Source organism: Providencia sp. R33 (genome assembly GCF_019343475.1).
Taxonomy (GTDB): Bacteria; Pseudomonadota; Gammaproteobacteria; order Enterobacterales; family Enterobacteriaceae; genus Providencia.
Genome location: NZ_CP072453.1, coordinates 1207338 through 1264834, shown reverse-complemented (window position 1 = coordinate 1264834; position 57497 = coordinate 1207338). Strand labels below are relative to the sequence as shown.

The 57497-nt window shown below is 42.1% G+C and carries 64 protein-coding genes and 1 pseudogene (2 of these 65 cut by a window edge); 23 read left to right on the top strand and 42 right to left on the bottom strand.

The window, feature by feature from the left end:
* The 3 genes from J6836_RS05865 to J6836_RS05855 form a co-directional block, all read right to left on the bottom strand.
* Positions 1-136, bottom strand: the start of a protein-coding gene (locus tag J6836_RS05865) for a phage holin family protein (protein ID WP_219247633.1). 143 nt of this gene lie to the left of the window's left edge; 136 of the gene's 279 nt are visible here — the first part of the coding sequence; it begins with the start codon at positions 134-136; its stop codon lies off the left edge, out of view.
* The gene (locus J6836_RS05860) at positions 123-503 is read right to left on the bottom strand and encodes a putative holin (RefSeq protein ID WP_036957679.1); all 381 of its coding nucleotides are present in this window, start codon (positions 501-503) and stop codon (positions 123-125) included. Before J6836_RS05860 ends, J6836_RS05865 begins: the two co-directional genes overlap by 14 nt.
* A gap of 70 nt (positions 504-573) precedes the next feature.
* Positions 574-3084: a hypothetical protein gene (locus tag J6836_RS05855; RefSeq protein ID WP_219247631.1), complete on the bottom strand. Its 2511-nt coding sequence runs from the start codon at positions 3082-3084 to the stop codon at positions 574-576.
* A 147-nt stretch (positions 3085-3231) separates the two neighbouring features.
* Between J6836_RS05855 and J6836_RS05850 the strand changes: the two genes are divergently transcribed.
* Positions 3232-3483, top strand: a complete 252-nt coding sequence (locus J6836_RS05850; RefSeq protein WP_181487952.1) for a hypothetical protein — start codon at positions 3232-3234, stop codon at positions 3481-3483.
* A 346-nt stretch (positions 3484-3829) separates the two neighbouring features.
* Here the strand turns inward: J6836_RS05850 and J6836_RS05845 are convergent, their stop codons facing one another.
* The 28 genes and pseudogenes from J6836_RS05845 to J6836_RS05705 form a co-directional block, all read right to left on the bottom strand.
* The gene (locus J6836_RS05845) at positions 3830-7198 is read right to left on the bottom strand and encodes a hypothetical protein (protein ID WP_219247629.1); all 3369 of its coding nucleotides are present in this window, start codon (positions 7196-7198) and stop codon (positions 3830-3832) included.
* A gap of 2 nt (positions 7199-7200) precedes the next feature.
* Positions 7201-9945, bottom strand: coding sequence for a hypothetical protein (locus tag J6836_RS05840; protein WP_219247627.1), 2745 nt, complete (start codon positions 9943-9945; stop codon positions 7201-7203).
* Positions 9946-9955: 10 nt separating this feature from the next.
* On the bottom strand, positions 9956-10531 hold the full coding sequence (locus J6836_RS05835; RefSeq protein WP_219247625.1) for a hypothetical protein: 576 nt from the start codon (positions 10529-10531) through the stop codon (positions 9956-9958).
* On the bottom strand, positions 10531-11025 hold the full coding sequence (locus tag J6836_RS05830; protein ID WP_195697188.1) for a hypothetical protein: 495 nt from the start codon (positions 11023-11025) through the stop codon (positions 10531-10533). Before J6836_RS05830 ends, J6836_RS05835 begins: the two co-directional genes overlap by 1 nt.
* Positions 11009-13465, bottom strand: a complete 2457-nt coding sequence (locus J6836_RS05825; protein ID WP_219247622.1) for a hypothetical protein — start codon at positions 13463-13465, stop codon at positions 11009-11011. The genes J6836_RS05830 and J6836_RS05825 overlap by 17 nt, the downstream gene beginning before the upstream one ends.
* A complete protein-coding gene (locus tag J6836_RS05820; protein ID WP_219247620.1) occupies positions 13465-14070 on the bottom strand; it encodes a hypothetical protein in 606 nt (201 codons plus the stop codon). The genes J6836_RS05825 and J6836_RS05820 overlap by 1 nt, the downstream gene beginning before the upstream one ends.
* The gene (gene gp10, locus J6836_RS05815; RefSeq protein ID WP_219247618.1) at positions 14070-14381 is read right to left on the bottom strand and encodes a capsid staple protein; all 312 of its coding nucleotides are present in this window, start codon (positions 14379-14381) and stop codon (positions 14070-14072) included. The genes J6836_RS05820 and gp10 overlap by 1 nt, the downstream gene beginning before the upstream one ends.
* A 51-nt stretch (positions 14382-14432) precedes the next feature.
* Positions 14433-14774, bottom strand: a complete 342-nt coding sequence (locus tag J6836_RS05810) for a hypothetical protein (RefSeq protein ID WP_219247616.1) — start codon at positions 14772-14774, stop codon at positions 14433-14435.
* 8 nt (positions 14775-14782) lie between these two features.
* Entirely contained in the window at positions 14783-15214 is a 432-nt protein-coding gene (locus tag J6836_RS05805; RefSeq protein WP_036953433.1) for a Bbp16 family capsid cement protein, read from the bottom strand.
* 64 nt (positions 15215-15278) lie between these two features.
* Positions 15279-16268 carry a major capsid protein gene (locus J6836_RS05800; protein ID WP_219247615.1) on the bottom strand — a complete coding sequence of 330 codons (990 nt, stop codon included), beginning with the start codon at positions 16266-16268 and terminating at the stop codon, positions 15279-15281.
* Positions 16269-16284: 16 nt separating this feature from the next.
* Positions 16285-16956, bottom strand: coding sequence for a peptidase (locus J6836_RS05795; RefSeq protein ID WP_219247613.1), 672 nt, complete (start codon positions 16954-16956; stop codon positions 16285-16287).
* On the bottom strand, positions 16953-17276 hold the full coding sequence (locus J6836_RS05790; RefSeq protein ID WP_219247611.1) for a Bbp19 family protein: 324 nt from the start codon (positions 17274-17276) through the stop codon (positions 16953-16955). Before J6836_RS05790 ends, J6836_RS05795 begins: the two co-directional genes overlap by 4 nt.
* On the bottom strand, positions 17273-18925 hold the full coding sequence (locus J6836_RS05785; protein ID WP_219247609.1) for a portal protein: 1653 nt from the start codon (positions 18923-18925) through the stop codon (positions 17273-17275). The genes J6836_RS05790 and J6836_RS05785 overlap by 4 nt, the downstream gene beginning before the upstream one ends.
* 15 nt (positions 18926-18940) lie before the next feature.
* The gene (locus J6836_RS05780) at positions 18941-19156 is read right to left on the bottom strand and encodes a hypothetical protein (protein WP_004253720.1); all 216 of its coding nucleotides are present in this window, start codon (positions 19154-19156) and stop codon (positions 18941-18943) included.
* 186 nt (positions 19157-19342) lie between these two features.
* Positions 19343-20824 (bottom strand): terminase, encoded by a 1482-nt coding sequence (locus J6836_RS05775; protein WP_219247607.1) that lies wholly within the window; start codon positions 20822-20824, stop codon positions 19343-19345.
* Positions 20821-21381: a terminase small subunit gene (locus J6836_RS05770; RefSeq protein ID WP_255586334.1), complete on the bottom strand. Its 561-nt coding sequence runs from the start codon at positions 21379-21381 to the stop codon at positions 20821-20823. The genes J6836_RS05775 and J6836_RS05770 overlap by 4 nt, the downstream gene beginning before the upstream one ends.
* A 162-nt stretch (positions 21382-21543) precedes the next feature.
* Positions 21544-21903, bottom strand: coding sequence for a hypothetical protein (locus J6836_RS05765; RefSeq protein ID WP_219247604.1), 360 nt, complete (start codon positions 21901-21903; stop codon positions 21544-21546).
* A gap of 85 nt (positions 21904-21988) precedes the next feature.
* A complete protein-coding gene (locus J6836_RS05760) occupies positions 21989-22324 on the bottom strand; it encodes a hypothetical protein (protein ID WP_219247601.1) in 336 nt (111 codons plus the stop codon).
* A 33-nt stretch (positions 22325-22357) separates the two neighbouring features.
* Positions 22358-22666 carry a hypothetical protein gene (locus J6836_RS05755; protein WP_219247599.1) on the bottom strand — a complete coding sequence of 103 codons (309 nt, stop codon included), beginning with the start codon at positions 22664-22666 and terminating at the stop codon, positions 22358-22360.
* A 2-nt stretch (positions 22667-22668) separates the two neighbouring features.
* Positions 22669-22902, bottom strand: a complete 234-nt coding sequence (locus J6836_RS05750) for a hypothetical protein (RefSeq protein WP_219247596.1) — start codon at positions 22900-22902, stop codon at positions 22669-22671.
* A 10-nt stretch (positions 22903-22912) separates the two neighbouring features.
* Positions 22913-23170 (bottom strand): hypothetical protein, encoded by a 258-nt coding sequence (locus J6836_RS05745; protein ID WP_219247594.1) that lies wholly within the window; start codon positions 23168-23170, stop codon positions 22913-22915.
* An 80-nt stretch (positions 23171-23250) separates the two neighbouring features.
* Positions 23251-23612 (bottom strand): annotated as a pseudogene (locus J6836_RS05740) (RusA family crossover junction endodeoxyribonuclease).
* Positions 23609-24037: a hypothetical protein gene (locus tag J6836_RS23100; protein ID WP_255586333.1), complete on the bottom strand. Its 429-nt coding sequence runs from the start codon at positions 24035-24037 to the stop codon at positions 23609-23611. Before J6836_RS23100 ends, J6836_RS05740 begins: the two are co-directional and overlap by 4 nt.
* 222 nt (positions 24038-24259) lie before the next feature.
* Positions 24260-24733: a replication protein P gene (locus J6836_RS05730; RefSeq protein ID WP_219247590.1), complete on the bottom strand. Its 474-nt coding sequence runs from the start codon at positions 24731-24733 to the stop codon at positions 24260-24262.
* The gene (locus J6836_RS23095; protein ID WP_255586332.1) at positions 24702-26024 is read right to left on the bottom strand and encodes a DnaT-like ssDNA-binding domain-containing protein; all 1323 of its coding nucleotides are present in this window, start codon (positions 26022-26024) and stop codon (positions 24702-24704) included. The genes J6836_RS05730 and J6836_RS23095 overlap by 32 nt, the downstream gene beginning before the upstream one ends.
* 9 nt (positions 26025-26033) lie before the next feature.
* On the bottom strand, positions 26034-26219 hold the full coding sequence (locus J6836_RS23090) for a hypothetical protein (protein WP_219247588.1): 186 nt from the start codon (positions 26217-26219) through the stop codon (positions 26034-26036).
* Positions 26216-26419, bottom strand: a complete 204-nt coding sequence (locus J6836_RS05710; RefSeq protein ID WP_006658847.1) for a hypothetical protein — start codon at positions 26417-26419, stop codon at positions 26216-26218. The genes J6836_RS23090 and J6836_RS05710 overlap by 4 nt, the downstream gene beginning before the upstream one ends.
* A gap of 125 nt (positions 26420-26544) precedes the next feature.
* Positions 26545-26766, bottom strand: coding sequence for a hypothetical protein (locus J6836_RS05705; RefSeq protein ID WP_226537964.1), 222 nt, complete (start codon positions 26764-26766; stop codon positions 26545-26547).
* Positions 26767-26908: 142 nt separating this feature from the next.
* On the opposite strand from J6836_RS05705, the gene J6836_RS05700 reads away from it, so the two are divergent.
* The 16 genes from J6836_RS05700 to J6836_RS23080 all read left to right on the top strand — a co-directional run bounded on the left by J6836_RS05700 (position 26909) and on the right by J6836_RS23080 (position 35937).
* Positions 26909-27508 carry a helix-turn-helix domain-containing protein gene (locus tag J6836_RS05700; protein WP_181488008.1) on the top strand — a complete coding sequence of 200 codons (600 nt, stop codon included), beginning with the start codon at positions 26909-26911 and terminating at the stop codon, positions 27506-27508.
* A 329-nt stretch (positions 27509-27837) separates the two neighbouring features.
* Positions 27838-28002: a hypothetical protein gene (locus J6836_RS23085; protein WP_172767124.1), complete on the top strand. Its 165-nt coding sequence runs from the start codon at positions 27838-27840 to the stop codon at positions 28000-28002.
* Positions 27974-29701 (top strand): PD-(D/E)XK nuclease-like domain-containing protein, encoded by a 1728-nt coding sequence (locus tag J6836_RS05690; RefSeq protein WP_219247586.1) that lies wholly within the window; start codon positions 27974-27976, stop codon positions 29699-29701. Before J6836_RS23085 ends, J6836_RS05690 begins: the two co-directional genes overlap by 29 nt.
* Before the next feature lie 55 nt (positions 29702-29756).
* A complete protein-coding gene (locus tag J6836_RS05685; RefSeq protein ID WP_219247584.1) occupies positions 29757-30857 on the top strand; it encodes a RecT family recombinase in 1101 nt (366 codons plus the stop codon).
* Between the two features lie 39 nt (positions 30858-30896).
* Positions 30897-31199: a hypothetical protein gene (locus J6836_RS05680; protein ID WP_140179383.1), complete on the top strand. Its 303-nt coding sequence runs from the start codon at positions 30897-30899 to the stop codon at positions 31197-31199.
* The gene (locus J6836_RS05675; protein WP_219247582.1) at positions 31196-31990 is read left to right on the top strand and encodes a DNA adenine methylase; all 795 of its coding nucleotides are present in this window, start codon (positions 31196-31198) and stop codon (positions 31988-31990) included. The genes J6836_RS05680 and J6836_RS05675 overlap by 4 nt, the downstream gene beginning before the upstream one ends.
* 41 nt (positions 31991-32031) lie before the next feature.
* On the top strand, positions 32032-32835 hold the full coding sequence (locus tag J6836_RS05670) for a hypothetical protein (protein ID WP_219247581.1): 804 nt from the start codon (positions 32032-32034) through the stop codon (positions 32833-32835).
* Between the two features lie 16 nt (positions 32836-32851).
* Entirely contained in the window at positions 32852-33310 is a 459-nt protein-coding gene (locus tag J6836_RS05665; RefSeq protein ID WP_219247578.1) for a hypothetical protein, read from the top strand.
* Position 33311: 1 nt separating this feature from the next.
* Positions 33312-33671, top strand: a complete 360-nt coding sequence (locus J6836_RS05660) for a hypothetical protein (RefSeq protein WP_219247576.1) — start codon at positions 33312-33314, stop codon at positions 33669-33671.
* 15 nt (positions 33672-33686) lie between these two features.
* A complete protein-coding gene (locus J6836_RS05655; protein WP_219247575.1) occupies positions 33687-34220 on the top strand; it encodes a hypothetical protein in 534 nt (177 codons plus the stop codon).
* Positions 34220-34489, top strand: a complete 270-nt coding sequence (locus tag J6836_RS05650; protein ID WP_219247573.1) for a hypothetical protein — start codon at positions 34220-34222, stop codon at positions 34487-34489. The genes J6836_RS05655 and J6836_RS05650 overlap by 1 nt, the downstream gene beginning before the upstream one ends.
* Positions 34479-34691, top strand: a complete 213-nt coding sequence (locus J6836_RS05645) for a hypothetical protein (protein WP_219247571.1) — start codon at positions 34479-34481, stop codon at positions 34689-34691. Before J6836_RS05650 ends, J6836_RS05645 begins: the two co-directional genes overlap by 11 nt.
* A gap of 27 nt (positions 34692-34718) precedes the next feature.
* Positions 34719-34880: a hypothetical protein gene (locus J6836_RS05640; protein ID WP_219247569.1), complete on the top strand. Its 162-nt coding sequence runs from the start codon at positions 34719-34721 to the stop codon at positions 34878-34880.
* Positions 34870-35109: a hypothetical protein gene (locus J6836_RS05635; protein WP_219247567.1), complete on the top strand. Its 240-nt coding sequence runs from the start codon at positions 34870-34872 to the stop codon at positions 35107-35109. Before J6836_RS05640 ends, J6836_RS05635 begins: the two co-directional genes overlap by 11 nt.
* Positions 35106-35759 carry an MT-A70 family methyltransferase gene (locus tag J6836_RS05630; RefSeq protein ID WP_219247565.1) on the top strand — a complete coding sequence of 218 codons (654 nt, stop codon included), beginning with the start codon at positions 35106-35108 and terminating at the stop codon, positions 35757-35759. Before J6836_RS05635 ends, J6836_RS05630 begins: the two co-directional genes overlap by 4 nt.
* Positions 35752-35937, top strand: a complete 186-nt coding sequence (locus J6836_RS23080) for a hypothetical protein (RefSeq protein WP_117162283.1) — start codon at positions 35752-35754, stop codon at positions 35935-35937. Before J6836_RS05630 ends, J6836_RS23080 begins: the two co-directional genes overlap by 8 nt.
* Positions 35938-35942: 5 nt before the next feature.
* Here the strand turns inward: J6836_RS23080 and J6836_RS05620 are convergent, their stop codons facing one another.
* The 3 genes from J6836_RS05620 to guaB all read right to left on the bottom strand — a co-directional run bounded on the left by J6836_RS05620 (position 35943) and on the right by guaB (position 40495).
* The gene (locus tag J6836_RS05620) at positions 35943-37148 is read right to left on the bottom strand and encodes a tyrosine-type recombinase/integrase (protein ID WP_219247563.1); all 1206 of its coding nucleotides are present in this window, start codon (positions 37146-37148) and stop codon (positions 35943-35945) included.
* A 218-nt stretch (positions 37149-37366) separates the two neighbouring features.
* Complete coding sequence (gene guaA, locus J6836_RS05615; protein ID WP_219247561.1) at positions 37367-38944, bottom strand: glutamine-hydrolyzing GMP synthase; 1578 nt, start codon at positions 38942-38944, stop codon at positions 37367-37369.
* An 84-nt stretch (positions 38945-39028) separates the two neighbouring features.
* Positions 39029-40495: an IMP dehydrogenase gene (gene guaB, locus J6836_RS05610; protein ID WP_219247559.1), complete on the bottom strand. Its 1467-nt coding sequence runs from the start codon at positions 40493-40495 to the stop codon at positions 39029-39031.
* Between the two features lie 171 nt (positions 40496-40666).
* Here guaB and xseA point away from each other — a divergent pair, with 171 nt between their 5' ends.
* On the top strand, positions 40667-42043 hold the full coding sequence (gene xseA, locus J6836_RS05605) for an exodeoxyribonuclease VII large subunit (RefSeq protein WP_219247557.1): 1377 nt from the start codon (positions 40667-40669) through the stop codon (positions 42041-42043).
* 55 nt (positions 42044-42098) lie between these two features.
* Here the strand turns inward: xseA and J6836_RS05600 are convergent, their stop codons facing one another.
* From J6836_RS05600 to maeB, 5 genes are all read right to left on the bottom strand, one after another.
* A complete protein-coding gene (locus tag J6836_RS05600) occupies positions 42099-44360 on the bottom strand; it encodes a TonB-dependent receptor (protein ID WP_219247555.1) in 2262 nt (753 codons plus the stop codon).
* 153 nt (positions 44361-44513) lie between these two features.
* Positions 44514-46688: a S9 family peptidase gene (locus J6836_RS05595; RefSeq protein WP_219247553.1), complete on the bottom strand. Its 2175-nt coding sequence runs from the start codon at positions 46686-46688 to the stop codon at positions 44514-44516.
* Between the two features lie 12 nt (positions 46689-46700).
* Positions 46701-47495: a TonB family protein gene (locus J6836_RS05590; protein WP_219247551.1), complete on the bottom strand. Its 795-nt coding sequence runs from the start codon at positions 47493-47495 to the stop codon at positions 46701-46703.
* Positions 47496-47625: 130 nt separating this feature from the next.
* Entirely contained in the window at positions 47626-48498 is an 873-nt protein-coding gene (locus J6836_RS05585; RefSeq protein WP_219247549.1) for a ChaN family lipoprotein, read from the bottom strand.
* 132 nt (positions 48499-48630) lie between these two features.
* Positions 48631-50910, bottom strand: a complete 2280-nt coding sequence (gene maeB / locus J6836_RS05580; protein ID WP_219247547.1) for an NADP-dependent oxaloacetate-decarboxylating malate dehydrogenase — start codon at positions 50908-50910, stop codon at positions 48631-48633.
* A gap of 598 nt (positions 50911-51508) precedes the next feature.
* Between maeB and J6836_RS05575 the strand changes: the two genes are divergently transcribed.
* The 4 genes from J6836_RS05575 to J6836_RS05560 all read left to right on the top strand — a co-directional run bounded on the left by J6836_RS05575 (position 51509) and on the right by J6836_RS05560 (position 54485).
* Complete coding sequence (locus J6836_RS05575) at positions 51509-52129, top strand: LuxR C-terminal-related transcriptional regulator (RefSeq protein WP_219247544.1); 621 nt, start codon at positions 51509-51511, stop codon at positions 52127-52129.
* 178 nt (positions 52130-52307) lie between these two features.
* Complete coding sequence (locus tag J6836_RS05570; protein ID WP_255586331.1) at positions 52308-52679, top strand: ArsC family reductase; 372 nt, start codon at positions 52308-52310, stop codon at positions 52677-52679.
* 13 nt (positions 52680-52692) lie between these two features.
* Complete coding sequence (gene dapE / locus J6836_RS05565) at positions 52693-53820, top strand: succinyl-diaminopimelate desuccinylase (protein WP_219247542.1); 1128 nt, start codon at positions 52693-52695, stop codon at positions 53818-53820.
* Entirely contained in the window at positions 53817-54485 is a 669-nt protein-coding gene (locus tag J6836_RS05560) for a M15 family metallopeptidase (protein WP_219247540.1), read from the top strand. The genes dapE and J6836_RS05560 overlap by 4 nt, the downstream gene beginning before the upstream one ends.
* 54 nt (positions 54486-54539) lie before the next feature.
* Here J6836_RS05560 and J6836_RS05555 read toward each other — a convergent pair whose 3' ends face one another.
* Positions 54540-54932: a DUF454 family protein gene (locus tag J6836_RS05555; protein ID WP_219247538.1), complete on the bottom strand. Its 393-nt coding sequence runs from the start codon at positions 54930-54932 to the stop codon at positions 54540-54542.
* A gap of 235 nt (positions 54933-55167) precedes the next feature.
* Here J6836_RS05555 and J6836_RS05550 point away from each other — a divergent pair, with 235 nt between their 5' ends.
* The gene (locus J6836_RS05550) at positions 55168-55356 is read left to right on the top strand and encodes a YpfN family protein (protein ID WP_047757402.1); all 189 of its coding nucleotides are present in this window, start codon (positions 55168-55170) and stop codon (positions 55354-55356) included.
* Here the strand turns inward: J6836_RS05550 and J6836_RS05545 are convergent.
* Positions 55340-57361 (bottom strand): tRNA(Met) cytidine acetyltransferase TmcA, encoded by a 2022-nt coding sequence (locus tag J6836_RS05545; RefSeq protein WP_219247536.1) that lies wholly within the window; start codon positions 57359-57361, stop codon positions 55340-55342. The two genes, J6836_RS05550 and J6836_RS05545, sit on opposite strands and share 17 nt — an antisense overlap.
* A 7-nt stretch (positions 57362-57368) precedes the next feature.
* Positions 57369-57497, bottom strand: the final stretch of a protein-coding gene (locus J6836_RS05540; RefSeq protein ID WP_219247534.1) for a DUF441 domain-containing protein. 324 nt of this gene lie beyond the right edge of the window; 129 of the gene's 453 nt are visible here — the last part of the coding sequence; its start codon lies beyond the right edge, outside the window; its stop codon occupies positions 57369-57371.

The window sequence follows — 57497 nt, the reverse complement described above, 5'->3', positions numbered from 1 at the left end:
ACCCTAGAAATGCATAAGCCAGCCAACCACCAAGCTTGCTATACCCTTTGCCATTTCTCACAAAATAAAGGCCGCGTAAGAACATAACTAAACAAACAAAGGCATTGGTGATAAGCATGAATTTATCGTACGTCATGGCCGTTACCTCCTTTCGGAATATCAGCTTTCTTGTACAGTTTGATACTTAGTTTCACAGAGAGAAGCGAGGCGACGAATGCTCCAAGTGCGTCAAGGCTATCAATGTTATAGGCATCTGGTTTAACGCCTATTAACCCGGTCATTGAAACGAAGATAGTAGCAAAAGGGCTAAAGAATAATAGGCCAGCACCAAGGCTGAGAATTGCGAATACTGAACGAATAGCGAAAGAGAATTCTGTTGCTGCTGTAGTGAAGTAAATAGCGCCAAGAATAGCCCCCATAACGACTTCAGGGGGCAATCCTGAAAAGTAACCTAGAAAGGATGCAAGGCTTAGGCCTGTAACCGTTGTGGCATTTTCATTCATGTGTAGCACCATGGTTGAGAAATAACCATAATACTACAGCATAAAAAGATAAACAGAAAACCAATTAAGATTATATTTGCTGATACACCCCCTCTGCTGCAAGAATAAATCTAGCTGTGCGATATGGTTTTAATACAAGCGCACCGCCCGTGTTTGTTCTTATCTTGCTGACGTGGTGGGATATCGTTATATCTTGCCCTCCCGAGTTTTCGATAATGAACTCTGGATGCAGAGTATGCGGTAACTCATGGCTAAACTCTGAAACAGTGATTGCCGCTGTGCTATTAACTCGAACATACGTACCAGAGACAGACATCACCCCAGCGCTAAAAGTGTAATCACCAACACCCACGGCGTTGTTTTTTGATGATGTGAGGCTTAGAACACCTTTTTGTCTAATGCTAGGTCTAAAGCGAAGGGGAACCTGTACAAACCTATCCTTATTAGGAACTCCAAATATTTCATTATCTGAAATATCACAGTATGATGAATCTGAGTCATCGATAGGTTCATAACGTATCCCAGCGCAATTTAAATTTCCTGTTAAATATATTTTGTTACGCTTAACATCAACATTCGATGTTCTATAGTTAACATCCCCAGCATCATTAAGGATAATACCAACTACAGCGCCATCAAATATCGGCTTATCTTTCTTGATGATATTATCCGTAAATGAGCTATCTCGCATAGCCCCTGTATTAGTCCCTAGCATAGCCCCAACTTTCGCAAACCCATAAAACAAGTTGTGATTAATCGTAAGACCTTCCGCGTATTCTTTAGCTTGCGTTCCGCTTGCAATATAACCCTGCGCACTACCGTTATACTGTACAAGAACGCATTTACATTCGTTGTAATCCCTATCTGCTGGCGTATCTATAGTGACTGTATTTCCACTAATGCTGACAATTGATGCAAAGTGAAAATACATACCGCTTTTGTGTAAGAATGCGAGTTTAGCGCCCACGCTTAATCGTGATGTGCTTGAAACGTTAAACGTCACCGATGCATTACCTATACTTATAACTTCTTCAAATGCATCAACATCAAGATAAATTCCAGAATAATAGAATTGATTATCATGCACAGAGCCGTTCGTTGACCCTCTAACATTTGATAACCCTGCTTGTCCGGAGAATAACACTGTGTTACTGAACACATTAAATCTATCTGGACCACGTTCCTCAAAACCATTTACAGGATAACCGTAACAAGCTATACCTAGGAATGCTGGGCTAAACAAGTAATTGCCGTAGGCAAGCACGTTTCTGTTACCTCTTGAGATTGAGAGCCCATTGTCGTGTCCATAATAAGATTTATTATCCGTACAGATTATTTTTTCACAATTGACAAAGCCGGGGTCTTTTGTTTTCCAGAGAATATTATTATCAAAAATAACCTCATTCGTATTATTGAGAGTCGCGAACGGTAGCTCATAAAAATTTCGCAGCTCATTATCGTGAAATTTGATTTTTGCATTTGACGTGAAGTTGCTCACAAACGCCCATTTGGCGCCCATTGTGGCAGCTTCATTGGGATAATACGGATAGGTTAACCCTGTTCTATCGAATTGACCGTCAAAAACAATGCCTGAAATATCTAAGGACTTAAGGCCAATATGCTGACCGAATAGCAATATTCCTCTGTCTCCAGTTATGACCGGCTTTCCATATCCTCTGACTACAATGTCAGCGTTCTCAGGAAATTCGACTGTTTTAGTAAAGTGATAATCACGGTCAATGACAAGGAGGCCTTTTCTGACCCTTAATTGCTCTATTGCGTTAATGAAAGCGGTAGAGTGGTCGGGAGATGCATGTAAAAATTGACGTGGGTTTATAAAGTATAGGGCGTCACTTAATGATCCCGTTCCAACGCCTATTAGTGATCCGTCTCCATTATTTAGCTGGTTTAATACATCTACCGCACTACCACTAGCTGGGGCAACAACAATGGGCTGACCATCTTTATCAAACGTAAGTACATTACCTGCGCGATCACTGGCTTTTGGCAGCGCAGCAATATCCATATCATCAACGCGCAGTAAACGTTTTTCACGCTTTAATATCGTACTATTAACACTGCTTATTTCATCCTTCAGTGTACCTAAATCAACCGCATCACTATCACGCTTAGGTTTGCCAAGGTTAGCAATGCGGTAGCCTTTAGCGTCGAACCAGTTAGCCAAAATATTTGGGCGCTTTAGGTATAGCGATCCAAGGCTTCCCCAAATGCGCTGAATAATCATTGTCAGGTAATCAAATGCATCCTCGTGCGTTTCTGCAAAGAACTTACTTTGATTACGGAATGAGGTTTCTTGTGTGATAGGAATGTCACGGGCAATGCTAATTTTGTGCCCGTTGGCAAGCGGCTTAGTTAAGACTACCTTTCCACCAGCCGACTTATTAGCGCCTGTTACGGTGTAGTCAGTGCCTAATCGCAAGGTTACAACGTTATCCCCGTCAGCATCTGAAGTGATAACACTCAATTGGTTTGTTTTAAAAATCCTGAATTTATAATCAAAATCGGTTGTTACACCGTTTCCTGTATATTCATTACTGCTGATTTCAGTTGAAACAGTCATGGCTATTCTCCACTCGGTTACGTTGGTGTATGATAGCCATTAAAATTCATTAACGGAATATTGTTTACTTTTAAATGTAAAAAGATAAACATCCTTGGTGTTTTTTCGGTTACTGTAAAAGACTCACACATAAGATAGGTGATTAATATGAAAGATGTAATTAATTTCCCAGCACCAGAAAATTACGCAGAAAAAGTTAATACAGAAACTGGAATAAAGGAGTTGATGAGCAAGTCGAACGTAGAAGAACTACTAAGAACACTGGACAGTAAAGGATGTGACGTGAGCGCGGCACTCATTGAAATTACAGCAATGATGAATTACATAAATCTGAGCTTAAAAGTTAAAGAAAACATCAAAACGCATATTGAATATATCGCCAATGAGTTAAACAAATAATCGTTTAAGAGTAAATTAAAGCACCTATCGGAGGTGCTTTTTTGTTTCTATGGTTTCAGTTTTTCTATTTTTGCCTGTTCTTCTAGCTTCTTCCTGTGTAGCCAAAGTCCAATAAGCCCGCTTTTCTTTTCCCTTATTTTTAATTCATACGATTCAGACGCCGTATAAAATCTAGTTTGGTACAGATATATAATTGATAGAATAGGCGACAAAGAAATTAACAAGTATATAAAAAACCGCTCAGGATACATATCTACAGTTAGTGACATATAAATTATAGATAATAACATTAATGCATTCCCTATAATCGCCAACACCCTAATTACCACCATTTTAGACTCCTTGATTATTTTAGCTGCTCTTCTACTTGATTAAGCAACGGTGACAGGTAGAAAAGGTTCTGAAATGGTAACAGCTTTCTTACCGATCTGACTTCTCTATCATCAAACTCACCATTCATAACACCTGCAGTAATATTTTGAATGTCACCGCCAAGGTCAAATGTAGGGCCTAATAACGCCCCGATACCGTTACGACTTTGATAACGCGATGCTGGTGGCCCACCAAACATGGCACTCATCCCGTACGAGCCACCACTGAGGTTTTCCAATAGGTTATTTGGCTCACCTAGCCAACCCATCATGCCAGACCAGTCTAAACCCTCTTTCACAAGGTTAGCAGGTTCAGCATTAATTTCACGCCCCGCCATCATTGATTTTAATACATAGACCAATGAGCCCAATGAAATTTGTAACAATGCTCCATAATAGAATGAAGCATCACCAGACTGAATGCCAGAGACTAACGCCCTATTGTGAGTACCAAAAAAGAAAGTTTTAAACTGCATCACAATCTTACCTAATTCGCTACTCATCATTAATGGCGTGTCACCAATACCAGGGGTGATTACAGTCGTTCTAACGTCTTTCAATACCGCCGCTTGGAAAGTTTCACGTACTACACGATCATCCCAAAGGTGGCTATGACCAGTTAACATACCGTCTAAATCTTCACCGTGCTTTGAGTATTGCTGAGCGATACGCTCTAACATGTTTTTATCAACGCCGAGGTGGGCCAGCTTTTTAATTTCTTTACTGCTTAATGCATTACCAGCCGCCACCTCTTGCGCAGCTCTAAGTATTTTTGATTGTGTTACAACACCAGTCCACATCTTCAGTGTGTCTGTATATTGATTCATCAGTGTGAAATTACCAAACTTTTGTGAGGACCATTCTAAACCACGTTCAAGAAAAGTGCGTCGAGCGTAGGGATCATTAAGGTCAGCAATAACTTTAGAACGGCTAGACAATGCATATTCAAGGCCTATACCCATTTCACGCAAATCAGCTTTGGCAATCTTCATTGCGCTAATGTCGGTTAACATTTTACCCAATGGCTTTAATGCGCTACGCAAACCATGCTGCATGATCGGTCTGGCCATATCTGGTAATGATGAAATTGTCATACCACCAAGCAAACGTAAAAAGTTAACGTGACGAGCAATGCGACCAGCTCTGACAAAGAAACTTGATGGATCCTTAGGTGCGCCATACGTGCCTAATAACCTGTCACGCATAGCGCGAATATCTCGTAAATCAGCATCCCTTCTAGCTTCTAACTTGCCACGCTCTTTGGCTGTTTTAGCTTCGGAAATTAACGTATTGTAATCATTGGTAATGGCCTTGATTTGTGCGTCCATATCCACACGCCCGAACTGCGCGGTAAGCTCTATTTCTGGTGCAACCTGTCTGACATAGTTTTCCATTACATAATTAACATCTGACTCTAAAAAGTCTTTAATGCGTTCATCAGGGATATTAAGCGTACGTGACTTGGTGAAACCTGCACGCTTTGTTAAACCATCAGGGATAAGCTCACTGGGCACAATGCCAGATGGTGCGCCTATAATTTTATTAATGATATCATCTGCTGCAGCTTCAACCTCTTCACGTGCTAATGGTTCCATTCTACGCAATGCTGCATGGCGGCGATTATCATAGCGAGTCAGCGAGTTAGCTTTGCGTGTTAATTGGCGGTACTCGTTTCTGAACTGGCGCGGCTTGTCTAGAATGTCTAAAGAGCGCTGATAAGAAGCCAGTTTGTTTTCAGCTTCTTCAATGCGAACTAGTTTACGCTCTAATTGTTCCAGCTTTTTAGTTGGTTTTTTAGTTTTACGCTTTTCAATTTCGGCTGAAACAGTTTCTTTTTCTGCAACTAATTTGCGATTCTTTTCTATCTCATCCATTAAAAGCTGTTTTTTACCTGACCAGCGTTCAGCCTCTTTTATTTCAGCGTTTAACTTTTCTGCTTGTGGCGCGGACGTTCTAGCCTGCTCTATACCAGCATCTGCTTTGGCTAGACTAGATTCAGCTTTATATACTGTGCGCTGATTAATTTCCTGCAGCCAGTCAGCAATAATGGTGCGAAATTCAGCCCTATCATTCAATATTTTGTCGAACTTATAAATACGAGGGAAATAGCTTTCTGCAGTTGATACAGTTACACCTTCACGCAAAATGCCAAGCTCAACCATGCGATCCTTAGTTTTCTCAACAATAGGTCGCACAGCTCTTGCCGCTTCAGCAACTTCTGGTATTGCATGGCGATCACCATTACGCATAGCATCACCAACTTGCTCACTAAATTCATATAGGCTTAATCGACTACCGTCGCGCTCTTTGGCTTTTTTGCGATAGGTTTTATAAAAGTCTTTGGTTGATTCAACTTGCTTATAAACAAGCGTTTCGTAGCCTCTAACCTTAGTTTCTACCGCTGTAAACGATGCTATACCCTCTTCATTTTTTGCAAATGTAAAATTATTCTCTGCAAGTTGCTGGTTAATTTGTCGTGCTGTTTTTGATGGTGATTGAGCCACGCGACCAACAGGGCTAACATTCATTGTTCTATTAATAAATGATGGACCTTTCAATGTTTCCTGTTCTAATGTGGTATCAGGAACTTCCATTGCACCTATACTAGTATTATCAGGAGTATTTTGTTGTATCGTCTGCTGCTCACCTAACACATCGTTTTTCAGCTTACTGACTATCTGACCTCTGTTTTTTACCAACTGAGCCGCCGAGCCAAGCAAACCGCCTAACATAGCGTCAAACGTTACGTTCAACGCGCTTTCTTCAAGTGTTCTCGTTTCTTGTGTAGCAGATAAAGCTAATTCAGAAGCAACGCCACCAAGTGCATTAGATACGGCAAATTTGCTTGCTGTAGCCAATACATCGCCGCCACGAACAATGGTACCTGCAGGTATCATCATTGCAGCAACGTTGATAGGATCAATTACTCCCATTGCTATACTTGATATTAATCCAGCGCCGCCAGCGTCTTGCAGCATTTGTCTATCTTGCATTTGCCTATTAATACGCTGTTTTATTACTGATGTTTCCTCTGGTGATTTAGAGTGAATAAATGCATCGGCAAAATCTTCATAGCCAGATAACGTACGTTCATCATCAAATGGGTTGTAACCGTCTTGCTCTTCGAACTGATTAAAAGGCATGGTGGCTATTAAACTACCCACCGAGTTATCAATGCGAAACGCAGCATCACGCAGTTTGGAGACCTCGTTTTTATCACTAAAAGGGTTAGCTGCATCAAGAATGCCTACATCACTTGATTCACCATATTGAGGATCAGGCTGTTTAATTGAGCCTATATCAGCGCCCATTACATCACTTGGATTCATTTCATTAATAGGCATGATTATTCTCTCCCAAACATGGTGTTAAGTGTGTTACTGAAACCATAATCAATCGGTTCAGGTTTGGCGTTACCTTCTAATATCTCACGCTCTTTCTTAGCCTCTTGATATGTTTTCTGCCGCTTATCCATAACTTCGCGGTACATTGGTGATGATGATTGCTCAGGTTTAAAGCGTGACGGCATACCGTTATCACCAAGGAAAGGCGTAAATACAGGGATTTTATCGCTACCAGTTTGCTTCAGCATAATTGCATAACTGTAATCACGAGCAGTCACCGCATCAGGAACTAAAACAAATTCTGCATCATCAGGCATGCCGCCGAACACTTTAGATTTAAGCTGTTTTTGCTCTTCACGCCATTGGCCTATGATCCAGTTACCTGCGCCACTCTCATTGGTACCGTAAACAGCCTCAGGCGCATAACGCATAACTTCATCTTTACCGTTGATTGAAGTAACACCCCATGTTTTTTTAACCTGAGCATTCGTCATTTTTTTAGCTAAATCAGGATCCCCACCCGTACTAGCGAAGTTTGCATCATAAAGCGTTTGGTAATCTCGCATATATTCACGGTTGCTAACACTTGGCTTGGTAACATTTGGCGATGAGAAACCACCTAACGCAAAGAAACTATTTATATTACCTTGTGCTGCTTTCTCTCTTTCTTTGCTGTATTTCTTATCACGCATCTGTTCAGCAATAATCGCCTTAGTTCTATCGTTCTGTTCATATGTTAGGTTGTATGCAATGTCTATGGCCTTTTCGCTATCCATACCTGAGCGAGTTAAATCATAGATTTTTCCATAGTAAGCCATGGCATCAGTAGATAAGCCATTAATCGCAGACGGATTATTATCAAATATTTGACCATACATTTTAGCCATTGGAATGACTAACTCAGGGTTTTTAGATGTTGAACCAGTCACCAGTTTTGATTTAATTTGCGAAGGAATAATTCCAGTACGACTGGATATTTCAGCTACAGCATTTAAACTATTCTCATCACGAATATTGAATGATGATTCGATATTGTTAGTAAAATAATTGTCTGCTGCATCCTGATTGCTTTTATCGTTAGGATCTAACGGGAAGTTATTCTGTATAGATAACTGCAGGCGATTGGCTGAAAATACCTTTTCTTGGGCCTTGATATTGCTATCAACAAACTTACCGAATTTTTCCCAGCGCTGCATTTTACTTGCATAATTACTTTCAGATGGGTCCGGCATAATGCTATTTAATAATGAGCGCTGAGCCTGTGGCGTCATATCTTTAGCTGCTGATATCAATCCAGCATAGCGCTTCGCTTCTTGCATATCCGCTATCATTGCAGTGCCTTTGTCATAACCAAAAGCAGAAATAATAGTTTTTTCAGATGGCGCATTAGGTGCATCAAGACCGTTTTCCCATGCCGCATAGGAATCAGAAATAGTCGTACCAAGCTCAGTTTGTAATTGCTGCTGGCGTTGCTTGTCCATTTGCTCAGCTTGCTTCAAGTATTTTGCTTGGTCTGACTCATCGAGCGCATCGAAAGCCACTGAACCAGTTAAGCGTTTAGGTGCATTCGGTGAGCTAGGTAAACTTACCAATCCAAGCGCTGATTGAATCCCACTGGAAATATCATCATTAGATAGTTTGCTAACTTCACCTTGTCCATTCTCTTGAATCATTATCGCCATTGATAGACGCGTTAATGTATCTAAGTCAGTTAGGTCAAGAACAGTATCACGAGGAACATTGAGATAATCAGATACGAATTTAATATAACCTTCAGTGTCGTTATCATCCTCAGGTGGTGCCCATCGAGTAATGATCTGCTCAGGTGTTACATACCCCTGCCTCGCATACGATAATAGGTTTTTTCCTGTAGCTCTAATGCCATGTGCAGGTGTAGCGAATGTCACAAACGAACCATCATTACCCGTTTGTCCTACCCAAACATCCTTTGACATTCTAATGTTGCCCGGATTGTTATTACGAACTCCACGCGCAGATCCACTACTAGAAGATGAGGTAGATTTATCATAATAACGACTGATACCACCGTTATCTGAAGGCTCTCCATTCTGCTGCATAAACTGCATGTAGTCAGAGCCTATCTGATTTTCAATAGCTCTCTTTGCTGTGGCTGTTTTAAACTCCTGTTTCTTGGCTAATATCTGCTCATCACTCCAGCCGTGTGAAAACCCAAATTCTTCTATTTGTTGGAATACTTGTTTGTTTGCTGATAGGTAAGCATTGTTATCTCCATACAAACTAGCGGCTGACTCCGCATTAACAGATAACGTTGCTTGGAATTGGTCTTGTTCGTAAGCTTTAATTTGCCCCATTTCATGCTTATTAGCCTGCGAGCTAAACTGCAACCGCATTTCTTTTGCTTGCTGTGCGAACATACTTTTGATTGCATCATCCTGCAACGTTCCTGCTATTTCACCAGCGGCATTATCAAATGCCTGCTCAAACTCATAACCTTTACCAATAGCATTCTTACCCTGCATTGCAAGTAATCCATTGCGCGGATCGTTCATCAATTCATTGGCTTTCTGTCTAAGTTGCAGTGATGCATCTTGTGCCAGCGCTACATTAGCCCGTTGCTTCGCTTCTGCGAATACACCAGCATATTGCTCAGTAACTTGACCAAAACCCGATCCGAAATGCTCAGGGCTAGATTGGACACTAAAGCCATTATTTGGCAGAGGTGATGAACTAACCTGCTGTTCTTTGTACGTTGGTACTGTTGGCATATATCACCCCTTAAAATACAAAACGATTGGTACCGCTTTTCTTGGCAATATCAAACATGTTGTTGCTTGTACTGCCACCAGCTGCCGCGCCAGATGTACCAGAGAACGGATCCCACGCACCACCAGCCAATTGATACGCACCGTAGGCTTTAATTGGTGCTGTTAATAATGTTGTAGCAGCGCCAAAATTACCCTCACGGCGTGCCATTTTTCCCTGCAGTCTGTCATTAGCTGCTTGCATACGTAGGCCGTACGCTTCACGACTCGCATTATTAACCAGTGTTAAAGCGTCTAACTCACCCATTGCCGCAGTATCGCCGAACATATCAAGGGCACCAGACGAACTTAAATCAAGTCCACTCGCTGACATTGCCGCCGCTTGTGATCCTGCTAATTGCCGTGTGCGTGAACGCTGTTTCTCCGCTTCTGCATTGCCACGATTGATTGAATCATTCGCCGCCTGCTCATTCTGTCGTGCATTTTGGTTGGCTACATCAGCGTTAAACTTGCCTGATTGATATTGGCTATATGCCTGCATACCTGCCGAGGCTAGAATACCCCCTGCTAAAATGGCTGGACTACACATTATTTCGCCCTCGCATTCATCGTGAATTTATGAAACGGATAATTAAGCGCACCAATGGGCTGCGCATCTTCTAGTTTGAACCCTAGCCAATGCAGCCACGCCTTTGCAATGTAATTGCGCTCATCAACGTAATTAAGCAGTTCAGGATAGATTTGTAGCATTAGGCCAACGAATGGCTTACAGCGGCGTAGAAAGGCTTTCTGGTGCTTCTCTAAAATATCTGAGCCAACTAACCAAGGAATGCCAACGCCGCCGATGATGGACGCTGGCGACACACCGAAGATAGCCGCTACCTCACCATTGAATATAGCGGCCCATGATTTTGTAGATAGGTTAATGCCTGAGGCTAAAACCTCCTCAGGCGTTGATAGGTTCAATGCATAGAATTCATCAATATCAGCTTGCCTAACATGCGGTACCAATGCTTGCGCATGCTCTAATGTTGCTGGTACGATTTGAACAATACTCTTTGCCATATTAGAAGCCCCCCACATCTAAGCGCGGTATTGCAGCAAGGATTGATAAAGGTAACGGATCAGATTGCCTGACATACACACGGCCGTTTTTGCTCCACTCTGCATCAAGATTAATTTCTACCACGCCAGTAGCATCATTAACCGGATTATCGTAAAACTCGAATTCACGCTGAGCATATTCATATAACCGGTCTTTTTCGGTACCGGCCCATATACCACGACTTGAATTAACAATAAGGCTTGCCACCTTAACCAGTTTCTTTTTGTCGAGTAGCGTTTCTTGCCCGTTGATATGAATATCTAAGGTTTCCATGTCGCTAACGTACGGTAGGCCGATATGAACCACTACGGCAGGCTCTTCTAATGACACGGCACCACCAGAAACATTTTGCTGAGGCAATACATTTGCATCGGCTAGAATGCTGGTGATTTTACCTTCGATATGCTGTAGCCCTTCAAAACGGAAACGCGCAAAGCCCCATTCGCTTAATGGCTTATCCTGTAGTAATTCAGGCACATCACGATTAGGCGTTACCCGCACCGCATGAGTATTAATAAACTCGGTAATTTCACAACGTAACGTTTTGTTTTCATCGTCTTCAAAGTAAGGCAAGTGAATAGCGTTACCGATATCACTATCTTTATAAATGGCATTGCTGGCGGTTAAGGTAATATCCCCTTCATACGTCCAATTATCGACTGTGGTTAGGTGTACAGTGCTGGATTCATCTTTATTTCTGCCGTCATAACTTAGACCAGAATCAACAAAGAAAGCGTCCTCGGTCTTAGTAAATAGACGACTGCTTAAGCGCTCTATGTAACGCACAGTACCGCCACCAACTTTACGGCACACAATGAAGTAAACCGCATCCTCATTACCTTCACTGACGCTGCAGGTTGATTCAAATTGCCCGTCAGTCTCTTGTGGTGCCCAAGCAAATACTTGCTGCTCTCTGAGGTACGTCAATGAAAGCAATTTACCATCATCGCGAATACACCAAGCGATTGAGTAAGGAACGATAGAAAACGCCCAATCAATAATCTGGTGGCGTTGAAATAGGTGATTAGCCATGATGGTTAAATCGGTACCTTGGTACCCGTCAACATCGAATGAATACGCTAGGTCACGCACTGCGCTACCTTTTTCTTGGATGTACAAAGCAATATTGGCAACGGCAATTGGTGGAACATCACTACAGCCATTGGCACCTTGTGAAGAAAAAGAGAAGCTACTAGGCGTTAATACTTTGTTCTGATCCCCAGTAATTTGATACTCACCGCCAGACGTTAAGGCCACCAGCGAACCCACATCAATTAAGTGACGAATTTCATTAACTTGTCGTCCTGCATAGGTGTAAATGATACGGTCATCATCTTGAATTGGGTTATTCTTGCCAAAGTCTTTATAGTCCCCACTACGACTAGCCCAAATCGTTTGGGGATAAGCACGAGAGCCAGCAAAAAATAAGCGCTGCTGATAATACATAACAGTGCTTGGGTAGCCGTCTACATCATTCCAGACCGAACGCGCCCACTTATATGTAGCGTTTTCTTCACCTACAGCATTTGATGGTATGCACGAAACAACTTTACCCGTTGCCGTTAATCCATCGGTACTGACTGAATTTATTTTAACGATACCGAAACCACTGTGAAGGTACTCCCACTGGATCCCAGCATCACCGCCCCAACCATCCCAGCTCATACCCTCTGTGTGTGACGGCCTTAACGTGCCACTTTTACCTGCAGTATTAGCACGGTAGTAATTCGCACCAGCACGGCGTTGATCATTTATGTTAGTCGTCTTGTCTGTTTCCCATACTGGCACAGCATCAATCGCTTGCTGTTCAATATAAATTTGCTTACCGACTAATTCAGCACCAAAGATATTATGCGTTGCAGTCAGTGTTACATCACCTGTACTGGCGCTAACATATAACTTACGCTCTTTATCCGTATTGATATCTTCGAATGGCCCATTGCGGGTTTCAACAGGAACTAGTTTCCAATCATCATGATCATAGCGCTGTAGTTCCATCGGTGGATAATCAGCATGTACGATTGTCATTACGTCTGCTGACTGTGTAAATTTCAAATTAAATAAGTCAGCTTCTTTGTATGGTGTTGCCAGTTCGAATATTTCGCCTTTGTGCTCACCATCTGCATAAAGTACCTGACCACCATCTTTAATCACACGCATGTACTTATCACCCATTTCAAGGGCGTAAGTTTGCACTGTGCTGAACTGGAACGGGATCAGGCGGCATTTTTTGTTAGGGTATTTTGCCGCCGCAATAAACTTAGTTCCTGGTCTATTTTCAATACCGCCATATTGACGCACAAGAAAGTTTTCACACTTACGTAAAGCGGTAGAGTATTTTGCTAGGTCAATACGCCCATAAAGGCTAGGTGCAATTTCGCCACCGCTAAAACTCGGTTGAATGATGCTATAGGCCATTACGATAACCTCGCTTCGGTGAATGGATCCATGTAGTCGTTAGGCTCTGATGATTCATCAAGGGAATGAGCACCAGCGTTAGCAATCGCCATGGTGTAAATCTGTAGTGCTTCATTACCCATACCAGAATTTGAAGCCAATGGGCGTGCCAGTTCGCTAGCAAGCTTCCATGCCAGTGCATCAATGAATAGCGAATCAAACATATTCACATCAGTGACTGACGCAGTGTATTGCAACCACGCTTGTGGTTGGTCGCAGTAAATCAGCTTCCCAGTGCCGTCAGCATCCGAACCCACCAAGAAATTAATTGCATTATGTGGTTGAGGGTATTTCTGGCCAGATTGAATAATGGCTATTGCTTTTAAACAGTCGGTTGGGTAGCTGTAAGCAAACTTCCAGTCTGGTGGCGGGTTATTTGTATCAGCCAAAGCAACGCGCTTGCTGGCGAAGTTCCACGGAAAATCAGAGAGCGTAGTATCACGGCAATGATTGAAGTGTAGATTGCATTGCTCGGCTTCTTTGCTTTTTTCGCTAAGGCTGTTAATGAATCGGCTGTTACCAATGCGGCTAAGTGCCAAGTTGCAGATTTCTATTTCTGAGGCCATTACTCACCCCCATCAAACAAAACATCTGCCGCCGATTTGGCATCACCTGAACCCAAGGCCAGATCCGTTATCTGCAAATCAACTGATGTTGTTTTTTTGCCTTCACGCTCATCGGTACGTTTAGATTTAATTTTGGCTATACCAGACAATTCAATTGATTCACCAACATCAGGGATGGTTGCGCCTAGCTTTTCTAACGTTTCATTGTCCAAATAAAGAGTTAGCCCGTAAGGATATTCATCACGTGTTTCGCTCTCACCTTTGGAATTCTCAAAAGTTTCTGTGCTAATTTTTAAGTTGACCATTTTCATTGTCTGTATCTCCAAAAGAAAAAGGGGCTTTCGCCCCCTTTAACGCGAAAGTTAAATCGCTAATTCTTTACGTCTTTCATCTATCGCTGTGCGCATTTTATCTGCACCCATATTGTGATGAGGTGCTTTGCCAAATAGCTGTGTGTACTGTTCGCGCAAAGCTTCAAGGCTAGAATCGACCGTATCGCCTGAGCCACTAATAGCGGTATTGGTTACAACCTCACCAGTATCACCACCAGCCCCATCAACCAAAGCGCCAGTATCAGGTTTAGCATCATCACCACCAATCAACTTTAAGTTGCTGCCAGCAATACCGCTGTATTCAACCTCTTCACCAACTTCAAGCAGACGACCAGCGATAAATGATTTTTTCAAAACTTTATATCGTGACATGTCACACCTTAATTAGTTACGGCGTTGTAGATAGGATGAGCATCAGTGTTAAGTACGATACCCGCTGTAAATTTACCTGCAGTTAATGGACCATCTGTTACAACGTAACGCAGACGCAGATACTTAATAACACCATGCGGAACTGTACCGATAATGCGCTTACCTGCGTTCAGGTCTGCAATTGGCATAGCAAATGACTGGAAGATAGCAACAGGCGTTGTAAACGCTTTATCTGCTGATGTTTCCAGTACGATTTGTACTTTGGCTTCACCTGCCGCTGTGGCTTGCTCAGTAACCTGTGCAAACAGCTGCAACGGCTCACCAATACCGATATCACGGAAATCACCTTTAACTGGCGTTAGGTCAATGATACTGGTTGCAGTCGCTGATGCGGTCACTGCTTGGTCGAGAGAAAATAGAGTTTCTTTATCTAAAATCATGTTGCGAACTCCCAACAAAATTAAGTTAGCGGTACCCATTCAGGTACCGCACAATAGGCCAGCCTTACTTAGCGACCACCTGATCCTCAGTTGTGAGAATTGCATCGGTACGGCGCACAGGGATTTCATCAAAAGAAACAACCTTCTTCCCTGCAACTTCTTGCATAGAAATATTGACGTTCTTTGAGTTTTTAATCTGGCGGCGCATCCAGCTACGAACCTGCTGATTGCAATAGAAAACAGGTTTACCCATAGACAGATTAGGGATTTTCTCAATCGCTTGAATCAGTAAGTCAGGTAAGTCGATAGCACCTGTTGCTTCTGGATCTTTGGTTAACTTAGACAGGTCAACGTTAGCGATACGAACCACATAACGCCAATCGCGCATAGTTAAGCCATTTTTCCATTTGAAATGAGTACGGTAACCTTGGTACTTGCCACCATCAGCGTCATCTAGTGTTACTTCCCCTAAGTGCTGCTGTTCAAGACCAGCCTTAGAACCTTTAGGGTAAATACCATGAACTGTATTTTGCCCCCACACCACCAACCAGATAGAGGTTAAGTTGCTACCCGTGCCACCAGCATCAATAATATTTACGCCATTCTTAGCGCCTAAATCATTGAAGCGTGCGGCTAGTCCAGTGAAGCGCTGAGGATGCACAGTAGTGTCACCATAAAACAATGTTTCAGCCATTTGCTGGTTCATGGATTCAATGAAGGCCTGTGCTTCTGATAATAAAAACTCACCTGTATTACCGTTCATATCAGCAAGCTCTTTATCAACTTCTGAGTAAGTTTCCAGCATGCCTATAGAGTCTGTAACTTGTGCGGTAGTTGATTTACTTGGCGGCACACCGTAGTTCAACATACGCCATGTGGCCTCTGGTAAACCTGTGCGGACAGTTGTACGGTGGCCTGTAGGTAAGTTACCTTCTGAAAACACCATATCATCAAGAATTTCGTTAGACTGATTGAGCAGTTCAACGATCTTCGCTTGCTTGCTGTTTGGGTCTTGACGCTTAGCCCAGTCAGCCAATGTTAGAGCTTGAGGCATAATTTTCTCCTATACCTTATTTGCTATCACCAAAAAGAACATCCGCAGCACTGCGAGCGTTTTCACTGCTGCCACTAACAAAACCGTCCTCAGACATAGCCTTGCCAATCTTTGAAAAAACACGGACAAGCTCAGGATGATTACCTAAACCTGTTTCTACCAAATAACTTTTAAGCTCAGGTGAACCGAATTGATCCAACGCCTTTTGTGCATTACCAATCGATTCTGTAGAGCCAAGCCCTTCCTTATCTGCGTTGACTGTTTCAGCCCAACCAGTTACTTGCTTCTGCCATTCATCGGCTTGCTGCTTAACTAGTTGCGGCATAATCGTAGAGCCGTACACGTCAACAATCTTTTGCGCCTGCTCGTTGCTTAAACCAAGTTCACGCGCGATAGGCTCAAACGCTGCTACCGCTGCTGTATCAAGTTCTTGGTCTTTACCAGCCGTAAACTCATACTTTTCAGGTGCGGCGCTTACTGGCTTATTGTCATCACCTTCCTGCTTAGTACTGGACGTATCATTAGCCTTATCAGTTTCTGTACCAGTAGTCGTAGTCTGATCACCTGTTGTTGATGTTTCAGTTTTAACCGCTGTAGTTTCTGTGGTTGTCGCAGCTGCACTCTCGCCACCATCAACTGAAACCTCATTACAAAGGCGACGAAACACCAAGCGTTGAAATAAATTCATTGATTGTTCTCCTGTTCTTTGGCTTCTTCTGCCATGACCAAATAGAGATCAGGGCAAACACTCATTACATCGTTAAACAGCTCTAATCCCTTATTACGTCTACCTTCATTGAATGAAGTGATATAGGGATCAGGTGTAAATGAAACTTCGAAAACACCACTGGCAGATAGTGTTTTCCAAATAAAACGACGACCATATTCAGTACTCATAACCTGTTTTAAATCATCGTCTTCACGCTCTTTTCTAAGCTTGTCTTTAAGCTCTAAATCAGCCTGAATCTCTGCCTTTTCCTCTTCCGTATAATCATCAAACTTTGTCATTGACTACCACCAGCAAGCGCAGCTAAGGCACTGTTATCGTCCATTGGTGTGTTCCCAAGAGCCTGAGCGCCAGAAATAGCCTCTTGTGCCATTTGCATTTGTTGCATCTGCTGCTGTTGCTCTGCACGCTGCTGGCGAATAGCTGCTACTTGGTCATTGGATGAAACGATAGTTGGGGAAACACCGATTGACTCAGCGTAGTTATCAATCATTTCGTCAGTGTTCAGCTTATCGAGTGCTTCTGGTTTCATCTGTGCCAGACCACCAACAAAGCCCACGAAACGCTCAATACTGCTAACACCAACTGATTTCTGCGCCTGTGCCATGACAGAAATGTATTCAACCTTAAGCTGCATACCCTGCATTTCTTCTGGTGGCACGGGTAATAGGTTTTTACGCGCCATGATTGCGAACGTACGATTAATTAACTTGTCGAGTAGTTCAGAATCTAAACGCTGTAAGACAGGCCCTAACATGAGTAGCTTTTCTTCCTTCATCTCAATGACTGCTTCAACTGGCATTGAGCGAGTGTTGATGTTCTGTAGCATCATGAAAAGGTCAGAGAAATAAGCTTCTTTGATTTGATTACGAGTATCACCAATATCAGCAATCAAGCCGTTAATGTCGGCTTGCACTTGAAATATCGGTTTAATCATCTGGTCAGCGCCAGCCATTGGTAAGTAAGTTATTCCACCCGGCACAAGAGAAATGCGCTGATTCTTAATTGAGGCAGGTGCTTGCATAGGTGGATTGGTCACTTTATCAATCTGCTGTGCTTTGCGGCGCTGTAATAACTGCAATGCTTTAACGCTACCTAGTGCAATCATACCAGGGCATGATGAACCGTAGACGTCCTCGCCGTTCACTTCCCAGCGCGGAGCCATGATAGGGAATTCATCAAAACCTGATTCGCGTAGAACGCGTTCACTATCACCGCCCATTTCAAAGTAAACGGATTTAAATAGCTTGTTCTTAGCGTCCAGCTTTCCACTGATACGGTTTAAATTTGGGTATACTGAATGAATAACAGTAATCCACTGGCTATAGTTTCCAGAGTCCCATAGGCTTTTAACCTGCTCACTCACATTGTCTAGTCCGAACTCCATAACCAACTGGCGCACTGTCATACTGAATTCACGGAAACAGGTATCAACTGTCAGGTCAGGCCCATTGGCAATGTAATAGCTACCGATAGGAAAAGGTACGGTGCGAATAACACGCTCGTTATCTTCCAGCACAGCTAATGCGCTGGTGGCAAAAGTACCGATATCGGAATAAGTCTGAGGCAATGACTGATAGATGTTGGAACGATTGAACACTTCGTTCATGCGCTGCTCAACGACTTCAAGCCACATTTTCACAGGACTATAATTCATCATGTCAGGATCTGGCGTAGCCAAACGGAACCACTTACGGGCAGGGCTAGTTATCCCTGACATCATGCCACTTGATAAAGTACGCTCTGATTTAGCTGCTTCTTGGTCGATGATTTTCGTATTACGTCTATCACCGCGATTAACTTCTGATGTGTTAAAGCGAGTACTACGAGGGCGCGTATACTCCGCAAGCTCTTTCCAGTGCGGCTCAAATGATTGGCGCTCATTCTTAAGCTGTGAGAGTTGTTTTAATAAATCCTGCTTTAAACTCATACCGCCCCCGTTAGGTTACTGACCAAGTAGCGTTTTACCGCTGGTTGATGCAGCATTGGTTGTACCCTGCGCACCTGTTAGCAATGTTGACTTACGACCAGCGGCAGCACGACGGCGGCGCAGCTCTTCATCACGTGAACCTACTACAGCCTCGTCCTGTTCTTGTGGTGCCGCCTGAACTGGTGGAGGGGTTTTAATCTTGGGAGTGCCACCTAGGATATTTCCGCACATATAACACCTCGATAAAATAAACAATAATACATTTTATGATTTATTGTATATCTTATTTGACAAATATAAAACCAAGATATACATTTTGGTTATCGGTTGTTATTCAGATGTTCCTTTGCCCGTTATCAAGTGACTTTCCTTTGCTTACATTTGCCCTCGCTGTGAGGGCTTTTTTTTGCCTGTTAGTTAAGCATAAGGATCGTAATCAGCATCACTAACAACGTGACTGCCCTGACTAGATATAGAAATGTTATTGCGTTCTTTTTTGGTGACTGGGTAAGCAAATGTTAAGACAAACGCATCACCCTTACCCGGAGAGCGCCCGATACGCTTTTTAATCTCTTCTTTTGGTTCAAGTACAATTTTACCATCAACCCTAACCTTATATTCAGCCACGGATAAATCATCAGCTGTTTCTTGGTCATCAAGCGCACCGCCTATTTTTAACCATATTTTAGCGCTGCTATACATTTCACCACGCTTATTTAGCATTTGTGGGTCCGTAGACGCGCTACCGAATTGCACAAGCTGCCAATCACGCCCCCATCCAGTACCTATAGAGTAGATACCTGTACCGTAGCCATAGTCAATATGAACAGCATCAGCACCGTACTGATCCTCAAAGTCAGCAATGCGCTTAGCCATAACCATATCATCAGTAGTTTTGTTACCCGTCCACAGGCATTTACTGTGTAACCCTTGTCGCATATAAATAACAGCATCATCATCACCGGAGTATGCAGGGTCAACGCCTATGATAATTGGTGCGTGTGATACCTCTGCTTGTGTTACTGTGCGCTTCATTGCCGCATCAGTTAAGCCAGTAGGTATGAATTGGGTTTCAGATGTTGACGGGAAAATACCACGAACACGAACTTTAACAAAGTCACTATCCTCGCCACGGTCTTCAATCCATTTATCGATTTGCTCTTTGTTGGTACCTTCAACCGTACGGCTATCAATCTGCTTGGTTTTCCAACGGTGCTTAAACTTACGGAAACACTCACGGAAGCGCCCTGTGTTACGTGTCGGGTTACCAAATGCTATCCAGATAATTTCTGTGTTCTCATCCGTCAAGGCACCCTCAGCTACTTCCCATACCAGATCCGCAATGTTAGAAGCCTCATCAAAAATTAGAATGATACGCTTGCCTTGGTTATGCAACCCTGCGAATGCCTCTGTGTTGTTCTCTGACCAAGGCACAGCATCAGCACGCCATGCGTTAGCGTGATTAGGGTCATTGGAATAGATAGCGGTCTTGGTGCAGGTAAACCAATCCTTGGTGATAGATAGGCGTTGCCACTTCGCAATCTCTGGCCATGTTTTAGTGCGTAGCTGATTTTCGGTGTTGGCAGTAACAACCACCTTGCAATCTTCGCAGGTGTCCATGCCCCATTTGATAATCATCGATATGAAAGCAGATTTACCTATACCGTGACCTGATGCCCTAGCAAGCTGTAACGGCTGGTGTCGTGTCTCAGGGTTGCGCAGGTGCTCACCTATTTCGTTCAGCGCTTCCGCTTGCCATTGACGAGGCCCATTAGCATTTTCAAGTTCGGTACCAGCCTCACCCCACGGAAATGCGTACAGAGCATAACTTAACGGGTCATGAGTAAACATGCCGATATCGTTAATCAGTTGCTCTTCTGGCGACATGGTATCAATCATTGCTCACCACCAGTGGCACGCTTACGGGCTGCTGCCAACTTATCAGCAAGGGAAATAGTTACATCGACCTGATAGCGTTCACGGAATGCGTTAACGTCTACGTGCTTACCGACCATTTCAAGTACGCGCAATTTATCTAACAGCTTCACTTTCTTAACAGTAACTCTTTCATCAATGACGGCTATTTCGAATGCATTAATACTTTTTCGCCATACTGCAGGCCAATCTTTTATTGGCTTGATATCACCCGTATTAGTGAGTATGTCGGCAATATCCGCATCAAGCATATTAACCAATCTCTCTAACACGCTGTCAGCGTCTAGCTTCTTGCGCTTGTTTCGCTGCTGCATAAGCTGCGCGATACGGTCAATGACGCGAGGGTCTTTCATAAGTTGTGATGCGCGCTTACAGGCGCTAACTTCGGCATAGCCTGCTGCTAAAGCTGCATCAGTTTGATTATCAGGGGCTTTGATATATTCCTGACAAAAACGCTCCATTTGAGCGTTAAGTGGTGTAGGTTTTCTGGCTGGTGGCTTACGTGGTTTCTTTGTGGTCATAATCATCACCTCTACGGTTATTATGACCGACCAAAAGATAACATTCAAACCTTATAAGGGTCTTGAACTAGTCGGTCATGCCGACAGGTTGGAATTGTCGTTATGTGAATTCCCATAACGGAACAATATCAATCGGTTGACAAAATCGCGTCAACCAAATTTCTATTTTGATGGTGATTTGTCAACCGTGGTTAATTTAAGCTCATGCCACCCTTTAGTATTCCAGCACTCAGCGGCACCAGAGAGACAGCATTCAGTTACTGGTAGCTGCTCTCCACACTTACCGCAACAACGTTTTGATAGCTTAGCAATTTCACGCTTAAGCCTTGCATCATCGTTACGTATGAGCATTTGAATGTATTCCGATTCGTCGTACGGTTCGCGCCCCGGTCTACGCAACGCACAATTACGCTTAATCATTTCGTGTTCTTCGGCTTCTACTTGCCACTGCGGAGTAACCAAGCCAGCTTCACGCTGGCGTTTACGTTGCGCTGCTTTGCGCTCTGCTGGTGATTTAGCCATTGAATAACATCCCTACAGCTACGGCGAACACGCACCAGAACACGGCAAATATTAAGTAAGTTTTTAGCATAATTACCACTCCACTTTAGAATTGCTTACCGCCGCTCTTAGCTCTGTTTTCACGCTGATGGTCTGCTCGGTGCTTGTTGTATTCAAGCTTCTCAGTAATAGCGCTTTCAATGTCATAGCCGAATGCATGTGCATAATCCAAAATGCGAATAACAGCATCAGCTAATTCAACCTCAGCCATTTTTCGATGTGGCAAGTGGTCGTCCATTAAATCTTTTCGCTCACCTTCCATTGCCTCACTGATTTCAGAGTGAATTAGACAGAGTAGAGTTCCTTTTTCACGTGGATTATCCCACCAGCCAGCCTTTTTATTTTGCTCATGAATTTGCTGCTGTAATTGTTTGATGTTCATATTTACCTCGCGTGACATGTCACGATTGTTTGTTTAGTAAAACAGCCCTAATTCCCAATTCAGGTTGTTCAAACACTCACGGTCAGACTCAAAGCAATAATCCCATTCCTCTTGGTCTTTATGCTCTCTAACCAGTTGCCAACACCAGCCGTCACGGTGTTTAACTCGCCTTACCAATCTAACTACGGTGGTATCACAATCAAATATGACGCCATAGTCACTGCCAAAGCCGATACGCAAAACATCAAGCTCTACACTTACTACTCTGAACAACTTAGGCATTGGCTTAATGCCATTATGGAAATCATCAATTTTTGAATGCTTTATTGAGATATCTGCCATGGTTATTTACCCCTAGCCGCTAGCATTGCATCAGCCATTATGTAAGCTTCACGCGATACCCACGCTGCTGACTCTTCAATCACAACCGCAATCATGGCTTCGTTTGATAAAATGCCCTGCATTGCAGCCATGGCGAACTGGTCACGCAAATTACCTGTAGCTGGCACTGGATTACCACATTGAGCCATTTCATGCGGTTTTTTATACATCATTTCTTTAAATTCTTTATTGTTCATGGCGTTAACCTCAAAATAACGAAACTTGTTTAACTACTGTTTTCCCACGGCGTTTAGGTTTTGCCTTTGTGTTACCGCCGTACTTATCCATCCAAACCCTTGCTACGTGAAAGCAATCATCAAACATGGCACCGCGTTTACTTGCTTGTGAGCATCTGCGGTAATGTGCGATACCTTCATCAGCGGCAAGTTGTAATGCCCCCCCCTGATAATCAAGCTCTTGAAGCTTCTTGATGATGTTCTTTCTAATAAAATCTTCTGGACTCATAAGGACTTACCTCATTCATTCAACGATTCGTTAATCCGCTCACAAACTTACCCTCTGGTAACAAGTTCATGATTTGTCGATTATTCCGGTAACCTTACCGTTATCATTCCAGTGGTTCCCCAAACCTTAGAAACTCGCCCATCCCATATACGCGAATCATCGTCAAAGATGGCGTCCAGCAAGGCTTTCTCTAAGTTGTCTTTGTCTGGCTTTTGCTGGTGGGGCTTACCGTCCATTTCAGCCTGTTTTTTCTTGCTCCATGACTTAGGCATAGGCATAACAAAAATCACGTGGTAATTGCTCTCAGGCAGGTTAATGCCCCTTGCTCTTACTTCGTCACAGAAAGCTCTATAACGCATTACGGTGGTCGCTTCTGCCATTTGTCACGCTGGGTCATGCGGGGCTTAGGTACGGGCACAATTGGATATTCAAGGGTTTTCATACCGCCAAGCCTCGCTTAATGCGCTTCGCCCTTGGCTTCGCCAGTAACTCGTTAAACATGACTTGTAAACGTGCCGGTTCACCTGTTTGGCGCCATGGGCCATATTCAGGTACCACAACAGGAACTTTGATTTTCTTGGGCTTGCTTGATTTACTGGTTCTCACCTTGTGGCGTTGACTACTGCTAGCTTGTCTGGCTAATCCAGCCTCATAGTTATCATTCAGCTTGTAACCAAATGCTCTAATACCGCCCTCTTCAACGGTTACCAATAAAACAACATTAAACTGTTCCAGTTGGTTCAAAGCATCCTTTGCGGTGCAATATGGAACCTTAATACCGTTGCTTTCGAAATGGTCTCTAATCGCTTTTAACGACATGCTTTGACCACCTTTGAGTAGCTCTATTACCCTATCCTGAAATAACATAACCATTACCTCGAATTCGATTAACCCACACGGTTAATATAAACAAATTGTTTATCTTTTCAACCATAAAAAATTAGTAAGAATCAATTTTCTTACCACCCTTTAAAACGCTCTGTAACGCTCTACATTTGATTTTCACATTCAACCTATGGGATTTATCATCCTGTATATCAAAAGCGCCTGTATGTTAATCCTGCCAACAATTTTGATAACCTTTGAATCTTATTGTCTCCGTTGTTTACTTTTTTCAATTAAATCCATCCAAGCAGGACGAGGTTTTGATTTATCGGTAAGTGTCAGTGTTGGCTCTGGTACCTTTTCGCCCTTTCTAACTCGCTCAGTCCATTGTGATAACATTTTGTCTAGTCGCTTCTCACATTCAACCTCAGTTAGCCTTAGGTCAATCATCTTCGTCCTTAGGTCTGTAAACATCCAGTATTGAACCGGGTGTTTGAACGGGTACATTTCAGCGCTCTGGTAGTTATTGCGCTTAGCGCAGTAGGTTAAAAAATCTCTAAGCTGTTCGTCAGGATCAAGCCCAAAGGGATTATGCTTAGCCGCTTCACCAGATAACGCGACAATCACGTCTGATAACTCTGGTGGCCATGGATTACCATTCATGCAGCGGTCGATACAGAATTTAAACAGTCCGTCCAGTTGCTGGTCACTCAATGCGCTTAGCGCTTGCTTCCACATCAATGACGGTTCCGTGCCATTTTTGTTCTTCCATTTGTCGCCGTAGATTTCGATCATCTTCAACCAAAGCGTCAACAGCGTCTTGCCCGTATTTATCGAGGACGTGTTGTAAGAATTCCTGCATCGCTTTTGGCTTTCCTGCGAATTGGCTATCGATCTTAGTTCTCTGACCTGCCCCATTTTTCACCACCTTTTCATTTTTCAATCGACTGCGTTTCAGACCATTAGCAAGGGCTAGTTCCCATTGCTCGTGTGTTTTGGCTTTTCCCTCTGCCCCCCAGTAGGTTATAAACTCGGCTAGCTCATGAGGCTGTAACGGCTCTTTGAGTATCGTTCCCCAGTACGCAGCCTTTTGGGTGAAGTCTTGATCAGGCTCCCAACCGTGATACATCACAAATTTATCATTCACACCAAAACCACCAGCAGGAACACGACCGTTCAAGATAGAATTATTAGCATTCGGATTAGATTGAAAATTATCTTCCCGCGCATTAGAGAGAGGATCTTTTATATCTCTATTCTTATCTTTATCTTGTTGTGACCCATCGTGACATTTCGTGACATCTTCGTGACCTGCATTTTTATTTTGCTCTTCCTCTCTTTGAATTCTTTCTCTTTCGCGTTGCTCTCTTTTTCGCTGAGCTGCTGATTTTGCTCCTGTTTCTGCGTTTCCTAAGTCTTCCTTTTTTGGCTGGCGGCTCTCCCAACCAGTAATTTTCGAACCATCTAAAACACGTCCCTGCATGGCATTTAAAACAGCTTCAATCTGTTCATTTTCAACATCCAGCGCACTTGCTAAATCTTCAATCGTGACTGTCACGTGACCGCGTTGTGACCCATCGTGACATTTCGTGACATCTTCGTGACCTGCATTTTTATTTTGCTCTTCCTCTCTTTGAATTCTTTCTCTTTCGCGTTGCTCTCTTTTTCGCTGAGCTGCTGATTTTGCTCCTGTTTCTGCGTTTCCTAAGTCTTCCTTTTTTGGCTGGCGGCTCTCCCAACCAGTAATTTTCGAACCATCTAAAACACGTCCCTGCATGGCATTTAAAACAGCTTCAATCTGTTCATTTTCAACATCCAGCGCACTTGCTAAATCTTCAATCGTGACTGTCACGTGACCGCGTTGTGACCCATCGTGACATTTCGTGACATTCTGTGACGCATCAACAAGAAGATGAATGTAAACAGCTTGAACTAATGCAATTGGCTGCTTTGAAGCCCTTGAAATTGTTCTCCATTTAGGATCGTTAGGCATGTCATGCCAGAGCCTAAGCCATTTATATGTAGACATAGGCCACCTCTACGCCGTAGCGTTATCACTAATTCCGTCTATTTCAATTGATGCAAGGCAGCTAGTATTGATTAGCTCACAGTAAGTTGTGTTTTCTGAATAGTTAAGTTGATGCCATAACCTTAACAGCGCTACTTCTTCATCTGTTTCAAGCTCAATAATAATTGTGGCGTTTTCATTAATACGTGCTTTCATGCCTGTACCCCCATTTCTCTTGCCTGCTTGAGAATGCTATTAACACTTTCACGGTAATTTGCAGCGTGCTTTGCAGCACATTCAACACAAACACCATTACTTACAAAACGCTCTGCAATATGCCCATGAACACAGGCTTTACCCGTATAAAAGCGAGACAACCCATTAGTTGCGGCTTCTTTTCTACTAATAACTTTCATTGAAAACCCCCATTACAGTTATGTGTGCAGTAAGATTATACGCTACAGAAAAAATAATCAACCATTTAAGCGTTATTGTTTATCCGGTTAATCATAAAAAGACCGCTTTCGCGGCCTAGTGTGATTTACTTCATAAATTTGTCTGCTATTTGGTCTAACGTTAGCTCTATTCCGAATGTATTAAGAGCCTTCTGCAATCTCTTTGCTGTCTGTAATGATACGCTACGACTGCAATAGCGCAGATGGATAGAAACATACTGAACGGTCAAATTTGCGCTGTCTGCAAATTGCTGGCGCTCACGTTTAGATAGACCATTCCAGAATATTTTGAAGTTAAAATCTTTCATATCAACCACCATAAAGATAAACCGACTCACAATTTCAAATCATGATAACCAAATCGGTAATTTACCTAAAGGGTTAATTTGATATTTAATAGATAAACAGAATAAACAATATCGAACAAAATAAACGCAAGGGAAAAATACAGTGAAAAGCATTCAGGATATCAGAAGAGACAACCTTGTCTTTGTGATAGAAAAGCATTACGAAGGGAAACAGAAGAGCCTAGCGGCAGCGCTTGGTTGTGCTCCTAATGTTATTTCTCGTTATTTAATGTCCTCTGACATGAAAAGCCATCGTTCGCTTAGCGATCCTATTGCCAGAAAGATTGAGCACCTTACTAAGCTGCCTAAGTACTATATGGACAAGGATCACTTGAATGTCCCTGCTGAACAGATTGCAGACGAATTAGCCCGCCAGCCTACCGACATTGGGCGCATACTTGGTGATAACATCACAACATTCATGCTAATTGATGGTTTTAAATCACAGGCTCAGTTATCAGTTAAATCAGGCTTGGGTCAAGCAACTGTAAACCGAATTATTAAAAATGAGTCCAGTGCTACTGTTGATAGCGTTGCTGCTATTGCGGAAGCCTTAGGCCGTAAACCATATGAACTACTAATGTCTAAAGATGATTCAGATGTTCTTCATTACGATCATAAAAAATTTGCTGCATTGCCATTATGTGAGAAAGAAAAGATACAAGACTTTATTGAGTTCATAATTAGTAAAAACGAAAAGTAAAACAAAGCATTACATTTACAGCCAGCCTCGAGCTGGCTTTTTTATTTACAGAAAAGATAAACATATTGGTTATTTGTTTGTTTTTAACAGTTGACAACTGTCTTTTATGGTTTATTCTTTATCTCATATTAACCCACAAGGTTAACGCTCTTTAACAATACAGAATGGCTATCACACTCCTAAATTCTGTGAGCCGCAGAATGTCTTAGCTAACCCGTAGATTCGGAATGCAAGATTTGGACAGTGACAATATTAATCAATCTAGCTGTTTTAGCTGGATTTTTTTCACGCCACAAACATAAACAATTTGTTTATCAAAGGTGATTGAAATGATGTTTTTTATCGAAAATGGTTTTCATGTATTTATCGTACGTGGAAAAAGACAAGAGTTCATAAACTTTAAAGATGGTATCGAGTGGGCTTTCGTCACTTGGATAGCAATTCAAACCGACAAGGAATTATCTAATGAGCAATCAAGAACAAGAGCAATTTGAACAGCGCAAGTTAAGCAATATTGTTAGCGCAATCTTAATGGCTAATGACATTAACACGCCTGAAAATATTGATAAGCTAACTAATCACTTAAACAAAACAGCCACCAGCGAAGAGTTTGAGCAGTTCGAAAAGGTAGCTTTTGAGTTAAGCATTACCACTACATCAACGCCAAAGCTGATGTTTCTGCATGATAACGACATTATCAACGCTTACATTCATGTCATTAAGAACCCTGATAAATTCCGTTCTAATGTTGACCGCAAGAAATATTTCCAATCTTTAGTTTCACCTGACAAAGAAGAAGTTACCGAACCTGCTAAGCCTGATGTAATTACTCACGCCAGTAAAGATAAACAAAATGGTAATACTGAGCCGGAAATTATTAAAGAATGCCCCGTAAATGAACCACCTTACTTTGAACCTGGGCGTTACCCTGATATCCCTAATGATGTTTATCACAGCTCAAACGGTATCAGTAGTTCAATGCTGAAAGATGCTCGTATAAGCCTGATGTATTACAACCTCAGACACGTAAGCAAAATCATTATTCGTGAAAATAAACGCTGTTTTGATTTAGGTAGCGCGTTTCATACATTGACGATGGAGCCTGAAAAGTTCGGCACTGAATTCAGTGTTCGTCCTGAAATTCCAGAGGGAGCATTTACAAACACTGACTCCATGACGAAATGGATTGATGAATACAATGCTGGCTTACCCCAACCACGTAGCACTGACGAGCTAAAAGCAATAATTGAAGCTCATAACGCAACACTACCAGCACCGTTACCGTTATCTGGTTCAGTAGAGGAAATTGGAGGGTTGTATGCTGATTTACCTGATGAATTCAGAAAGATACCTGAATCAGATAAGCACACCGCTGCCGCAATGAAAGCATGTATTAAAGAGTTTAACGCAACACTACCAGAGCCATTAAAAACATCTGGTAGCCGTGATTTTTTACTCAATCAAATTTACTCAATTAACCCTGATTTATGGGGCGAGGAAACCAGTAAACCTGAACCTCTTAAAAAATCAGGCAAAAAAGAAGAAATTGCAGCATCAATTAAAGCGATTAATCCAGATGCAGTATTTGAAGATGATTTAATCAGCGCATGGCGAGGTGACGAAACAAAAATTCAAGTTGAAACAATTGATTTTCAAACCGCCAAAGACATGCGTGATGCTGTAATGAATCATCCAGAAGCTAGCGCATTAATCAATCATCCAAACCGAGTATCAGAAGTTAGCTATTACGGTGTTGACGATGATACAGGGCTTGAAACAAGAGTTAGGCCAGATATTGAAATTCAACTGAATGATAACCATCGAATTGGTTTTGACCTGAAATCCGTCTCTCTTGGTCGATTTAAGCAAGATGCAATTACATCGATGATCCGTAGAGAAATACTTAATCGTGATTATCACATCAGTGCAGGTATGTATTCCGATATCGCACAACTTGACCAGTTTTATTGGATATTCGTTAACTCTGATCCTCATTACCACTGGGTTGCAATCGTCGAAGCCTCACCAGAGTTATTAGAGCTAGGCCGCTTGGAGTACAAAAAGACGCTGCGTGATATCAATAACTCAATGAATACTGGTGTATGGCCTGCCCCGGTAACCGAAACACTCACCATTAATCTTACTGACTTTGAAACACGCAAGTTAGAAGAACTTCAATTAGAAGAAGCTTAATCCATTCTGGCGCCCTGCTTACTGCGTGGCGCTTATCAATTTAGAGGTAATCATCATGTCAGAAGTGGCAACCATCAATCAAAGTAATAACTTAGTCATGTTTAGCCCTGACAAACTACAAAGCTTAGTTGAGTTTTCTAAGTTAATGGCTGAGGGAACAGTTACCGTACCAGACCATTTAAGGGGTAAATCATCTGACTGCTTAGCTATTGTCATGCAGGCAATACAATGGGATATGAACCCTTTTGTTGTTGCACAAAAAACATATACCGTTAATGGCGTCCTTGGTTATGAAGCTCAATTAATTAACTCCCTAGTTTCTACTTCAACCGCTATTCATGGTCGTTTTCATTATGAATATAGCGAAGGTGGATGGGAAAAACTCACCAAAAGCAAAGAGCTTACTAAAAATCGAAACGGTAAAGATTATTCGTTCCGTGTTCGTGATTGGACCGATGCCGACGAACACGGATTATGGATACGTGTAGGCGCTATTTTACGTGGTGATAGCGAAATTACATGGGGAGAACGCATTTATCTATCCAGTGTGGTTACTCGCAATTCACCTTTATGGTCAACAAATCCAAAACAACAACTTGCTTATCTAGCTGTTAAATATTGGGCTCGTCTCTATTGCCCTGAAGTGATTCTAGGCGTTTATACCCACGATGAGCTACCAGATGCACCAATCAAAGATGTTACGCCACAAAAAGAGCGTGTAAGTCTTAATGAAATCACTCAGCAAAATGAGCCTGAGCAGCATCACGAAGCCACCAGCGGCGACAGCAATGTAATCACAGGTGAAATTGTTGATGATGGCTTTAACCCTGATGAAATGCGCCAAGCAATCAGTAACGCTGAGACATTGGAGCAGTTCAAAGCTATCCGTAGCCAGATTGAAGAGCTTAAATCAGTTATGGGTACCTCTTTATATACCGAACTCACCAATAAAGCTAAACAGGCTTATCACCGTGTTGATTCACGCAACAATCTTGAAGCACAAATTAACAGCCTACCTGCTGGTGGCTCACCAGAAGCTAAAGCAGCTTTCGAAAAGGTTGTTCAATTCCTTAATGCCAACAAACGCAAGCTTGGTGATGAGCTGTTCGATTCATTCAGTTTGACGCTGAACGACATGAAAGACGAATACCAATAATAAACTTGTGGTGGGGTTAGCCCCACCTTAGGGGAAATTATGAATTTAGAATCATTAAAATTAGAAATTATTGGCATAGAAGAAATCGGTACCATTGGGAAAGTTATTTCTTCTGACTTAGTTAAAAAAGTAACTGGCTTGGGTAGAACGGCATTAGATAGCCGTGATAAAGAAGGTATTCTAAGAAAAATCTATCTAGCCCCACGCAAGCATGTTTACTTATTGGATGAGGTAAACGCTTATTTAGATGACTGCATCACCAATCCAACCATGTACAAAGAAGACGAAGAAAACATAAAGCAAGCCAGACAAGCACCTGGTGCTAAAAAGGCCAAGCAATGACTATCAAACATCCAGCAATACGTTACCACGGTAGCAAGTTTAGATTAGCTAAATGGGTGATTAGCCACTTACCTGATCATCGTTGTTATGTTGAGCCGTTCGGGGGCGCGGCTGGTGTTCTAATGCAAAAAGAGCCTAGCTACGCTGAGGTGTATAACGATTTAGATAGCGAGGTAGTTAATTTATTTCAGGTGTTGCGTGATAAAGCAATGAATGAACAGCTACAACATGCTTGCTACTTAACACCCTATTCACGTGATGAATTCGAGCTGGCCAGAGTTCAAATCAATGACCCCATTGAACGCGCTAGGCGAATGGTTGTTCGTGCTTGTATGGGTTTTGGTTCCGCAGCTTCATCAGGTGGAACATCAGGTTTCCGCTCTGATAGTAAGCGCAAGTATGCAACGGCTTCACATCTTTGGGCTAAATACCCTGAAAACCTAGCCGCTGTATGCAGTCGGTTGCAAGGTGTGATCATAGAAAACAAACCAGCAACTGAATTAATCAAGCAGCATGACAGCGCTGATACCTTGTTTTATGTAGACCCCCCCTATGTTCCATCCACCAGAGTAATGCGAAATCGTTATTACAACTTTGAACTCACCACCGATCAACACCATGAATTACTGCAGGTACTTAAATCAGTATCTGGCATGGTTGCTATCAGTGGTTATGAATCAGAGTTGTACAACGATGAATTATCAAGCTGGCGAAAGGCAACAAAACAATCCCGTATTTCCGCAGGCCGTGGCACTGGAACCAGAACAGAGTGCCTGTGGATGAATTACTAATCCTCCCTTATGTGATTTAACTAACCAATTAGGTAATAACCATGAAAGATAACAACACTATTGCTGACAGCCTAGCCAGCGATATAGCTAAACATTGTTCTGAGTTTGAAAAATCACCCGAGTATGCAGAAATGATCCGTACTCATGTTAAAAGTCTTTATGAAAAAGCAATTAAAGATACTTTTAGCTGGGGAAATTTTCCTGACCGAGTTAAGAAAGCGCTTGAATCAGCACTTCCTGAAAATATTAGTGAAGTGGTCGACCTGCCTAAATATAACCTATTGATGGCTAAAGAGCTTTCTAGCCAATGGGAAATGAATGGTATCAGCGAGCAAATGGTTAACGGCATGAAAGATTTGGTATTGAACTTTATCAAATCACATGAAATTCCAAAATATATCAAAGCATCTGACCTTTGGAGAGCATACGTAGATCAATATCAAGAAGAAGCGGCTCATGAGGGCTGGGGAAGACCACTAGTGGTTATTTCCGAGGGAGAATATACATGGGAAAAAGGATTTTTTCATATCGGCTTGGAGAAAGAGCCAACTAGCAACTCTTCATACGGCCATAGAAGCAAAGAAAAATATCATCAGTGCGATACCTACCTTAGCTTCCATCAAAAAACCACTAGAGAAATGCGTGAAGACGTAGCAGTTATGCATGATGGGTATCCAGTTTACAGCCTATACGCTGGTGAGCTTGAAAACCATGACACGCTTGGTAAGCAAGTTTTTCAGTTCCGTTCTGAGTTTGAGCGCCTTGTTGGTGCACTTTATTACGGCGGCAGCTTATTAGTTTGGGATGAGTCACCAGAAGATATTTGCTACTGCAATGATTATTAATTGAGGGGTAAAAATTATGTCTATTAAACCTGAATTAGTAGAACGCGATGAAAATGGCTATTGGTTTCATTCTCAAATTCCAGAAACAGAATCTAGTGAAATAGTTAAAGAATGGATGAATAAAAATAAGTTAGACCATTCATTAACATTTATGGAGGGTGATATTAGCTGCTATCACCCTATTTACGAAAGATATTTTGAAAATGGTGACATTAGTATTTCAGATTGGAATCCTAGCAAACCAGAAGGTCGTGGATGGTTTGTTGGCGGTATCTATGAAACTGAAGAAGGCCCTGTGTGCATGTGGCTTCGCCAGCTAGCCGATAAGGAAAAAGATACTCAGCTTAAAATGGTGAAAGATGCTATCGGTGCCGCCGAAAAAGCCGCCTTTCAATATTCTATGATGTGCAAGGAAGATCCTGAAGCTAGCCTTATCTATAACAAAATTCGTAACGTGCTTACTCTAGGTGGCTGACATGAAGAAAAAAATTCAACACGCCTGTGATTACCAAGGCTATGACTTCGGTGCTCACTATATTGATAGTCAATGTATTGATGGTTATTTGTGGGATTTGGATGCTTGTGATGGTAGCGGAAATTTATACGAACCAATGGAAACTATCCCATGCCCTAAATGTAACTCAAATGCATGGCTAGAAAACTATCGTTGGTTGTTTATCAATGATGGCGCTAATCATGGCTGTACAGGTTTGCCATTCAATAAAATTGGACGTCTGTATATTAACGAAGAAATTAGAGCTAAGCCCGGTGCAGTTAAGAAAATATACCGCTGGTTAAAGCGTGGTTATTACTACGGGCTAAAGAATCGCCACTAACTCTCAGGAATGAATATGAAAGTGGAACAATCAAAAATAAAGAAACTTGTTATCTCAAATGTTCAAAATCACGACCCTATTCACGTCTATCTTGAAGATTACGGCGACAACCGCCAAGGCCGTGTGACTATCAGTGAGTTTAGTGAATCGTGGTCATGCTACTGGGGTGGCATGGGTATGCGCCTAACCGATTTTTTATTATGGATAACAAATCAATACTGGATTGGTTATTTAGACCCAAGTTTAGACAGGGAAGTTGATGCCGATAATGAAGAAAATATTGCTTTTGTTAAAAAAGAAATAATGCGGTGTCGCAGAAAAGGAATTATAGATGAATTTGATGCGCGTAGCATGTTTGATGATGTCGAATATAGCGAAGATATAATGCATGATATGTTTTTCCCAAGGATTGGAATTACATATGAAAAGCTGTTCAATGGAGACCCTTATTCCGTTAGTTGGCCTAAACAAGAAAATCCAGATTATTGGCGAATGGAATCACGCCTTAATGTAATTCGTGAAGCACTTAAACAATTAAAGGTGGAGTGATGGATAAATCAAGGCAGCAATTTGAAGAAACAATAAAGAAACTTAGCGACCCATCAGAGTTTGAATCAAAACTTAAACTTGCAAATAACGGATTAAATTACGCTGACCGTGACGTTGATTTAATGTGGATTAGCTGGCAAGCATCACGCGAGAGTTTTGAAATTGAATTACCAGAGTCATTTATTGCAAATGAAACTTGGTGCTACGACGAAGATTTAGTTAATCAAGCATTAATCAGCAACGGAGTGAAAATAAAAAATGGCAATTAAAATTATAAAAAGCGCACTTGAATTAGCTGGATTTAAAGTTCAAGGTCAGTATGAGCATGAAATGCAATATTGGCAACGATGCTGTAAATGCGGAAATATTACCAGCGGCAAAGGCGATGTAATAACTAAGCCTTGCGTAAAATGCCAAGGAACTATTTATGATATGTATATGGGCTCAGAGAAACCAGAGTGGGCTAAATAAAGAATCAAACAACATAGATAAATAACCATGCAAATAATCGGATATGTATTACTGCTTGTAACACAGGGTTCTGCTGTGCCTGTATCTGAGCAAATATACACACAGCAAGAATGCGAGAGCCGTGCTATGCAGATAATGCAGGTGCGGGATGTTGAGATAATTTGTGGTGAGGTGATTCGTGAAAGATAAGCAAAAAATACTTAATTCATTATTTACTCGGTTAAATTGGGATGCGCAAGATACTGGGATGATTCGATTACGTAACGCTGAAATTGGAGGAAAGCTTCAAATAAGATGCACTGCACTATGGAAAGAAGTAATTAACGCTACTGAACCAACTGAGGATTTAATTAACCGATTAACTGTATTTCATGATGATGTTGAAAAAGCAGCTAAAGAAACAGGGTTGTATAAATGAAAAAATATAATCTTATTTATTGTGATCCCCCTTGGCAATACAGCAATAAAGTTTCCAACGGTGCCGCAAATAACCACTACCAAACCACCAGCCTTTTTGATTTAAAACACCTACCCGTTCATACCATTGCCGAAGATGATGCAGTGCTTGCCATGTGGTACACAGGTAACTTTGTGCAAGAAGCGTTTGAGCTAGCCAAAGCGTGGGGTTTTACTGTACGCACATCAAAGGCATTTACATGGGTTAAGTTTAATTCATTGGCTCATGAGCGTTTCGATAAGGCCCTACAAAATGGCACTTTGTTTGATTGGCATGACATGCTGGATCTACTTAATGCCGAAACAAAAATGAATGGTGGCAACTACACCAGAGCCAATAGCGAGGATGTATTAATCGCCACTCGCGGCAACGGCATAGAGCGTATGAGTGCCAGCGTTAAACAAATTGTGTTTAGTTGCTTAGGCGAACATAGTCAAAAGCCATGGGAGGTTAAAAATAGGCTTGAACAATTATACGGTGACGTTAATCGCATAGAATTATTTGCGCGTGACATGTCACAAGGTTGGGATGCTTGGGGCAATGAATGCCCGAATAACAGCATTGAATTTACTGGGCCACAATTTAAACCTAAGGAGACCATCATTGATTGAGTTCATTTTGATAGCATACGCATGGATTGCAGGATATGTTTTCTCTGTAATTGGTGCAGAAAACGATAGCCGCCCTGTAATTATAGAGCGGCTTTTTTATTCCGTATTTTGGCTGGTGGTTGGTGCATCGATGCTATCAACTTTACTGGCCACAAAAGTTTTAGGCTCAGAAAAATAAATCTCTTAAATTTTACCCCTCTCTTTTTCTATCCAACCATCAACCATATTAGCCCACTGCTGTAACATATCGCTACGCTGCTCTGCATACTCTGCCTTGTTATAAACAGCACGTACGCCTTTTTGTTCGTGGGCTAAACACTTCTCTATCCAGTCAGAATTGAAGCCAGCCTCATGTAGTAATGTGCTGGCTGTTCTTCTCAAATCATGGACTGTCAACGGTTCAAAATTAATCCCTTTATCATTAATACGCTTAATAACACCAGTGATCACATTGTTTAATGACGCATTAGACATATGCTTGCTAATATCATGTCTACCCGGTATCAAATATTCACTCCCCATAGCACAGGCCTTTAAGCCAATGAGAATATCGTAGGCTTGCTCAGATAAATAAATTACGTGCGCCCTTCTTCCTTTCATCCTCGCCTTAGGTATGATCCAAGCCCTTTCCTCAAAATCTATTTCACTCCATGTCGCTTTTATAAATTCGCTTTTTCTAACCAGCGTTAATATCACGAACTTAACCGCTAATTTCAGGGTTGGGTAACAGCTATAATTTTCTAACTCATTAAAAAATATTCCGACTTCTTTAGCTGTCATTGCCCTATCGCGTGCCTCAAAGGTAGCGATTGAAGAAGCTTTGATACTGCTAACAGGGTTTTCTATCTCATAACCACGATCAATAACGTAGTCGAACACAGAGCCCACAATTTCACGTATCTGCAAAGCCGTTGCCTTGCCGCCACGCTCTTTAATTTTTTCACATAAGGCCCTAACCTTTTGTGTCGTGATTTCTTCTAGCTGTAATTTACCCAGTGTTGGATATAGATCCCTTTCGACAATAGCAGTCTTCATATCTAGCGTGCTGTCTGCGAAACGGGTTTCTGATAGATATTTGACGGTATAGTCTTTCAAGGTTAACCCTACTTTTCGCTTTGTAATACCGTCTCTCTTCTGTGAAGCTGGTGATACGCCTGCATTCAGCGTCTTTTTGGCGTCAATTAGCATTTCTCTTGCTTCTGCAAGGGTAATACCGTCATCGCTGTAGCGTCCAAACGTTATCGTTTCTCTACGCCCATTAAAGCGGTAATCATATCTAAATGATATGGAACCAGTTTTTGTAACAGCAACATACAAACCGTCACGATCAGCTACCTTATATAGCTTGTCTTCAGGCTTTAAGCTCTTTAATTTTTTATCGGTTAACACGTCGGTATTCCTTTGCGTGATACCGTCATTTTTATGTTTTATTTGACGGTATTAAGTTATCAATTTAGTCATTATTATTTCTGATACCGTCATATATACCGTCAAAATTATCCGCAATTGTCAACTGCTAAAGACTGTTAAAAACAAAAAGGCACCAGTAACTAACTGATGCCTTTGGATTTATCGATAACTAAAAACTGTTATCAACAATAACTATATTATTCCCACTCAATCGTCGCAGGAGGCTTACCGCTGATATCATAAACTACGCGGGAAATGCCACTAACCTCATTGATGATGCGGTTAGAAACGCGGCCTAAGAAATCGTATGGTAAGTGTGCCCAGTGCGCGGTCATAAAGTCGATGGTTTCAACGGCACGCAGTGAGACAACCCAGTCGTATTTACGGCCATCGCCCATAACGCCAACTGAGCGAACAGGTAAGAATACAGTGAATGCTTGGCTAACTTTATGATACAAATCTGCTTTATGCAGCTCTTCAATAAAGATAGCATCTGCGCGGCGCAGTAAATCACAGTACTCTTTCTTCACTTCACCTAATACACGAACACCTAAACCTGGGCCCGGGAATGGGTGGCGATATAACATGTCATAAGGCAGGCCTAGCTCTAAACCGATTTTACGCACTTCGTCTTTGAACAGCTCTTTTAACGGTTCAACTAAACCCAGTTTCATATCGTCTGGCAACCCACCCACATTGTGGTGAGATTTAATGACGTGTGCTTTACCCGTTGCAGAAGCCGCTGACTCGATAACATCTGGGTAGATAGTACCTTGAGCTAACCATTTGATGTTTGGCAGTTTAGATGATTCTTCATCGAAAACTTCGATAAACACATGGCCAATTTTCTTACGTTTTGCTTCTGGGTCGCTGATCCCAGCCAGTGCGTTTAAGAAACGATCTTCGGCTTTCGCATGAATAATGTTCAGGTCAAATTTCCCTTCGAACATTTCCATTACTTGGTCAGCTTCATTTAGACGTAATAAACCATTGTCGACGAAAACGCAGGTTAAGCGTTTGCCAATGGCACGGTTTAACAGTAACGCAGTAACAGAAGAGTCAACGCCACCTGACAATGCCAGTAATACGTGGTCATCACCAATTTGCTCTTTTAAGCGCGCAACGGTGTCTTCGATAATCGCCGCAGGTGTCCATAATGCGTCACACTGGCAAATATCTTTAACGAAACGCGTTAAAATATTCAGGCCTTGGTGAGTGTGAGTCACTTCAGGGTGGAATTGTACACCGTAGAATTTTTTCTCTTCGTTTGCCATGATGGCATACGGGCAGCTTGGTGTGCTCGCGATGGTTTTAAAGTCTGCTGGGATAGCCGTTACTTTGTCGCCATGGCTCATCCACACATCTAAAACAGGCTTGCCTGCTTCATTGAGAGAGTCTTTGATATCACGGAACAGTTCACATTGCTCTGTAATTTCAACGTTAGCGTAACCAAACTCACGCTCACCTGAAACTTCAACCGCGCCACCAAGTTGCATAGACATGGTTTGCATGCCATAGCAGATACCTAATACAGGCACGCCTGCATTGAAGACATAGTCTGGCGCGCGTGGGCTATCAGTCTCAGTCGTACTTTCTGGGCCACCAGAAAGAATAATACCATTTGGATTAAATTCTCGAATTTGCTCTTCTGTAACGTCCCACGCCCAGAGTTCACAATAAACGCCAATTTCACGGATACGGCGGGCAATTAGCTGTGTATATTGCGAACCGAAGTCAAGGATAAGGATGCGATGCTTATGGATATTTGTTGTCATTTGAGGAGAATTCCAAAAATTCAAGTCAAAAATAAAAATTGGTAGCGTGCGGGACATCAGCACGCCACCCTGTAAAGTTATCAGTTATTGTCCCAAACGATAGTTTGGTGATTCTTTTGTGATAGTCACATCGTGTACGTGGCTTTCTTGAATACCTGCGCCACTGATACGGACAAATTCCGCTTTTGTTCTCAGAGCGTCAATCGTACCACAACCAGTCAGCCCCATACAGGAACGTAAACCACCCATTTGTTGGTGAATGATTTCTTTCAGGCGGCCTTTGTATGCAACACGGCCTTCGATACCTTCTGGCACTAATTTATCTGCGGCGTTATCAGATTGGAAATAACGGTCTGAAGAGCCTTTAGACATTGCCCCTAATGAGCCCATCCCACGGTACGCTTTATACGTACGGCCTTGGAACAGAATTGTTTCGCCCGGGGACTCTTCAGTCCCTGCGAACATAGAACCCACCATCACACACGCAGCACCCGCTGCAATCGCTTTGGAAATATCACCAGAGAAACGAATACCACCATCGGCAATAACTGGAATACCCGTACCTTCAAGTGCTTCCGCCGCTTCTGCGATTGCGGTAATTTGCGGTACACCCACACCCGTTACGATACGAGTTGTACAAATTGAACCTGGGCCAATACCGACTTTTACTGCGCTCACGCCAGCATCTGCCAACGCTTTTGCGCCTTCAGCAGTTGCTACGTTACCACCAATGATTTGTAAGTCAGGGTATTTTTGGCGAGTTTCACGAATACGTTGTAATACACCTTCAGAGTGTCCGTGTGAAGAGTCAATCAGTAAGACGTCAACACCTGCCGCAACCAGCGCATCAACACGCTCTTCGTTGCCACCACCAGCACCTACCGCAGCACCAACACGTAAACGACCTTGGTCGTCTTTACATGCGTTTGGTTTACGTTCCGCTTTCTGGAAGTCTTTAACGGTGATCATTCCTAATAGGTGGAAGTTATCGTCGATGACTAAGGCTTTTTCTACGCGTTTTTCATGCATTTTTTGTAATACGATTTCGCGTGCTTCGCCTTCTTTGACCGTCACTAAGCGTTCTTTTGGCGTCATAACCGCAGTAACAGGTTGATCTAAATCTGTTACGAAACGCACATCACGGCCCGTAATGATACCGACTAGTGAATTGTCTTTTGCCACCACAGGGTAACCAGCGAAACCATTACGCTCAGCCATTTCTTGCACTTCACGGATAGTGGTATCTGGGGTAACGGTGACAGGGTCTGTGACAACACCACTTTCATGTTTTTTCACGCGGCGAACTTCTTCCGCTTGGCGCTCGATAGACATGTTTTTGTGGATGAAGCCAATCCCACCTTCTTGAGCCAAGGCGATTGCAAGGTCAGATTCGGTGACGGTATCCATTGCTGCAGAAAGCATTGGAATGTTCAGGCGGATGTTTGCAGTCAGTTGAGTAGAGAGATCAGCGGTATTTGGTAATACAGTTGAGTGTGCAGGAACGAGTAATACATCGTCGAAAGTTAGTGCTTCTTTTTTAATGCGTAACATAGGCAATATCCCACCAGGCAGCGTTATGGAAAGGTATAAAATATTGCCGCGGCATTATACACACCGTAATCGGTTGCTTCCAGCCTTTTTTTGAAAAATTACTTGATAACTCTGATAGCTAGGTTAGTATTTAGCGATTAAGTCCTTGTTTTAAAATTTGATCTAGCTCACATGTCAACATCACAAAATAGTGCAATTTTTTCTGTTAGCAAGCTTAACCTCGCTGTTCGCGAACTTCTCGATCAGCAAATGGGCCGGATATGGCTGACCGCAGAAATTTCGAATTTTTCCCAGCCAAGTTCAGGTCATTGGTATTTGACGCTGAAAGATGACCGTGCGCAGGTTCGTGCGGCGATGTTCCGTGGGCAAAATGCACGAGTGACCTTCCGCCCGCAAAATGGGCAACAGGTTTTAGTGCGCGCTACTGTCACATTGTATGAACCCCGTGGTGACTACCAGTTAATCATCGAAAGTATGCAGCCCGCGGGTGAAGGGTTATTACAGCAACGCTTCGAATTGCTAAAACAAACACTAAGTGCGCAAGGTTTGTTCGATACACAGCATAAAAAACCGTTACCCAGTCCAGCAAAATGCGTGGGGATTATTACTTCTGCAACGGGCGCGGCCTTACACGATATTTTAAATATTCTTCGCCGCCGTGACCCTTCACTGCCAATTGTTATCTACCCCACTGCGGTTCAAGGGGATCTCGCTCCTGCACAAATCGCACGTATGATTGAATTAGCGAATTTACGTCGTGAATGTGATGTATTGATTGTTGGCCGTGGTGGTGGCTCATTAGAAGACTTATGGGCATTTAATGAGGAAATCGTCGCAAGAGCGATATTTTCAAGCCAATTACCCATTATCAGCGCTGTAGGCCATGAAACTGACGTCACCATTGCCGATTATGTGGCTGATGTGAGAGCGCCAACACCATCCGCGGCCGCGGAATTGGTCAGCCGTAACCAACAAGAAATGTTGCGCCAGATAAAATCAGCACAGCAACACCTTGAAATGGCAATGGATTATTACATCGCAGGGCAACAGCAGCGCTTTGCTAAGCTCCATCACCGTTTACAACAGCAACACCCTCAATTACGTTTAGCAAGGCAACATAATCAGCTGAATTTATTGCAACAAAAGCTTGCTCAGTCAATGACTCGTCAATTGCAAACTGCCTCAGTTAAATTTGATAGAGCCAACCGTCGCCTGCAACAAAATGATTTACGACCGCAATTGCAAAAACAACAACGACACCTGCAACAAACACAATATCATCTACAAAATATGATGACGCAGTTAGTGAATAGTTATAAGCAACGTTTTGCAGTGGCATGTTCAAAAATGGAAGCAGTCAGCCCGTTAGCAACACTCGCGCGTGGCTTTAGTATCAGCGAAGCGCCCGATGGCGCCGTCTTGAAAAAAACCACTCAAGTTAAGCTGGGGCAGCAACTACGCACGCGCTTAAATGATGGTTGGGTAGAAAGTGAAATTACCCATATTGAAAAAGTAAAAGCAAAACGCTCAACGAAAAAAACAAATTAACTGTTTTATGGGTTTCATCTATTTAACTTGATGAAACCCATATTTTAAATGCTAATTAGAAACGGATCTGACCGCCAAGCATATAGGTACGCCCTCTCGCTGTCGCATTATGTTTACCACGTTCCTCCATAATTGCTGTGGAATTTGAACGGTTTAGTGCATCAGAATAATTTTTATTTGTTACGTTGTTTATTGTCATCATTAATTTGACGTTTTTGTTAATTTCGTAATCGGTGTACAAATCAATCACTGTTGGCTGCTTTTCATATTTATCTTTTAAAGCATTCCCTTCATTATCTACAATAGATTCAACACCAATACGTTTGGATGGCCCAGTCCACGTTACCGTCGTTCCCAATGTTAACTTTTCATCCAATAAGCGGACACCTGTATCTAATGTTAAATAATAATCAGGTAGTTCCGTAAAATCTCCTGCACTAAAATCTGCGGTTTTCGCAATGGACGTAGGCTGGTCTCCAGTCTCTTTTGTATAAGAAAGCATTGAATAGAATACACCTGCATCATAGTTTGCTTGTAGTTCATAACCACGCAAATTAACGTCTTTTATTTCATTCGAATAGATATAACTTTTTTGAGTAATATTCGGAAACTCGTTGTCCCAAACATCATCGTTCATCAAACACCATTCTAATTCAACCGCATTTGTTGGCTTACACAATAAATATGGCTTGCTCGTAATGTAATTTTTAATTTCTGTATTAAACCACAACGCTTTCAGATTAAATTGGTCGCCTTCAACAAATAAATCAGGTTTTAAACTGTTAAACCCAACCTGCCACGTATTTGCTCTTTCACCTTTTAAAAATGGATTCATACTTTGTCCGCCATTTTGCGAATAAAATACTTCCTGTGAATTTGGAGCCCTCATTGAATGTGCATAACTCACAAAAGGCTGGAATTCAGGTATGATTTCAGCAGAAAGTAATACTCCAGGGTTAAAACCACTCTCTTTTAAGTTAATATTGGCCTCTTCCTGAGGAAAGCATTTCTCAGTTTCATCGCAAGCGGGTTTATAACCTTTTAAACGGTAGTGCATATAATTCAAATCAAATACCGCCGTATAAATATCGTATTTCGCTTCTAGTTGCGTATAACCGCTGGCTAAATCCAGTGTGCCTTCTGGGGAAAAAGGGTTATATTTTAATGTGTCATCATCAATAACTGAACTGACTGTCTTTTGGTATTTCGTTTTCGATAATTTAGAACCAATTTTCCATTGAAAATCAACATCCCCATAAGAAAACCGGCTGGTATTTGAGATATTAAGGCCATCTGCAATATTTTTAGACCCGCCCTCTCTTAAAGCCCACCCAAGGGAATCCCCTTCAAACTTTTGGTTGCTGTTACTGTGGTTTGCTAACACCTCAATATCCACTAATTCATTTAATGGCGTATATTTATACTTAAGGTAATAATCTTCACTGTCAATTTTACGACGAGTTAATTTATTTTGTAAAAAACGACCGCTAAACTCTAATTCATGCGTATCATTTGGTTTATATTTTAATTTGGTTAATTGTGATTGAGGCTTTTGTTTAAACGTTGAATCCGTTGCAAAATCATTACTGTCATATCCCGCACCATTTTTATAACTTCCGGGAATATTGTGACCGCTGACGGCAATTAAACCGCCAAAATATCCATCCCCATCATTTAATAATGTTTTTCCTGCAACGGAAACCATACCGTTATAGCCAATGCCGTTATCACCCCAACTTCCTTTGCTACGTAGTCCATATAAATTATCTTTAAAAATGACATCATCAATACCAAGAGTGCGAAAGTTTGCGCTACCAGCTAAAGCATTCACACTATTACTGCCATTTAATTGCCCTTTTTCTACCTCAACTTCAACAATAAAATTAGGGTCTATCAATGCGCCGAAATCATTATTGGGTTGTTGTCCATGAGTATATTGACTAGGCGAAATACCGTAGTAACTTTGCGTTACGCCATCCACCATCATATTAACGCGACCAAACCCGCTCAGGCCACGAATGTTCACATTGATAGTGCCTTGGCTACCATCCATTTGGGTGTACGTTCCGGGCATAGTACGGATGAGTTTATCCATACCTTGTAACTTATTTTCAGTACCAACAGCGCTATAAGCACCTGGTTTTTCCAATGCCTTAACCAAAGGTGTTTGTTTTTGCGCACCTGAGACTTTTAATTGGCTAAATTTAACAACTTTCTCTTTGCCTTGATTTTCTTGCTGTGTATTTTCAGCCAAAGCAATGCCCTGAGCGCCAGTAAAAACCATACTCGCACTCAATATTATTATTTTATTTTTCATGTAAACCATTCCTGTAAACGCAATATTTCTATTCGCGCCCACAGTGCATTCCAATATAAAAAGGATAAATTCAATACCCTTAATTGAATTTTCCCAAAAAGCTCCCTCTAAATGCATCAACACATTTAGAGGGTTATTATTAGAGTGAATAAACTATTTTAAATAAGGAAAGTATTTTGCTTTATCTTCTAACATCAAAAGGAAACTGTAATCTAATGCAATATCATCAAGTGCGTTAAAACGCCCAGATTTACCACCGTGCCCTGCATTCATATTGGTTTCTAATAACAATAAGGAATTACCTTGTTTCATGTCGCGTAATTTAGCCACCCATTTAGCGGGTTCCCAATATTGAACTTGGGAATCATGCAGACCCGTAGTCACCAACATATGTGGATAACGCTGTGCTTTAATATTGTCGTAAGGGCTATAGGATTTTATGCGCCAATAAGCCTCTTCATTTTCTGGATTGCCCCACTCATCATATTCCCCCGTAGTCAATGGGATCGAAGGGTCAAGCATTGTGGTCACAACATCCACAAACGGCACCGCAGAAACCACTCCTTCATATAACTCAGGCGCCATATTCACAACGGCCCCCATTAATAAACCGCCTGCACTGCCCCCCATCGCATAAATATGCCCTTTTTGCCCATAGCCTTGGTCAATAAGCGCATTGGTTGCATCGATAAAGTCAGTGAAGGTATTCATCTTATGGATAGTCTTACCTTGCAAATACCATTTTTTACCCAGCTCACCCCCACCACGAATATGCGCGATAGCATAGACAAAACCACGGTCTAACAATGACAACCTTGATGAACTAAATGAAGGGTCTAAACCATAACCATACGCGCCATAACCGTAGACAAGTAATGGGTTTTTACCCTGCTTAAATAGATCCTTGCGATAAACCAATGAAACGGGAACTTTTACGCCATCTTTCGCTGTTATCCACAAACGTTCACTTTGGTAATTTGCTTTATCGAAATCTTTGACATCGTCTTGTTTTAGTAACTGTTTTTCTTGCGTTTGCATATTAATTTCATACACAGAAGACGGCGTGGTCATCGATGAATAACCATAACGCAATTTATTGGTATTAGGCTCTGGATTATTGGATATCCATGCCATATATGCAGGGTCATCAAACGTCACATAATTTTCTTGCTGGGTTTGCCAATCAATTTGGCGGATATTTACCAACCCATTCGCCCGCTCTTCAAGCACCAGCCAGTTATTAAAGAGTTCAAATCCTTCTAAATCAACATCATCGCGAGGAGCGATTAATGTCGACCACGCAGCAAAATCATCATGTTTTTCTGCATTGTTATTGGTATACAAACCAAATAATGGATTTTGATGGTTTGAGCGAATATAGAACTTCCCATTGAAATGATCAGGGTAGTATTCCACACCCGTTTGGCGAGGTTTAAAGGTTTCAATCGCTTTGTCAGGGTGGTTAGCATCGATAAAACGGTATTCGGATGTCTCTGTACTGGTAATGCCAATAAAAATGATATCTTTCGAAGTCGATTTACTTAAACTCACGTAAAACGTGTCGTCGTTTTCTTCATAAAGCAGTTTGTCTTGTGCTTGTTTTGTGCCTAACTTATGGCTAACCACTTGATAAGGTAATAAAGTTTGCTTGTCTTTATTCACATAGAATAAAGTTTGGTTATCATTCGCCCAAACAATATTGCCTGATGTATTCATCAACACATCATTTTGCCACTGGTTTTCATTAATTTTACGAAATGAAACCGCGAATTCATTACGCCCTTGCCTGTCTTCTGCAATCGCCATCATGGTATTGTCGGGGGAAATAGTTAACGCACCCATGCGATAATATTCCGTACCTTCCGCACGTTGGTTACCATCCACCAAAACAACCCATTCACCTTGGCTATTTACAGGACGTCTTTCATAAATGGCATAGTTTTTCCCAGCCACAACACGAGTGCGGTAGGTATAGCCATTAAAATCGTATGGAACTGACTCGTCATCTTGTTTCATACGTGAAAATAACTCGTCATAAATCTCTTTTTTTAAAGATTCACCTAGTTTAAGTTCTTGCTGAGTATAGGCATTTTCTTGTGTGAGGTAATCAATGACCGCCGGAGCCTTACGCTCATCATCTCTTAACCAATAATAGTTATCGACACGGGTATCACCGTGGATTGTCATCGTGTGTGGCTGTTTTTTAGCCATCGGTGCTGTCATTCGTTCCTCCGCAAACACTGCGCTTGTCTGTAATCCTAATAATGCAATAAGACAAAATTTAACGGCTCCTGATAAGCCTGACAATCTATTTAAGTGCGTTCGCATTTTTTACCCTGATTATTTATTTTCAATCGTAAAATCAATCGGCAGTTCCACCGTCACTTTGCCTTGAGATAACATATCAGCAGGTGGTATCGGCAAGGGCTCAGCTCGAGTGAGCACCCGTTGCGCCTCTCTATCTAATGAGTTTGTGCCTGAGCTTCTGATTAATGCACTATTCACAATATACCCCTGTGCATCTACCTCAAATTTAATCACTGGCTTTCCAATACGATTACGCCGTTTGGCATCCTCTGGATAACGCTTAAATTTATTCAGTTGCCCAAGGACGAGCGCTTCCCATTGTCGTTGCTCATCATCTGATTGCGCATGGCTGTTAAATGCTGCCGCAACACGCTCAGTTTGTTGCTTCGCCGCCGCATCACTTGTTACAGGGGCAGCGCTGGCTTTTGAGTTATCACTTTCTAACTCACTAATACGCTTGTTTTTCACGTCCTTGCGTTCTTTTTTCGGCACTGGTGCAGTTTTCTTTTTTTCCACCTTTGCCACTAATACTTCAGCCTCTTCGTTAATCGGCACTGGTGGGATGACTGCATCATCCATAACCGCTTCTTGCGCTTGGCTGGCAATCGCGAGCTCTTGAGTTTCACCGATATTAGTTTCGGTTAACTGTTTAGCTTGTGACTCAATGGATATTTCCATCACCACTGAGGGGGGCGGCAATAAATGTTGCCAATCATTTTCAGTAACCTTTAAAAAAAGGAGAATAACTGCAACATGCAAAATAATGGCCAAAACAAAAGCACCACTGCTTTTCGTCGTTCTACCGTATTCTAAAGTGATCGTCGACATTTTAATCTTTCATGTAACAACAAAGGACGCAAATGATAATCAATAACAAATGCAAATGAAAACTATTTATTACAAATAGTGCCAATTCATTCACATTATTAATATTTATTTAGCTTAATTAGCCTGACTATTAATCACTTATTGGGGTATACCAGACGTAATCAGCATGTAAGTTATCAATCTCGCTGCCTTTTTCAGAGATAATTAACACCTTAAATTCCGTTTCTGGTGATAAATCTTGTAAGTGAAGCGGTACGCCAATAGCACGAGTTGCATGATATCCTCCGGCAAACAGTAATGCAGGCTGTGGCGCATTAATCAAAGCGTTAGCCATTGCGCGGTCACGCATTTGTTGGATAACCGTCATTTTGACGACCTGCTCAGCCGTCAATTCACCACCATGGGAGGACTCAATCGTTTTACTGATAATCTCTTGTACGACGGGTTGAGTTGAATGCGCCCCCGCCAATTTAGGCGGATTTGCATAAGCCTTTGTAATCACATCTTTATCTAAGTTTGCGGCTAACACAGGATAAGGCTGCGCTAAAACATGCTTAATCAGCTCGCCGTATTGTTCCCATGGCCAGCCCGCATTCCATTTGATCGCTGTTTGTAACCGTTCATCACGGATATAAGCATTACCCTGTAATTCCGCTTTTGCTCTATTGAATTCTTTCTGTTGCGAGGGTGTCATCATCTCCAATAAAACAGCACCTTGCGGCCTTACTTGCTGCATTTCTTGGGCTAGCCACTGTTCTATTTGATGGTGATAATGGTTGTCGTGTTTTTCACCCACGATGACATGGGAAGATTGAGCAAGTTGTTGTACTAGTTGTTCTGGCGTGATTGATTCCCCCGTGGATAAATCAATCAATTGATTTTGTTCTACGAGTTTATGATCGAGTTGAAGTGTTTTTTGCGGAGATTTCTGAACACACCCTACCAGTAATACGAAGCCTGTCAGTAATGCGGTAGCTTTTCCAATAAAGCGTTTTGATATCATTATTTTATTTTCCATTATGCAGATGAAGCCCACAAAATACAGATAATGATAATCATTTTCAATTAAAAAAGGGCTTCCTATTAAATATGGAAGCCCTTTTATGCTTAATTTAAAGCCAAACCAATTGGAATATTAGAGTGGGTTTGTTTGTGCCTCAACAACAGCTAGTGCCACCATGTTCACAATTCGGCGAACAGAGGCAATTGGTGTTAAAATATGCACAGGTTTCGCAACCCCCATTAACACAGGCCCGACGGTCACGCCATCAGAGCTAGTCACACGTAGCAAGTTATAACTGATACGGGCAGCTTCCATTGTTGGCATAATCAATAGGTTAGCAGAGCCTTTTAATGGGCTATCTGGCATGACATCTTTGCGAATAGATTCAACCAAGGCTGCATCCGCATGCATTTCACCATCAATTTCAAGGTGTGGATCACGGGCTTTGATCAAGGCTAAAGTATCACGCATTTTTTGTGCAGATGGACAATTGGAAGAACCAAAACTTGAGCGGGATAATAAGGCCACTTTTGGTTCAATACCAAAACGACGTACTGTATCTGCAGCCATTAAGGTAATTTCTGTTAACTCTTCAGGGGTTGGATCTTCATTGACGTAAGTATCCGCAATAAAAGTATTACCTGTTGGCAGTAATAATGCATTCATTGCACCCGCAGTATGAACACCTTCACGGAAACCAAACAGATCTTTTACCACTTCATAGTGTTCGCCATAACTGCCTACTGTACCGCAAATCATACCGTCAGCTTCACCACGTAACACCATGATACCGCCAATCAACGTTGGGTTATTGATCACGGCACGGCGAGCCATTTCTTGCGAAATACCACGGCGCTTCATGATTTGGTAATATTCCTGCCAATATTCTTTATAGCGTGGGTCATTTTCATTGTTGACCACTTCAAAATCTTTGCCTAATTCAATATGTAGGCCGAGTTTTTGAATACGCATTTCAATAACACTAGGGCGCCCCACTAGAATTGGGAATGCTAAACCTAATGAAACCAGTTCCTGCGTTGCATGCAGTACGCGCTCTTCTTCCCCTTCAGCTAAAACAATGCGTTTTTTCGCTGTTTTCGCTTGGGAGAAAATCGGTTTCATAAATAAATTTGTTTTATAAACAAACTGGTTTAATTTTTCGATATATGCATCAAAATCCGCAATTGGGCGGGTTGCCACGCCAGAATCCATCGCTGCTTTCGCCACGGCTGGGGCAATTTTAACAATCAGGCGCGGGTCAAATGGTTTTGGAATGATGTATTCAGGACCGAAGAACAGGTCTTGGTTACCATATGCTGAAGCCACTTCTTCACTTTGTTCTGCAAGCGCCAAATCGGCAATCGCGTAAACGCAAGCCAGTTTCATTTCTTCGTTAATGGTCGTCGCCCCAACATCCAGCGCCCCACGGAAAATGAACGGGAAACATAATACGTTATTGACCTGATTTGGGTAATCAGAACGACCTGTACAAATGATAGCATCGGGGCGTACTTCTTTCGCCAGCGGCGGTAAAATTTCTGGTTCAGGGTTCGCCAGCGCTAAAATTAGCGGGTCTTTCGCCATCGTTTTCACCATTTCTGGTGTTAATAAACGAGGTCCTGAACAACCTAAGAAAATGTCTGCGTCTGGAATCGCATCCGCCAGAGTACGCTGGCCATTATCTTCAATCGCATAAGCGGCTTTCGTGACATCCATACGTTCATCACGGCCTTTAAAAATCACGCCTTTTGAGTCACAAACAGTGATATTTTCACGTTTAAGACCTAATGCAACCAACAGATTCATACATGCGATTGATGCTGCACCTGCACCTGAGACCACTAAGCGAACATCGCCAATCTCTTTTTTCACAATACGCAGACCATTGATTACCGCAGCTGTACAGATAATCGCCGTACCGTGTTGGTCATCGTGGAACACAGGGATTTTCATGCGTTCACGTAATTTTTGCTCAATATAAAAGCACTCTGGCGCTTTGATATCTTCTAAGTTGATCCCACCAAAGGTCGGCTCAAGGGAGGCAATAATATCAACCAATTTATCAGGATCAGTTTCATCGACTTCAATATCAAAGACATCAACGCCAGAAAACTTTTTGAATAAAACCCCTTTTCCTTCCATAACAGGCTTACCGGCTAAGGCGCCAATATTTCCTAAACCAAGAACTGCCGTTCCGTTTGATACAACACCCACTAAGTTACCTTTAGCTGTATAGCGATAAGCTTTAAGTGGATCATCGGCAATTTCAAGGCATGGTACTGCAACGCCGGGGGAATACGCTAATGCAAGATCACGTTGGGTTGTTAAGGGTTTTGTCGGGGTAACCGTGATTTTCCCTGGATGTGGAAACTCATGAAAATCAAGAGCACTTTGTTTTAATTTATCATCCATCGTCAAGTCCTTTCAAAATAGGTAAGGTAAGAGCGATAACAGTATAAACACATCTCACTAGCAAATCATGATCATGCTGGCAATTTCCAGAAAAATCTTTTGATAAGCAGGAATTTGCAGCAACAGGAGGATGAAATATCTGCATTTTTATGTGTTGTTGAGCAGCATTTTTCCGCCTAGATTGTGAAAACAGTTGTTAATAAATTGAATGGAAAAACAATTGCATCATGAATATAATTATTTTTATTAATAACGAGATGACATTTTAATTCATCACTTAATTAATACATTAATTATATATTAATTAATTTTATTCTTATCATTCCTGAAATATCATTTAAATTATTCAAATTACCGATATTAATTTCCCAAATTTAATGTATTATCAAAAACCAGCAAAAGTTATTTTAAAATCACAGTAAAATTACGATTCATATATTTTACCTCAGTAATGTCAAACAATATTATACATATCAAACATATAGTCATTTGCATATTAAATAATAAAAATGCCTATATTAACGTCAAAATAGTGATTATTTTTATCACTCCTGTCCAAGTAGTTAGTGACGTTTCAGACATAACAAAGGAACCTTCTATGTCTAATTACACAGTAATGATTGTTGATGAGCACCCTATTATACGCTTTGGATTGCGTCAGCTCATCAATACCGACGAACATTTCGTTGTGATGGCCGAAAGCTGTAATTGTACCGAAGCCTTAAGTCTCGCGACAAATCTACAACCCGACCTTATCATGATAGATACCAACATGCATGGCAATAAAACTTTTGAAACTATTCGAATGCTACGAAAGCAGTGCTTAAATAGCTATTTATTAGTTTTATCTGCATCGACAATCAAAACGGATATTTATGGCGCTATTGATGCAGGCGCTCAAGGCTATTTATTAAAAAGTAGTGAGCTAGATATGCTATATTACAGCATGAAAAAAGCATCAGCGGGGCAACATGTATTCAGCGAAAAAATTTATCAACATTTAATGACCCGCCATCAATCTAATGACCCACTATCTACCTTAACACGGAGGGAATGTGAAATTTTGCATGAACTTGCCGCAGGTTTAAAGAATAGAGAAATTTCCAAGTTACTTTTTATTTCTGAAGAAACCGTTAAAGTACACATTCGAAATATTCTAAAAAAATTGCGGGTGCGTTCACGACTTGAAGCTAGTTTAATTTATATGCGCTCAAAATAACCGATATAAACTATTCAATTATACATTATATAGTAAATATTAGTAATTATGATTGTACCGAATATCTATTATAGCCATCGAAATAAATACCTGCTTTTATTTGTATTGTTGGGGGTAGACCCATAATACATTTTCCCGCATTATGTAAGGTAAATCATTCGCTTCCGAGGAAAATTGTATGTCTAAATCCCCTTCTTCTCCTTATATTATGTACGGAATTAAAAACTGTGACACGATCAAAAAAGCACGTCGCTACTTAGAAGACAACGGGATCGACTACCAATTCCATGATTATCGTGTTGATGGCCTAGACGACGCCTTACTCACTACATTTATGGAGCACATAGATTGGGAAGTCTTGGTGAACAAGCGTGGTACCACTTGGCGCAAACTCAGTGATGAGCAAAAAAATGCAGTTGTTGATGCAACAAGTGCAAAAAAAGTTTTACTCGCAGAGCCAGCAATGGTTAAACGCCCTGTGTTAGTTTCCGCTGATAACCGCTATTTAGTCGGTTTTAGTGCTGATGACTACCACACTTTTACTCAGTAGTTAGGTGATAGAAATGGATTGTCCTGTAATTCAATTAGCAAAAGAGCTCATCTCACGCCCCTCAGTTAGCCCTGATGACCAAGGCTGCCAAGTTTTATTAGCTGAGCGCCTAAAAAAGATAGGTTTCACTGTCGAGTCAATGCCATTTGGTAATACACTCAATTTTTGGGCACATCGTGGCTCCGGTGTAACACTCGCGTTTGCAGGTCACACCGACGTTGTCCCAGCAGGAAATAGCGCAAATTGGCAAACACCGCCATTTACCCCGACCATTATTAATCAACATCTATATGGTCGCGGCGCTGCAGATATGAAAGGTTCTGTTGCTGCAATGATTGTCGCCGCAGAGCGCTTCGTTGAAAAACACCCTAACCATCAAGGTCGCCTAGCCTTTTTAATTACCTCTGATGAAGAGGCTGATGCCCACGACGGCACTGTCAAGGTTGTCGAAGCGCTGATGCAGCGTAACGAAACAGTTGATTATTGCTTAGTGGGTGAGCCATCGAGCCAATCGAAGCTCGGTGATATCATCAAAAATGGGCGCCGTGGTTCTATTACCGCTAATTTAACGATACTTGGCACACAGGGCCACGTTGCCTACCCGCACCTTGCCGATAACCCTGTCCATCGTGCTGCGGCCTTTTTGCAAGAGTTAACCGCGACAACATGGGATAATGGCAATGCATTTTTCCCTGCAACCACGATGCAAATTGCCAATATTCGTGCTGGTACGGGGGCAAGTAATGTCATTCCAGGGGAGTTATTTATTCAGTTTAACTTCCGTTTTAGTACAGAACTAACCGATACACTCATTCGTGACAGGGTCACGGAGATGCTATCGCGCTATGGTTTAAAATATAGAATTGAATGGTCGTTATCTGGGCAACCATTCTTAACGGATAGTGGCAAGCTAGTCTCAGCAACCTTACAAGCAATCCAAGAATTAACAGGCCGCACTGCTGAATTATCCACCAGCGGTGGAACTTCTGATGGCCGCTTTATTGCGCAAATGGGTACGCAAGTCATCGAATTAGGGCCTCTCAACGCCACCATCCATAAAGTTGATGAATGCGTCAGCGTGGAGGATTTACAACAGCTAGCTCTGATTTATGAACGAATAATGGAGCTACTGATCCTATGATCACCATTGAAATGCTGACAGGCCGTTCGACGGACCACTTAGTCACCCTTGGTGGTCCTCATCGTTTACAATTTAATGCAACCAAAGCTTTCCTTGCGATGCAGCAAGCCGCAGCAAAAGCTGGCTTTAAATTACAATCCGCAAGTGCATTTCGTGATTTTTCACGGCAACAACTGATATGGAATGAGAAGTTTTCGGGTAAGCGCCCTGTTCTAGACACTCACAGCCAGCCCCTTGATATTAAAAAACTTTCAGAAGGCGAACTGTGTGAAGCTATCTTGCATTGGTCTGCATTGCCTGGAGCAAGCCGCCATCATTGGGGAACTGAAGTTGACGTTTATGACCCATTGCGCATTCCTGCTGGGCAAACATTGCAATTAGAGCCTTGGGAGTATGAAACGGGTGGTTACCTAGCTCAATTAAATGATTGGCTGTCAGACAATATGGCCACTTTTGATTTTTACCGCCCTTTCACAGCAAAAGATGCAGGTGTTGCCTACGAGCCTTGGCATATTAGCTATTGGCCACTTTCACACGAAGCTGAACAATTGTTGACGCCAGATGTTATCAAACAAGTGTTAGAACAAGAAGATATTTTAGGAAAGGACTGGTTAATCAGTAACTTATATTATATTTTTAACCATTATATAAAAATTCCAGAGTAACGCTTAACCCCCCTTTATTTTTATTAAACACCCCATAAACCAGATATTGTTGGCCTATGGGGTTGTTTTATCACGCATCGGTATGGGCTCATCAACGACAGGAAGCCGATACATAAAAATAAGCAGCCAGCAAAGTAAGCCAAGCAAACCGATTTTCAACCACAAATAGCTCACAACCCAAATCGATAATGAAAAAGTGAGTAAAATCAAAATAATTGCCTTAGGTTTAGCGCCTTTTGGTAACCCTTTGTGCTTCTGCCAATGACGTAGATAACCACCAAACCAAGAACGATACAAAAGCCAATAATGAAAACGGGGTGAAGAGCGTGAAAAACACCATGCAGCTAATAATAAAAATGGTGTTGTGGGTAAAACAGGCAACACCACGCCTGCAAATGCAAGCGCCACAGCCAGCCAACCGAGTATAATAAGAAGGATTTTTTTCAAATTTGCCTGAGCTCCCTTGCAAACTCGTACCAAAGTAAAACCCTGATAAACATATGGTAACTCACCGTAATATCAATGATATACTGTAATCGTAAACGGGTTTAATGAAAAGTCGCTTTTCCCTGTTTAAACCCATCAGTGAAATCGTTGGTTTATATCACGCCGTTCTCATTAGTGGTATAACGTTATATAACTAACACAGCGACAAAGTAAAAATGATAAATGGTGATAAAAAATGCAATGGCTAGCAGACTATTGGTGGATAATTCCGCTTCTCTTGGTTGGGCTGATTTGGAATTCCGTCAAAGAAATGATGAAGCTTGACCCTAAAAAGTTTCTGGATGATAAACCCGAGGTTCCTCCCCACAAAGACAATAACCACCTGTGGGATGATGAAGATGACTGGCCTAAGGACAAGAAGTAGTAACCTTTTGCACAACTTCTGCTAATAATGCTGGCTGGTATTGCCTAATAAAAATACCAACCTGCTGTCTCGCACTGTTTAACCACTGTTTCTGCCCTGTCAGCTTAAATTCTTCACAAATTTTCGCCAATGGCTGCCCTTGCTCAAAATAATTTCGTAAAAGAGGTGCAGGATCAGAAACCTGAGCTAAAAGGCGTAAAATGGCACTTTGGCTGGCTGAAACTGGCCGCTTAAACTCACTAAAACCAATAAGTTCAACCCAATCCTCTTCTGCCAGTTGCTGCTCATCCGTTGGACAAAAAGGGAATTCAGCTAAATCTGTTCGCCAGTAGAGATCTCGCTCAAGTAAGATTTCACCGTATTTACATAATTGCCTAGCTCTTGGTGAAAGCGGTAAAATGGCCATCGCCGTATAACACCCGCTGCTGGCTTCTTTCTGTGACCCAATACGAATAACACTAAACCCAGCTATTTGCCAAAACTTAAGCAAATCAGGCGTTAGACCAAAACTAACAGAAAGGAAATCAATATCTTGTGCGATACAATCCTGTTTTTGCTGCTCAAGTAATGTCAGGCCAATTTGCTGTCGACGATAATGTGTATCGACAGCAATGCGCATCACCCGTCGCGATTTCCACTGTGCCGCTTGTGGAAAATAACTGTGCGCGGCTAATGATTGGGCAACTAAGTTCCCACGTGGGCGACGTAGTCCCGCCCAAATTTGCCAACTCAACGATTCATCTAATAATCCTTCATCCACCATCCATAGCGCCCCTAAATAACGCTCATCACTTTGTTGGCTGAACGCGGTCATAAAATGCTGTTTTGTTGCATCTAATAAGCGGCGTAAATCTAATGGTGAGGTTCGATAATGAGCGCTCATTAATAAGCCATAAAAGGACGCTAATTTGCTTTCATCTTTTACCAATTCACCTTGGCTAATCGGTTGATATTCAATGATCGCATGCGGTACAAAAGTCGAACTTGGCTCTTGCAATAGCAGCGCCTGATTTAGCCAATTTTCGAGCGGGTCATGGCGCGCAAAACGAATAGGCTCATCAAGGGATAATAGAGTGAAAGTCGGCAAGCTTGTACAGAATTTCAACATAAACCCGCGCCCAGTCCCTTCATAGCCATCAACCGTGGTCGTCAATAATACACGAGGAAAATAACCAACCAATTGGCGTAACATATAATTTGGGATAGCTGCGGCTTCATCAATAATCAGCCAATCAGCTGCTATGTTATTACCCGCTTGGCAATAAGCGAGCAATGCATCTGGTGCCCAAAAATGCAGAGGTTTCACCGCATGTTGCGCCAAAACTTCAGTAGATACTTTAGCGGGAGCACAACACCAACACTCCCCTTGCCATTGTTGTATAAGCTGACCTGCTACCGTTGATTTCCCACGGCCTCTTGGCGCAATGATCCCCCAAACACCAGTGGTAGCAGATAATAATTGGTTCAATACTTGTTGCTGTTGCGTTGTTAATTGCCCTGTAGGCGGTACCCAAGTAGGATAATTATTCAGCAATTTTATGTTTGGGTTCTTACCTTGCTGGTAAAAGATAATGCCTTCCGAGTTACTCATCGTGCGTTGTAAATGGTGAACAAAATTGGGCGTTGGAATAATGCCATGCTGTTCATTCCAGCGTAAGCTATCTATATCTGGATGGTTCGGCCAAACCTCTTGCAGCACAGTACAAAAGACCAGCAAGCTTCCTGCCTTTAACGTGCCTGATAGCATGGCAAGCGCTTCACTGTGAACGCCTCTGCGTGCATCAAAAACACCATGCAAGAACTCACGCCCCAGCAATAAGTGGGCATTTTCTGGTCGCTCACTATTGGGTAATTCTGAAGAAAGCGTTACCCAATCCCCTGTTAAGCGGGTTTGTAGTTCAAGTAATTGCTGAGTAACCCATTCATCATCGCCAGATAAAACCAATAAGCGACGAAAACCAAATATACGCAGCTGTTCTACGCAGGCAGACAGCAAATCATTCATGAGACGATTAAGACTTCCCAATTAATAATGACAATATCCCTGCTGCAATTAATGGCCCAACAGGCACACCTCTAAATAAAGCAACCCCGATCACGGTGCCAACAAGCAGCCCAGCAACGGTCGAAGGTTGGTTTGA

Bases quoted from the DNA above. Each gene is read 5' to 3' on its own strand.
- J6836_RS05660 (WP_219247576.1), top strand. From the start codon at position 33,312: ATGAAGAAAAAAATTCAACACGCCTGTGATTACCAAGGCTATGACTTC.
- J6836_RS05845 (WP_219247629.1), bottom strand. From the start codon at position 7,198: ATGCCTATTAATGAAATGAATCCAAGTGATGTAATGGGCGCTGATATA.
- J6836_RS05780 (WP_004253720.1), bottom strand. From the start codon at position 19,156: ATGTGCGGAAATATCCTAGGTGGCACTCCCAAGATTAAAACCCCTCCA.
- J6836_RS05705 (WP_226537964.1), bottom strand. From the start codon at position 26,766: ATGAAAGATTTTAACTTCAAAATATTCTGGAATGGTCTATCTAAACGT.
- J6836_RS05800 (WP_219247615.1), bottom strand. From the start codon at position 16,268: ATGCCTCAAGCTCTAACATTGGCTGACTGGGCTAAGCGTCAAGACCCA.
- J6836_RS05730 (WP_219247590.1), bottom strand. From the start codon at position 24,733: ATGTGGAAGCAAGCGCTAAGCGCATTGAGTGACCAGCAACTGGACGGA.
- J6836_RS05655 (WP_219247575.1), top strand. From the start codon at position 33,687: ATGAAAGTGGAACAATCAAAAATAAAGAAACTTGTTATCTCAAATGTT.
- J6836_RS05805 (WP_036953433.1), bottom strand. From the start codon at position 15,214: ATGATTTTAGATAAAGAAACTCTATTTTCTCTCGACCAAGCAGTGACC.
- J6836_RS05785 (WP_219247609.1), bottom strand. From the start codon at position 18,925: ATGAGTTTAAAGCAGGATTTATTAAAACAACTCTCACAGCTTAAGAAT.
- J6836_RS05770 (WP_255586334.1), bottom strand. From the start codon at position 21,381: ATGACCACAAAGAAACCACGTAAGCCACCAGCCAGAAAACCTACACCA.
- J6836_RS05640 (WP_219247569.1), top strand. From the start codon at position 34,719: ATGCAAATAATCGGATATGTATTACTGCTTGTAACACAGGGTTCTGCT.
- J6836_RS05855 (WP_219247631.1), bottom strand. From the start codon at position 3,084: ATGACTGTTTCAACTGAAATCAGCAGTAATGAATATACAGGAAACGGT.
- J6836_RS05545 (WP_219247536.1), bottom strand. From the start codon at position 57,361: ATGAATGATTTGCTGTCTGCCTGCGTAGAACAGCTGCGTATATTTGGT.
- J6836_RS05690 (WP_219247586.1), top strand. From the start codon at position 27,974: ATGAGCAATCAAGAACAAGAGCAATTTGAACAGCGCAAGTTAAGCAAT.
- J6836_RS05680 (WP_140179383.1), top strand. From the start codon at position 30,897: ATGAATTTAGAATCATTAAAATTAGAAATTATTGGCATAGAAGAAATC.
- J6836_RS05790 (WP_219247611.1), bottom strand. From the start codon at position 17,276: ATGACAAAGTTTGATGATTATACGGAAGAGGAAAAGGCAGAGATTCAG.
- J6836_RS23090 (WP_219247588.1), bottom strand. From the start codon at position 26,219: ATGAAAGCACGTATTAATGAAAACGCCACAATTATTATTGAGCTTGAA.
- J6836_RS05670 (WP_219247581.1), top strand. From the start codon at position 32,032: ATGAAAGATAACAACACTATTGCTGACAGCCTAGCCAGCGATATAGCT.
- J6836_RS05550 (WP_047757402.1), top strand. From the start codon at position 55,168: ATGCAATGGCTAGCAGACTATTGGTGGATAATTCCGCTTCTCTTGGTT.
- J6836_RS05665 (WP_219247578.1), top strand. From the start codon at position 32,852: ATGTCTATTAAACCTGAATTAGTAGAACGCGATGAAAATGGCTATTGG.
- xseA (WP_219247557.1), top strand. From the start codon at position 40,667: ATGTCAACATCACAAAATAGTGCAATTTTTTCTGTTAGCAAGCTTAAC.
- J6836_RS05835 (WP_219247625.1), bottom strand. From the start codon at position 10,531: ATGTGTAGTCCAGCCATTTTAGCAGGGGGTATTCTAGCCTCGGCAGGT.
- J6836_RS05760 (WP_219247601.1), bottom strand. From the start codon at position 22,324: ATGAACATCAAACAATTACAGCAGCAAATTCATGAGCAAAATAAAAAG.
- maeB (WP_219247547.1), bottom strand. From the start codon at position 50,910: ATGGATGATAAATTAAAACAAAGTGCTCTTGATTTTCATGAGTTTCCA.
- J6836_RS05575 (WP_219247544.1), top strand. From the start codon at position 51,509: ATGTCTAATTACACAGTAATGATTGTTGATGAGCACCCTATTATACGC.
- J6836_RS05745 (WP_219247594.1), bottom strand. From the start codon at position 23,170: ATGAGTCCAGAAGATTTTATTAGAAAGAACATCATCAAGAAGCTTCAA.
- J6836_RS05850 (WP_181487952.1), top strand. From the start codon at position 3,232: ATGAAAGATGTAATTAATTTCCCAGCACCAGAAAATTACGCAGAAAAA.
- J6836_RS05775 (WP_219247607.1), bottom strand. From the start codon at position 20,824: ATGATTGATACCATGTCGCCAGAAGAGCAACTGATTAACGATATCGGC.
- J6836_RS05595 (WP_219247553.1), bottom strand. From the start codon at position 46,688: ATGCGAACGCACTTAAATAGATTGTCAGGCTTATCAGGAGCCGTTAAA.
- J6836_RS05755 (WP_219247599.1), bottom strand. From the start codon at position 22,666: ATGGCAGATATCTCAATAAAGCATTCAAAAATTGATGATTTCCATAAT.
- J6836_RS05600 (WP_219247555.1), bottom strand. From the start codon at position 44,360: ATGAAAAATAAAATAATAATATTGAGTGCGAGTATGGTTTTTACTGGC.
- dapE (WP_219247542.1), top strand. From the start codon at position 52,693: ATGGATTGTCCTGTAATTCAATTAGCAAAAGAGCTCATCTCACGCCCC.
- guaA (WP_219247561.1), bottom strand. From the start codon at position 38,944: ATGACAACAAATATCCATAAGCATCGCATCCTTATCCTTGACTTCGGT.
- J6836_RS05685 (WP_219247584.1), top strand. From the start codon at position 29,757: ATGTCAGAAGTGGCAACCATCAATCAAAGTAATAACTTAGTCATGTTT.
- J6836_RS05825 (WP_219247622.1), bottom strand. From the start codon at position 13,465: ATGGCCTATAGCATCATTCAACCGAGTTTTAGCGGTGGCGAAATTGCA.
- J6836_RS05750 (WP_219247596.1), bottom strand. From the start codon at position 22,902: ATGAACAATAAAGAATTTAAAGAAATGATGTATAAAAAACCGCATGAA.
- J6836_RS05645 (WP_219247571.1), top strand. From the start codon at position 34,479: ATGGCAATTAAAATTATAAAAAGCGCACTTGAATTAGCTGGATTTAAA.
- J6836_RS05630 (WP_219247565.1), top strand. From the start codon at position 35,106: ATGAAAAAATATAATCTTATTTATTGTGATCCCCCTTGGCAATACAGC.
- J6836_RS05650 (WP_219247573.1), top strand. From the start codon at position 34,220: ATGGATAAATCAAGGCAGCAATTTGAAGAAACAATAAAGAAACTTAGC.
- J6836_RS05560 (WP_219247540.1), top strand. From the start codon at position 53,817: ATGATCACCATTGAAATGCTGACAGGCCGTTCGACGGACCACTTAGTC.
- J6836_RS23085 (WP_172767124.1), top strand. From the start codon at position 27,838: ATGATGTTTTTTATCGAAAATGGTTTTCATGTATTTATCGTACGTGGA.
- J6836_RS05570 (WP_255586331.1), top strand. From the start codon at position 52,308: ATGTCTAAATCCCCTTCTTCTCCTTATATTATGTACGGAATTAAAAAC.
- J6836_RS05710 (WP_006658847.1), bottom strand. From the start codon at position 26,419: ATGAAAGTTATTAGTAGAAAAGAAGCCGCAACTAATGGGTTGTCTCGC.
- gp10 (WP_219247618.1), bottom strand. From the start codon at position 14,381: ATGAAAATGGTCAACTTAAAAATTAGCACAGAAACTTTTGAGAATTCC.
- J6836_RS05810 (WP_219247616.1), bottom strand. From the start codon at position 14,774: ATGTCACGATATAAAGTTTTGAAAAAATCATTTATCGCTGGTCGTCTG.
- J6836_RS05765 (WP_219247604.1), bottom strand. From the start codon at position 21,903: ATGGCTAAATCACCAGCAGAGCGCAAAGCAGCGCAACGTAAACGCCAG.
- J6836_RS23095 (WP_255586332.1), bottom strand. From the start codon at position 26,024: ATGTCTACATATAAATGGCTTAGGCTCTGGCATGACATGCCTAACGAT.
- J6836_RS05840 (WP_219247627.1), bottom strand. From the start codon at position 9,945: ATGCCAACAGTACCAACGTACAAAGAACAGCAGGTTAGTTCATCACCT.
- J6836_RS05820 (WP_219247620.1), bottom strand. From the start codon at position 14,070: ATGGCCTCAGAAATAGAAATCTGCAACTTGGCACTTAGCCGCATTGGT.
- J6836_RS05590 (WP_219247551.1), bottom strand. From the start codon at position 47,495: ATGTCGACGATCACTTTAGAATACGGTAGAACGACGAAAAGCAGTGGT.
- J6836_RS05795 (WP_219247613.1), bottom strand. From the start codon at position 16,956: ATGAATTTATTTCAACGCTTGGTGTTTCGTCGCCTTTGTAATGAGGTT.
- guaB (WP_219247559.1), bottom strand. From the start codon at position 40,495: ATGTTACGCATTAAAAAAGAAGCACTAACTTTCGACGATGTATTACTC.
- J6836_RS05585 (WP_219247549.1), bottom strand. From the start codon at position 48,498: ATGATATCAAAACGCTTTATTGGAAAAGCTACCGCATTACTGACAGGC.
- J6836_RS05675 (WP_219247582.1), top strand. From the start codon at position 31,196: ATGACTATCAAACATCCAGCAATACGTTACCACGGTAGCAAGTTTAGA.
- J6836_RS05860 (WP_036957679.1), bottom strand. From the start codon at position 503: ATGAATGAAAATGCCACAACGGTTACAGGCCTAAGCCTTGCATCCTTT.
- J6836_RS05830 (WP_195697188.1), bottom strand. From the start codon at position 11,025: ATGTGGGGGGCTTCTAATATGGCAAAGAGTATTGTTCAAATCGTACCA.
- J6836_RS23100 (WP_255586333.1), bottom strand. From the start codon at position 24,037: ATGTTATTTCAGGATAGGGTAATAGAGCTACTCAAAGGTGGTCAAAGC.